The organism is Acidisphaera sp. S103 (assembly GCF_009765975.1).
In the GTDB taxonomy this organism is placed as follows: domain Bacteria; phylum Pseudomonadota; class Alphaproteobacteria; order Acetobacterales; family Acetobacteraceae; genus Rhodopila.
The window spans coordinates 187,129-244,115 of the sequence record NZ_LMUJ01000036.1 but is presented as its reverse complement, the minus strand read 5'-3'; the positions used below and the strand labels follow the sequence as shown (position 1 = coordinate 244,115).

51 protein-coding genes (1 of these 51 running past the window's edge) are annotated in these 56,987 nt (G+C 63.8%); 30 read left to right on the top strand and 21 right to left on the bottom strand.

What is annotated here, in order from left to right; translation table 11 throughout:
* On the bottom strand, window positions 1-689 hold the 5' portion of the coding sequence (locus tag GSQ89_RS09545) for an alpha/beta hydrolase (RefSeq protein ID WP_158924374.1). Its footprint begins 274 nt before the window's first position; the window shows 689 of its 963 coding nt (coding positions 1-689); it begins with the start codon at window positions 687-689; the stop codon falls past the left edge of the window.
* A 386-nt stretch (window positions 690-1,075) separates the two neighbouring features.
* Here GSQ89_RS09545 and GSQ89_RS09540 point away from each other — a divergent pair, with 386 nt between their 5' ends.
* The 5 genes from GSQ89_RS09540 (at window position 1,076) to GSQ89_RS09520 (ending at window position 7,356) form a co-directional block, all read left to right on the top strand.
* Window positions 1,076-2,326: a hypothetical protein gene (locus GSQ89_RS09540; RefSeq protein WP_158924372.1), complete on the top strand. Its 1,251-nt coding sequence runs from the start codon at window positions 1,076-1,078 to the stop codon at window positions 2,324-2,326.
* Between the two features lie 69 nt (window positions 2,327-2,395).
* Window positions 2,396-3,607: an LLM class flavin-dependent oxidoreductase gene (locus GSQ89_RS09535; protein WP_158924370.1), complete on the top strand. Its 1,212-nt coding sequence runs from the start codon at window positions 2,396-2,398 to the stop codon at window positions 3,605-3,607.
* Between the two features lie 234 nt (window positions 3,608-3,841).
* Entirely contained in the window at window positions 3,842-5,149 is a 1,308-nt protein-coding gene (locus tag GSQ89_RS09530) for an MFS transporter (protein ID WP_158924368.1), read from the top strand.
* Between the two features lie 74 nt (window positions 5,150-5,223).
* A complete protein-coding gene (locus tag GSQ89_RS09525; RefSeq protein ID WP_158924366.1) occupies window positions 5,224-6,603 on the top strand; it encodes an MmgE/PrpD family protein in 1,380 nt (459 codons plus the stop codon).
* An 81-nt stretch (window positions 6,604-6,684) separates the two neighbouring features.
* Window positions 6,685-7,356 (top strand): class I SAM-dependent methyltransferase, encoded by a 672-nt coding sequence (locus GSQ89_RS09520; RefSeq protein ID WP_158924364.1) that lies wholly within the window; start codon window positions 6,685-6,687, stop codon window positions 7,354-7,356.
* Between the two features lie 215 nt (window positions 7,357-7,571).
* Here GSQ89_RS09520 and GSQ89_RS09515 read toward each other — a convergent pair whose 3' ends face one another.
* Complete coding sequence (locus GSQ89_RS09515) at window positions 7,572-9,590, bottom strand: thioredoxin domain-containing protein (protein ID WP_158924362.1); 2,019 nt, start codon at window positions 9,588-9,590, stop codon at window positions 7,572-7,574.
* A gap of 104 nt (window positions 9,591-9,694) precedes the next feature.
* Between GSQ89_RS09515 and GSQ89_RS09510 the strand changes: the two genes are divergently transcribed.
* Entirely contained in the window at window positions 9,695-10,072 is a 378-nt protein-coding gene (locus GSQ89_RS09510; RefSeq protein WP_158924360.1) for a YraN family protein, read from the top strand.
* 4 nt (window positions 10,073-10,076) lie between these two features.
* Here the strand turns inward: GSQ89_RS09510 and GSQ89_RS09505 are convergent, their stop codons facing one another.
* A complete protein-coding gene (locus tag GSQ89_RS09505; RefSeq protein WP_158924358.1) occupies window positions 10,077-10,829 on the bottom strand; it encodes a DUF3108 domain-containing protein in 753 nt (250 codons plus the stop codon).
* Between the two features lie 278 nt (window positions 10,830-11,107).
* Here GSQ89_RS09505 and GSQ89_RS09500 point away from each other — a divergent pair, with 278 nt between their 5' ends.
* From GSQ89_RS09500 to GSQ89_RS09490, 3 genes are all read left to right on the top strand, one after another.
* Window positions 11,108-12,175, top strand: coding sequence for an IS1595 family transposase (locus tag GSQ89_RS09500; protein WP_158924356.1), 1,068 nt, complete (start codon window positions 11,108-11,110; stop codon window positions 12,173-12,175).
* Window positions 12,176-12,296: 121 nt separating this feature from the next.
* On the top strand, window positions 12,297-13,202 hold the full coding sequence (locus GSQ89_RS09495) for a hypothetical protein (protein ID WP_158924354.1): 906 nt from the start codon (window positions 12,297-12,299) through the stop codon (window positions 13,200-13,202).
* A 91-nt stretch (window positions 13,203-13,293) separates the two neighbouring features.
* Window positions 13,294-13,596, top strand: a complete 303-nt coding sequence (locus tag GSQ89_RS09490) for a GxxExxY protein (RefSeq protein ID WP_371734235.1) — start codon at window positions 13,294-13,296, stop codon at window positions 13,594-13,596.
* Between the two features lie 117 nt (window positions 13,597-13,713).
* Here GSQ89_RS09490 and motA read toward each other — a convergent pair whose 3' ends face one another.
* Window positions 13,714-14,577 (bottom strand): flagellar motor stator protein MotA, encoded by an 864-nt coding sequence (gene motA / locus GSQ89_RS09485; protein WP_158924350.1) that lies wholly within the window; start codon window positions 14,575-14,577, stop codon window positions 13,714-13,716.
* Between the two features lie 9 nt (window positions 14,578-14,586).
* Window positions 14,587-15,723: a flagellar motor protein MotB gene (locus GSQ89_RS09480; protein ID WP_158924348.1), complete on the bottom strand. Its 1,137-nt coding sequence runs from the start codon at window positions 15,721-15,723 to the stop codon at window positions 14,587-14,589.
* 485 nt (window positions 15,724-16,208) lie between these two features.
* Here GSQ89_RS09480 and GSQ89_RS09475 point away from each other — a divergent pair, with 485 nt between their 5' ends.
* Window positions 16,209-17,225, top strand: coding sequence for a DUF6635 family protein (locus GSQ89_RS09475; protein ID WP_158924346.1), 1,017 nt, complete (start codon window positions 16,209-16,211; stop codon window positions 17,223-17,225).
* Between the two features lie 70 nt (window positions 17,226-17,295).
* On the opposite strand, the gene GSQ89_RS09470 is transcribed toward GSQ89_RS09475, so the two are convergent.
* The gene (locus GSQ89_RS09470; RefSeq protein WP_158924344.1) at window positions 17,296-17,811 is read right to left on the bottom strand and encodes a phasin family protein; all 516 of its coding nucleotides are present in this window, start codon (window positions 17,809-17,811) and stop codon (window positions 17,296-17,298) included.
* A 369-nt stretch (window positions 17,812-18,180) separates the two neighbouring features.
* On the opposite strand from GSQ89_RS09470, the gene GSQ89_RS09465 reads away from it, so the two are divergent.
* A complete protein-coding gene (locus GSQ89_RS09465; RefSeq protein WP_158924342.1) occupies window positions 18,181-18,810 on the top strand; it encodes a hypothetical protein in 630 nt (209 codons plus the stop codon).
* Between the two features lie 37 nt (window positions 18,811-18,847).
* On the opposite strand, the gene GSQ89_RS09460 is transcribed toward GSQ89_RS09465, so the two are convergent.
* From GSQ89_RS09460 to GSQ89_RS09445, 4 genes are all read right to left on the bottom strand, one after another.
* The gene (locus GSQ89_RS09460; RefSeq protein ID WP_158924340.1) at window positions 18,848-20,254 is read right to left on the bottom strand and encodes an NAD(P)(+) transhydrogenase (Re/Si-specific) subunit beta; all 1,407 of its coding nucleotides are present in this window, start codon (window positions 20,252-20,254) and stop codon (window positions 18,848-18,850) included.
* 3 nt (window positions 20,255-20,257) lie between these two features.
* Window positions 20,258-20,653, bottom strand: coding sequence for an NAD(P) transhydrogenase subunit alpha (locus GSQ89_RS09455; protein ID WP_158924339.1), 396 nt, complete (start codon window positions 20,651-20,653; stop codon window positions 20,258-20,260).
* 16 nt (window positions 20,654-20,669) lie between these two features.
* Window positions 20,670-21,809, bottom strand: a complete 1,140-nt coding sequence (locus GSQ89_RS09450; RefSeq protein WP_158924337.1) for a Re/Si-specific NAD(P)(+) transhydrogenase subunit alpha — start codon at window positions 21,807-21,809, stop codon at window positions 20,670-20,672.
* A gap of 169 nt (window positions 21,810-21,978) precedes the next feature.
* Entirely contained in the window at window positions 21,979-22,836 is an 858-nt protein-coding gene (locus GSQ89_RS09445; protein WP_158924335.1) for a TauD/TfdA family dioxygenase, read from the bottom strand.
* A 103-nt stretch (window positions 22,837-22,939) separates the two neighbouring features.
* Here GSQ89_RS09445 and GSQ89_RS09440 point away from each other — a divergent pair, with 103 nt between their 5' ends.
* The 5 genes from GSQ89_RS09440 to GSQ89_RS09420 all read left to right on the top strand — a co-directional run bounded on the left by GSQ89_RS09440 (window position 22,940) and on the right by GSQ89_RS09420 (window position 27,327).
* Window positions 22,940-24,166 (top strand): aromatic ring-hydroxylating dioxygenase subunit alpha, encoded by a 1,227-nt coding sequence (locus tag GSQ89_RS09440; protein WP_158924333.1) that lies wholly within the window; start codon window positions 22,940-22,942, stop codon window positions 24,164-24,166.
* A 163-nt stretch (window positions 24,167-24,329) separates the two neighbouring features.
* Entirely contained in the window at window positions 24,330-24,794 is a 465-nt protein-coding gene (locus GSQ89_RS09435) for an aromatic-ring-hydroxylating dioxygenase subunit beta (RefSeq protein ID WP_158924331.1), read from the top strand.
* Between the two features lie 12 nt (window positions 24,795-24,806).
* Window positions 24,807-25,859 carry a gentisate 1,2-dioxygenase gene (gene gtdA, locus GSQ89_RS09430; RefSeq protein WP_158924329.1) on the top strand — a complete coding sequence of 351 codons (1,053 nt, stop codon included), beginning with the start codon at window positions 24,807-24,809 and terminating at the stop codon, window positions 25,857-25,859.
* 10 nt (window positions 25,860-25,869) lie between these two features.
* The gene (locus GSQ89_RS09425) at window positions 25,870-26,490 is read left to right on the top strand and encodes a hypothetical protein (protein WP_158924327.1); all 621 of its coding nucleotides are present in this window, start codon (window positions 25,870-25,872) and stop codon (window positions 26,488-26,490) included.
* Between the two features lie 309 nt (window positions 26,491-26,799).
* Window positions 26,800-27,327, top strand: a complete 528-nt coding sequence (locus GSQ89_RS09420) for a hypothetical protein (RefSeq protein ID WP_158924325.1) — start codon at window positions 26,800-26,802, stop codon at window positions 27,325-27,327.
* A gap of 9 nt (window positions 27,328-27,336) precedes the next feature.
* Here GSQ89_RS09420 and GSQ89_RS09415 read toward each other — a convergent pair whose 3' ends face one another.
* Together GSQ89_RS09415 and GSQ89_RS09410 are read right to left on the bottom strand one after the other, a co-directional pair.
* On the bottom strand, window positions 27,337-30,480 hold the full coding sequence (locus tag GSQ89_RS09415; protein ID WP_158924323.1) for an efflux RND transporter permease subunit: 3,144 nt from the start codon (window positions 30,478-30,480) through the stop codon (window positions 27,337-27,339).
* On the bottom strand, window positions 30,477-31,619 hold the full coding sequence (locus tag GSQ89_RS09410) for an efflux RND transporter periplasmic adaptor subunit (protein ID WP_158924321.1): 1,143 nt from the start codon (window positions 31,617-31,619) through the stop codon (window positions 30,477-30,479). Before GSQ89_RS09410 ends, GSQ89_RS09415 begins: the two co-directional genes overlap by 4 nt.
* Before the next feature lie 408 nt (window positions 31,620-32,027).
* Between GSQ89_RS09410 and GSQ89_RS09405 the strand changes: the two genes are divergently transcribed.
* Window positions 32,028-32,189 (top strand): hypothetical protein, encoded by a 162-nt coding sequence (locus tag GSQ89_RS09405; RefSeq protein ID WP_158924319.1) that lies wholly within the window; start codon window positions 32,028-32,030, stop codon window positions 32,187-32,189.
* Here GSQ89_RS09405 and GSQ89_RS09400 read toward each other — a convergent pair.
* Both GSQ89_RS09400 and GSQ89_RS09395 read right to left on the bottom strand, forming a co-directional pair.
* Window positions 32,186-33,544 carry an MFS transporter gene (locus GSQ89_RS09400; RefSeq protein WP_158924317.1) on the bottom strand — a complete coding sequence of 453 codons (1,359 nt, stop codon included), beginning with the start codon at window positions 33,542-33,544 and terminating at the stop codon, window positions 32,186-32,188. The genes GSQ89_RS09405 and GSQ89_RS09400 overlap by 4 nt on opposite strands.
* Before the next feature lie 68 nt (window positions 33,545-33,612).
* Window positions 33,613-36,282 carry a Hint domain-containing protein gene (locus GSQ89_RS09395; RefSeq protein WP_158924315.1) on the bottom strand — a complete coding sequence of 890 codons (2,670 nt, stop codon included), beginning with the start codon at window positions 36,280-36,282 and terminating at the stop codon, window positions 33,613-33,615.
* Window positions 36,283-36,639: 357 nt separating this feature from the next.
* On the opposite strand from GSQ89_RS09395, the gene GSQ89_RS09390 reads away from it, so the two are divergent.
* Entirely contained in the window at window positions 36,640-38,004 is a 1,365-nt protein-coding gene (locus GSQ89_RS09390; protein WP_158924313.1) for an FAD-containing oxidoreductase, read from the top strand.
* Between the two features lie 693 nt (window positions 38,005-38,697).
* Here the strand turns inward: GSQ89_RS09390 and GSQ89_RS09385 are convergent.
* The gene (locus GSQ89_RS09385) at window positions 38,698-40,110 is read right to left on the bottom strand and encodes a CoA transferase (RefSeq protein ID WP_158924311.1); all 1,413 of its coding nucleotides are present in this window, start codon (window positions 40,108-40,110) and stop codon (window positions 38,698-38,700) included.
* A 270-nt stretch (window positions 40,111-40,380) separates the two neighbouring features.
* On the opposite strand from GSQ89_RS09385, the gene GSQ89_RS09380 reads away from it, so the two are divergent.
* From GSQ89_RS09380 to GSQ89_RS09370, 3 genes are read left to right on the top strand one after another with little or no spacing between them, the layout of a single operon-like run.
* The gene (locus GSQ89_RS09380) at window positions 40,381-42,432 is read left to right on the top strand and encodes an FUSC family protein (RefSeq protein WP_158924309.1); all 2,052 of its coding nucleotides are present in this window, start codon (window positions 40,381-40,383) and stop codon (window positions 42,430-42,432) included.
* Window positions 42,429-42,641, top strand: coding sequence for a DUF1656 domain-containing protein (locus GSQ89_RS09375; protein WP_158924307.1), 213 nt, complete (start codon window positions 42,429-42,431; stop codon window positions 42,639-42,641). The genes GSQ89_RS09380 and GSQ89_RS09375 overlap by 4 nt, the downstream gene beginning before the upstream one ends.
* Complete coding sequence (locus GSQ89_RS09370; protein ID WP_158924305.1) at window positions 42,638-43,528, top strand: HlyD family secretion protein; 891 nt, start codon at window positions 42,638-42,640, stop codon at window positions 43,526-43,528. Before GSQ89_RS09375 ends, GSQ89_RS09370 begins: the two co-directional genes overlap by 4 nt.
* 168 nt (window positions 43,529-43,696) lie before the next feature.
* On the opposite strand, the gene GSQ89_RS09365 is transcribed toward GSQ89_RS09370, so the two are convergent.
* The 4 genes from GSQ89_RS09365 to GSQ89_RS09350 all read right to left on the bottom strand — a co-directional run bounded on the left by GSQ89_RS09365 (window position 43,697) and on the right by GSQ89_RS09350 (window position 47,516).
* A complete protein-coding gene (locus GSQ89_RS09365) occupies window positions 43,697-45,193 on the bottom strand; it encodes an aldehyde dehydrogenase family protein (RefSeq protein ID WP_158924303.1) in 1,497 nt (498 codons plus the stop codon).
* 264 nt (window positions 45,194-45,457) lie between these two features.
* The gene (locus GSQ89_RS09360; protein WP_158924301.1) at window positions 45,458-45,694 is read right to left on the bottom strand and encodes a hypothetical protein; all 237 of its coding nucleotides are present in this window, start codon (window positions 45,692-45,694) and stop codon (window positions 45,458-45,460) included.
* On the bottom strand, window positions 45,694-46,857 hold the full coding sequence (locus tag GSQ89_RS09355) for an LVIVD repeat-containing protein (RefSeq protein ID WP_158924299.1): 1,164 nt from the start codon (window positions 46,855-46,857) through the stop codon (window positions 45,694-45,696). The genes GSQ89_RS09360 and GSQ89_RS09355 overlap by 1 nt, the downstream gene beginning before the upstream one ends.
* Complete coding sequence (locus tag GSQ89_RS09350; RefSeq protein WP_158924297.1) at window positions 46,854-47,516, bottom strand: GntR family transcriptional regulator; 663 nt, start codon at window positions 47,514-47,516, stop codon at window positions 46,854-46,856. Before GSQ89_RS09350 ends, GSQ89_RS09355 begins: the two co-directional genes overlap by 4 nt.
* 131 nt (window positions 47,517-47,647) lie before the next feature.
* Here GSQ89_RS09350 and GSQ89_RS09345 point away from each other — a divergent pair, with 131 nt between their 5' ends.
* The 5 genes from GSQ89_RS09345 to GSQ89_RS09325 all read left to right on the top strand — a co-directional run bounded on the left by GSQ89_RS09345 (window position 47,648) and on the right by GSQ89_RS09325 (window position 51,883).
* Window positions 47,648-48,619 carry a tripartite tricarboxylate transporter substrate binding protein gene (locus GSQ89_RS09345; protein ID WP_158924295.1) on the top strand — a complete coding sequence of 324 codons (972 nt, stop codon included), beginning with the start codon at window positions 47,648-47,650 and terminating at the stop codon, window positions 48,617-48,619.
* Between the two features lie 5 nt (window positions 48,620-48,624).
* Window positions 48,625-49,059: a tripartite tricarboxylate transporter TctB family protein gene (locus GSQ89_RS09340; RefSeq protein WP_158924293.1), complete on the top strand. Its 435-nt coding sequence runs from the start codon at window positions 48,625-48,627 to the stop codon at window positions 49,057-49,059.
* A gap of 1 nt (window position 49,060) precedes the next feature.
* A complete protein-coding gene (locus tag GSQ89_RS09335; RefSeq protein ID WP_158924291.1) occupies window positions 49,061-50,545 on the top strand; it encodes a tripartite tricarboxylate transporter permease in 1,485 nt (494 codons plus the stop codon).
* Entirely contained in the window at window positions 50,542-51,441 is a 900-nt protein-coding gene (locus GSQ89_RS09330; protein WP_254073136.1) for an amidohydrolase, read from the top strand. The genes GSQ89_RS09335 and GSQ89_RS09330 overlap by 4 nt, the downstream gene beginning before the upstream one ends.
* A 178-nt stretch (window positions 51,442-51,619) precedes the next feature.
* A complete protein-coding gene (locus GSQ89_RS09325) occupies window positions 51,620-51,883 on the top strand; it encodes a hypothetical protein (protein WP_158924289.1) in 264 nt (87 codons plus the stop codon).
* A 131-nt stretch (window positions 51,884-52,014) separates the two neighbouring features.
* Here the strand turns inward: GSQ89_RS09325 and GSQ89_RS09320 are convergent, their stop codons facing one another.
* Window positions 52,015-52,155, bottom strand: coding sequence for a hypothetical protein (locus tag GSQ89_RS09320; protein ID WP_158924287.1), 141 nt, complete (start codon window positions 52,153-52,155; stop codon window positions 52,015-52,017).
* 132 nt (window positions 52,156-52,287) lie between these two features.
* On the opposite strand from GSQ89_RS09320, the gene cyoA reads away from it, so the two are divergent.
* From cyoA to cyoD, 4 genes are read left to right on the top strand one after another with little or no spacing between them, the layout of a single operon-like run.
* A complete protein-coding gene (cyoA, locus tag GSQ89_RS09315) occupies window positions 52,288-53,145 on the top strand; it encodes a ubiquinol oxidase subunit II (protein WP_174254839.1) in 858 nt (285 codons plus the stop codon).
* 2 nt (window positions 53,146-53,147) lie between these two features.
* Window positions 53,148-55,136, top strand: a complete 1,989-nt coding sequence (gene cyoB, locus GSQ89_RS09310) for a cytochrome o ubiquinol oxidase subunit I (protein WP_158924283.1) — start codon at window positions 53,148-53,150, stop codon at window positions 55,134-55,136.
* A complete protein-coding gene (gene cyoC / locus GSQ89_RS09305) occupies window positions 55,133-55,756 on the top strand; it encodes a cytochrome o ubiquinol oxidase subunit III (protein WP_158924282.1) in 624 nt (207 codons plus the stop codon). Before cyoB ends, cyoC begins: the two co-directional genes overlap by 4 nt.
* Window positions 55,753-56,130 (top strand): cytochrome o ubiquinol oxidase subunit IV, encoded by a 378-nt coding sequence (gene cyoD / locus GSQ89_RS09300; RefSeq protein WP_158924279.1) that lies wholly within the window; start codon window positions 55,753-55,755, stop codon window positions 56,128-56,130. The genes cyoC and cyoD overlap by 4 nt, the downstream gene beginning before the upstream one ends.
* Before the next feature lie 12 nt (window positions 56,131-56,142).
* Here the strand turns inward: cyoD and GSQ89_RS09295 are convergent.
* The coding region (locus GSQ89_RS09295) for a transglycosylase SLT domain-containing protein (protein ID WP_216856081.1) at window positions 56,143-56,987 on the bottom strand (845 nt) is incomplete at its 5' end.

Genomic DNA, 56,987 nt, shown 5'->3' with positions numbered 1-56,987 from the left:
GCATTGTAGAACTGTTGCATATCGATCGTCCGCAGCACCAAACGCCGATCCCCGAACGCCCTTTGGCTCGGTGTCATGCCCAGATCGAACGCGCCATAAACCAGGTTCGCGCCGCGGAAACCGGTGTAGCCGTAACGATCCCGCATCCGCAACACCGTCACCGCGGCCAGATGCCCGCCGGCCGACTCACCGCCAATGGTCAGCACATCCGACCCGAACTCCACCTTCGCATGCGCCACCAGCCACGCCGCCGCGAACTCGCAATCGTCCGGCCCAGCCGGATACGGATCTTCCGGCGCCAGCCGATACTCCACGCTGACCACCGCCAGCCCGGTGTTGTCAGCAATCCGTTCCAGCATCGGATCCTGCGAGTCAGCCGACCCCAGCACCCACCCGCCACCATGGATATGCAGATAAACCCCGCGCGGCTGGTCCGGCGCGATGATCCGCAACGGGATCTCGTTGCCATCCCGCCCGGGAATGCCAATGGTCCGAGCCCGCGGCGACTTCACCGGGGCCGGGAACGGCCCGCGGCCCAGACGCCGCGCTTCCCGTGTCCGTTCTGCGCCGACATTCCACCATTCCGGCAGCCCGGTCATCAGGCCCACCAGGGCGTCGTTCAGCTTCGCCGTGTCCTCGGCTATCGCGTCCTTGCGGAACGGGGCTGGGCGCAGGGGGTTGTCGGTCATGGGGCTTCCTCGATTTCAACGGGCCGAAACTGTTCGCATGATTATATCTGGCTTTACCGAATCAAAAAAGCATTAGGGGTGTCGCATCGGCTGCTGAAATTGTGGTGACTCGTAGGGTCGTTTCTCCAATACGCTACTGAATATTTCAGCCCCCCAATCTCGTACAATGGCGATAGTCGACTTTGAGTGGGCGGGTGTATACCTAACGTACTCATGCGCGGAATTGATATCGCTAACGCGCAATGCAAACAGAAATCGTTATGTCGATTAAACAAATTGTTGACACGCACCAAAATTAGCGCATTATTAGCTTTGTGGTAAGATGATGTTGCTTAGCACAACTCTTGCCCTGACGGACCACCGATTGCGATTAAGGGAAAGTCGCCATGGTATCCCAAGACCAGGACGCGGTATCAGAAGATCGAGCGTTCGTTAATTATGTCATGGCGGATGTTTATGCTTTGCTGGATTTTTTGTCTGGCCGAGCTAAGCCATCGCTGGGATATTTGACACTGCCGACACCGGGCGGGCAGGTTACTGGCGACCCGTCAGCTTTAGCTGGAGATGAGACATCATCCGCATTTGTCCAAAAGGCCATGCAGATAGGTAAACAAGTCGCGAAATCCGAATCCACAATAGCAGACGACGACGTCGCATTTCTAATCCAGGCACGCGATCTTCTGAATGTGCGAGCAGCGCCCGCAACGGGAAATTCGATCATTTTCACCCTTCTGGTGATTGACGCGATCCATTCATTGCGCACCGACGCTCGTCCGAAAAACCTCGCTGGTCCTATCTACGTATTTAGAGACGCATGGCTAGAACCTGCGGCCAAAAGGTTGGCAAGATCGGTCAAATGCTGGCTTCGAATAATGGCTTTTCTACTAACAATTACCGTCCTGCTCTCGATTTATGTCGCCTATGGCAAATTGTTTTTTGACACGTTGGATGCGGTTAATCGAGATAATCGTGCCAATCTCACGTTTTTAGCGACCGAGATGCCAGACACCATCCCAACAACAGACCCCAACCGTCGATTAGTCGACAATTTTTGCGGAGAAGATCCACTTAGTTTTACCAAGTACCAAAACTGCCAAGACTACTATATGATAAAAGAAAGAAGAAATGACGTTCGTGCTCTCCTGAGAAATTGGGTAATTCTACCGGCGACTTTTGAAGAGGCATTACCATTCGACAAATCTTACGATATCCATAGTGAAACAGTGGAGCAGCTCGCCGCGGCCAGAATAGGTGTCATCGGTAACTACATTCTTCCGGTCTTATATGGCATCATCGGGTCGCTCGGCTTTGTCCTCCGCCAGTTCAATCGAAATCTGGCCGATCGTCTTCTCACCTCGCGCGAAAGCCGCGCTAGCCACATAAAAATAATGCTCGGAGCCATGAGTGGTGCGTGCATTGGGCTGTTCTTTAACAATTCAGCAGGAGCCGCACAGGTCAGCGGAGTGGGGGGTGCGGCCGTCACATTATCCGCCTCAGCTATCGCTTTCCTGGCCGGATATGGCGTTGAGGCCGTATTCAAAAGCTTGGATGCCCTGTTGATCCATGTGTTCGACTTGAATCGTCGCAATAGGGATCATCCCGGGTATTCTGAAGGTGCTGCCAGCGATCGTCGCTAAAAGTTGGACTCCCAACCCGAACCCAGCTTAGGCTACTCACCAGTAGCCAAAACGCCTGGGAGACCATCCATGAAATTCGGCATCTTCTACGAACTGCAATGCCCGCGCCCCTGGGAAGCGGACACCGAACAGAAGCTCTACCAGAACGCCCTGTCGCAGGTCGAACTGGCCGATAAACTCGGCTACCACTACGCCTGGGAAGTCGAGCACCATTTCCTCGAGGAATACTCCCACTCCCCCCAGCCCGAGGTCTTCCTAGCCGCCGCCAGCCAGCGCACCAAGCAGATCCGCCTCGGCCACGGCATCATCCAACTAACCACCAACCACCCCGCCCGCGTGGCCGAGAAAGTCGCCTGCCTCGACCTGGTCAGCAACGGCCGCGTCGAATTCGGCATGGGCGAAGGCGCCAGCATCACCGAACTCGGCCCGTTCAACCGGCAGATGGAGGACAAGCAGGCGGTGTGGGAAGACGGCGTCCGCTGCGTCCTGCCGATGTTCAAGGACGGCGGCTGGGAATACGAGGGCCCCTACTTCAAGTTCCCCCTCCGCAACGTCCTGCCGAAGCCGGTCCAAAAGCCGCATCCGCCGCTCTGGGTCGCCTGTTCCCAGTTGGAAACGATCGAGATGGCCGGCCGCTGCGGCATCGGTGCGCTGGGCTTCCAGTTCCTGTCTGCCGAAATGGCGCACGCCTGGGTGCACGCCTACTACAACTCCTTCGTGCTGCGCCAAAAGAAACTGGCCGACTACCAATCCAACTGCAACATCGCCATGGTCAGCTACTTCATGTGTGCGGAAACCGATGAAGAAGCTCGCCGGCGAGCGGATGGCGTAACGTTCTTCCAGTTCTCCCTGGCCTACTACAGCAGTTCCCGCAACCGCGAACGCGCCGCCCCCGGAACGGTCAGCCTGTGGGACGAGTACCTGAAGTGGAAAACCGAAAACCCCGAACTGGCGGAAAAAGCCCTGACCGGCGGCCTGATCGGCTCACCTGAAACGATTCGCAGAAAACTGCGGCGCTTCGAATCCTCCCACGTCGACCAGATCATCCTGCTGAACCAGGCCGGCAAGAACACGCACCCGCATATCTGCGAAAGCCTGGAACTGTTCGCCCGCGAAGTCATGCCCGAATTCGTCGGCAAGGAACCCGAACACCAGGAATGGAAACGCAAGGTCCTCGCTCGGGAAATCGAACTGGAGGACATCGACACGACCCCATACAAGGATCGCGCCGGCGTCGGCAAAGGCGTCGCCATCAACCGCCTCGCCACCGCAGCGGCATAAGTCCCCGCGACAGACGGCCTTGTCTCGAATTGTGATCCGTCATGGCCGGGCGCCCGGCCATGACGGCATAAGAGTGTGCTGAGCCAACTCCCCAATTCGTGAGACAAACAACCTCCCCTTTGTGTTGACTCCGTCCTCCCCAACGGCCCATCCCACAATCAGGCGCCGTGACAACCCACGCCGCCACATCGTCACGCCCGCGTTCCAGACGGGCGAACGAACAGGGAGGTTGCCATGGCGAACGTGGAGCGGGTGCCCTGCACCCGGCGCGTCAGGACGATTCAGCACACCAGCCTGCTGCTGATCTTCATCATCTGTGTCGTCAGCTACATGGACCGCGGCACGCTGTCGGTCGCCAATCCACTCATCCGTAACGAACTCGGTCTCTCGGTCGCCGAGATGGGTGTGCTGCTCTCCGCCTTCCTCTGGCCCTACGCCTTCACCCTCCTGCTCGCCGGCGCCATCGTGGACCGAGGCAAGCCCCGTCGCGTGCTGACCGTCGCACTGATCGTCTGGTCGGTCGCCCAAGGCGCCGCCGGCTTCATCGCCAACTACGGCCAATTCCTCGCCGCCCGAGCACTGCTGGGCGTCGGCGAGGCACCCATGTTCCCCACCGCCGCGCGCGTGGTGAAGGACTGGTACCACGAAAGCGACCAGGCCCTCGGCGTCGGCATCTGGAACGGTGCCCCTTCGCTGGGCACCGCCATCGCCCCGGCCCTGCTGACTCCTCTGATGCTGGTGTTCGGCTGGCGCTGGATGTTCGTGATCATGGCCGTGGTGGGCTTCGTCCTGGCCGCCATCTGGTTCTCGGTCTACCGCGATTTCGACGCCCAGACGCTCGACGAAATGGACCGTCACTACCTCTACACCGGCGGCGAAATCCCCGAGGCCCAGCCCGTCCACGCCGCCGCCTGGGGCAAATTGTTCAGCTTCCGAGCCACCTGGGGCCTGATCCTGGGCTTCTTCGGCAACGTCTATATCGGCTGGCTGTTCATCGCCTGGCTGCCCGGTTACCTGGAGCTGCAACGCCACATGAGCATCCCGAAAACCGGCTTCGTCGCCTCGGTGCCGTTCGTGTTCGGCCTGATCGGCAGCATCCTCGGCGGCTACCTCGCCGACCGGCTGACCTCCCGCGGCATGACCTCGATCGCCAGCCGCAAACTGCTGACGGTGATCGGCATGGTGGCGATGTCGCTGGCCACCTTCGTCGCGGCGGAAACCGCCAGCAACGTCATCGCCGTCGGCTCGATCTCGGTGGCGATCTTCTTCGGCTTCAGCGCCTCGGGCACGTCCTGGTCGCTCGCCAATGCCTGCGCGCCGCCAAGCTACGCGGCCTCGCTGGGAGCAATCATGGATTTCGGCGGTTTCATCGGCGGTGCGCTGGCCCCGATGGTCACCGGCTTCGTCGTCCAGGCCACCGGATCGTTCACCCCCGCGCTGCTGGTGGCCGGCGTGATCGGCCTATGCTCCGCCGGCGCCTACGTCATCTTTATCCCAACCGAACCAATCCGAACGACGACGCTGGCCGGCAGATTGGCATAACCGCGCCGCGGTCCCCTGGCCACACCCGATCCAGTCGGCTTACCATCGGGACAAGCAGGAACAAGGGACCGTCCATGACCACCCTGGCAACGCAGATCGCCCAGCGGATCCACGCCCTCCGGTACGAGGACATCACGCAAGACGCCCTCACCTGGACCGCCAGCGCCTTCGTCGACACAGTCGGCGTCACCCTCGCCGGCATCCAGGAAGACGGCCCGCGCATCCTGCTGAAAGTCCCTGGCATCGCTGCCGCCCCCGGCCCGGCGCTGATCCTGGGCACCACGCGCCGCACCAGCGTGCTGGACGCCGCCCTGGTCAACGGCACCGCGTCCCACGCCCTGGACTACGACGACGTCGCCGGCTCGATGGGCGGCCACCCGTCCGCCATGCTGGTCCCCGCCCTGATCCCATTGGGCGAATCCCTGGGCAGCAGCGGCCGTGACCTTGTCCTCGCCTACGTCGCCGGCTTCGAAACCGAGTGCCGCATCGCCCGCGGCGTGCATCACCACCATTACGACAAAGGCTGGCACCCCACCGCCACGCTGGGCATCTTCGGCACCACGGCCGCCGCCGCCCGCCTGCTGCGCCTGTCCGTCGACCAGACCGCCATCGCGCTGGGCATGGCCGCCTCCTTCGCCGCCGGCCTGAAGGCCAATTTCGGCACCATGACCAAGCCCCTGCACGTCGGGCACGGCATCCGCGACGGCCTGTTCGCCGCGCTGATGGCCCAGCAAGGCTTCACCGCCAACCCCGCCGCCTTCGAGCACAAGCAGGGCTTCCTGGACGTCTTCAACGGCCCCGGCACCTATGACACCGCCCGCATCCTGGACGCCTGGTACGACCCCTTCGAGTGCGGCGGCGCCGGCGACCCCGGCCTGAAGCCATACCCGTGCTGCGGCAGCACCCACCCGTCGATCGGCCGCATGATCGACCTCGCCCAGCGCCACGACCTGCACCCGGACCGCGTCGCCCGCATCACCGTCCTGCCGCACGCCCGCCGCCTGCCGCACACCAACAACCCGGACCCACGCGCCCCGCTCGCCGCCAAGTTCAGCATGCAATACTGCGTCGCCCGCGCCCTGACCGACCGCGCCGTAAAACTGTCCCACTTCGAGGGCGACGCCCCCTTCGACCCCACCGTCCGAACCCTGATGCAACGCCTGGACGCACGCCCCCACCCCGACATGCCGGAAGACTGGGGAACCGAGATTATCGTCGAAACGACTGACGGCAACCGCTTCGCCTCCCGCCTCGACGATTACCCCAGCCGAGGCCCCGCCGGCGACCCGATGACGCACGCCGAACTTTGGACGAAATTCGCCGACTGCGCCGAACGCAGCCTGCCCCGAGCCAGCCTGTCCGCGGCGTTCGACACGCTGATGGGCATCGCCGCTCTGCCCTCGATCGGCGACCTCACCACGCTCCTGCAACCAGATCGGGCACGCGCCGCCTGAAATGCCATCTCAAGGATGACAGCCGCTAATCCGTTAGGCTAAGCGTGCCCGCGAACATCTGACTCAGGAGCGAACCACACCGTGGCCGAACCAGCGGGATCGATACACGCCGAAATCATGCGCCGCATCCACGGCACCAACGTCTACAGCGGGTTCGTGCCGACCTTCGCCGAGGACCGGCAGGGCTGGAACAGTGAGCACACCTCGTTCGAGGAGATCATCAGCGGCCTGCGGCCAAGCGTCGTGATCGATGTCGGGGTCTGGAAGGGCGCCTCGACCATCTACCTCGCTGATTTGATGAAGCGGCACGAACTGCCGGGCGCCGTCATCGGTGTCGACACGTTCCTGGGCAGCGTCGAGCACTGGGACCGCAAATCCGCCTTCTCCGGCCTGCTCCCGTTCCGCTTCGGCATGCCGATGCTCTACGAGCAGTTTCTCAGCAACGTCGTCCGCTGCGGCATGCAAGACCGGATCGTGCCGCTGGCACAGACCTCCATGGTCGCGGGCGAATTGATGCGCCGCCTCGGGATACGAGCCGGCCTCATCCACATCGACGCCTCTCACGACTATGAGGATGTCCTGCAAGACGCTCGGACTTACTGGGAAATCCTGACCCCTGGCGGGTTTTTGGTGGGCGACGACTACAATCAGGACTGGCCCGATGTCATCAGGGCCGCGAACCAGTTCGCCATCGAAAAATCCGCCCAGGTCCTCAGCAGCAAGCCGAAATGGATCATCCGCAAGGCGCCGTGAGCTCAATTTATCTCAACAACCCCGGGCCTCAACCCATCGGCACCGCTGTGCCACCGTAATGGTGAGATCGGCCCCCCCGCGCAACCGTCATGGCGGGATCGGCCCCCCGCGCAACCGTCATGGCGGGCGAAGGCCCGCCATCCACGCCTTTATTTCGCACGTAAAGACACCGCACCCTTCACCCACCTGAACAAGGCAATAGCCGCCAGGACCAATCAGACACGCGTGCGCAACGCCTGCGACAATGCCAACGGATCGGCGATCGGCAGGCCGCACACATTGCGCCGGCAGACATAGGCAACCGCTCCACCCGGCCCCGCCACTTTACCGAACGCCGGATGATCCGCCGGCAGCGCATCGGTGCCGGAAACACGCAGCACGACCACCGCCGGATCGGGCGCCCCTAACGCCGCCGCCAGCAAAGCGTCGGATGACCCGGTCAGCACCACGGTGGCGGCCTCCTCCAGCAGATCGGCCGCGGCCAGCAACGTCGGCATTCCGCTCAGTTGGTCCGGTTCACCGGCAAAAGCGGTCAGCACCCCGTCCGCCCGGGCACGCCAATCAGCACCCCCGGTCAGATGGAACAGCCGGCCCAGGACCTCCGCCATCATGCCGTTGCCCGCCGGCGTCGCATTGTCGGCGGCGGTGCGCGGCCGCGTCATCGGCACGTCCGACGCGCCGGCAGCCGTCGCGTAAAACCCGCCATGCCCATCGGCGAACGCATCCTGCGCCGCGTTCGCCAACCGTTCGGCGGCCGTCAGATAAGCGGCCTCGCCAGTCGCCTCAAACAGCGCCAAAGCCGCCCGAGCCATGGCAGCCTGATCCTCGATCAGCCCCGGCGCGGTGACCCGGCCCAACCGCCAGGCGTGCTCGACACCCCCGTGCGAGGCCCCCATATGGGTCACGACAAAGTCGAACGCCTCCCGCGCCCGCTCCAGCCACCCCGGCCGACCGAACACCCCGGCCGCTCGGGCCAACGCGGCGATCGCCAGGCCATTCCAGTCGGCAAGCACCTTGTCGTCCCACCCCGGACGCACCCGTTTCTCCCGAGCCCGGAACAATACGTCCCGCGCCCGGGCCAAGCCGTCCTCCTCGTCGCGTGCACCACGCGGCGTAACGCGCCGCAAGATCGTGTGACCCTCCCAATTCCCGCCCGGCGTGACGTCATAAGCCCGCTTGAAGGCCTCTGAACCCGCACCCAACAGCGAGTCCACCTCCGCCTCGGTCCAGACATAGAAACGGCCTTCCTCACCCTCGCTGTCGGCATCTTCCGAGGCAGCGAACGCCGCCTTGCCGTCAATCCGTTGCGCGGTCATGTCGCGCATCATCCAGCCAACCGTCTCCGCCGCCCGTTCGGCATACAGCGGATCGGGCCGGTCCGCATGGGCCAGCGCCAGCAGCTCCAGCAACTGCGCGTTGTCGTACAGCATCTTCTCGAAATGCGGCACCAGCCAGATGTCGTCGGTGGAATACCGCGCATAACCACCCCCGAGATGGTCATAAATGCCGCCCTGGGACATCCGCCGCAGCATCAGATGCAGCGCATCCCAGGCCTCGCCCTGCCCGGTGCGGAACCCATTCTGCCAAAGAAACCGATAGATCGGCGGATTGGGGAATTTCGGCGCCCCGCGCAGCCCGCCATGCTCCGGATCGGTCATCCGCAGATAGGCCTGTGCGACCGCATCCAGGTGCGCCGGCCCCGGAGCGTCGCCGACCGAGGCGACAGCCTGCCGATCCAGATACTGCTTCAGCGCCTTGGTATTCTGCGTAACCGCCTCGGCGCCGGTGTGAAACGCGTTGGCGACCCCTTGCAACACCTGCCGGAATGACGGCCGGCCCCACCGCGGCTCCGGCGGAAAATACGTCCCACCCCAGAACGGCGAGCCATCCGGCGTGGTGAACATGGTCAGCGGCCACCCCCCCTGCTCGCCCAGAGCATGCAGGGCAGACATGTAGATGTGGTCGATGTCCGGCCGTTCCTCCCGGTCGATCTTGATGTTGACGAACAGGCTGTTCATCAGCGCCGCGGTTTTGGGGTCCTCAAACGATTCATGCGCCATGACATGGCACCAATGGCACGCGGCATAGCCGATCGAGACCATGATCGGCTTGTTCGCCTCCCGCGCCTCATCCAGCGCCGCCTTGCCCCAGGGCCGCCAATGCACGGGATTTCCGGCATGCTGCAGCAGATAGGGCGAGGTCTCCTGGCCCAGCAGGTTTTCCGGTGCGGCCATGGCGTCCTCTCCTCGATATCGGCGGAACATGGGGCGTCCGAGACCCATTCACAGACCCGCCCCCCGTTCATCAAATCTTAGCAACCACCCCGTATCCTGCCCCCATGAACGCACGCCGCGAAAGAGGCCGCATCGCCCACGCCACCGGCCTCGCCGCCGAGGACACCGCCTGTACAGCCCTGATCGCCGACGGCTGGACCATCCTGGGCCGCCGCCTGCGCACCAAGGCCGGCGAGGTCGACGCCGTGGCCGAAAAAGCCGGCATCCTGGCGATCATCGAGGTGAAATCCCGCCCCACCCTGGCGGAAGCCGCCATCGCCCTGACCGCCCGCCAGCAATCCCGGCTGGTCGCCGCCTGCGAGATCATCCTGGGCGAACACCCGGACTGGGGCATCAACGGCGTGCGTTTCGACATCCTGGTCGTCAACCCGGCGGGCCAGGTCCGCCGCATCGCCGACGCCTTCCGCCTGGGCGACCAGTAACGGGTCACTTCCCTTCCGCAACCTGGGCACCAAAGCCAGGACCAACCCCGGTCAAATACATCACCGCGTCGCCAAACCACCTGGTTTCGAACGCCATGCGCACCGGCACAGGCGACCCGCCGGCCACCACCGGCGCCAACCACGCGGACCCATGCATCGGCCTGCCGTCCCGCGCCCGGTCATCGCCAAATTTGAAACCCGACAACATCCGGCCGGAGAAATCGCAGCGCAACGCCCGGCCGGCAAAGCTGGACCGGCTGTTGGCTTCCAGCAATTCCTCGCCAACCGTGTGGGCTTCGATCTCGACTGCCCGCCTTCCGTCATAGGTGCGCACCACCGTCTCGCAGCGGCCGGTTTCCGCCACGACGTGGATCAGTTCCGCCAACGCGCTCAGCGTATCGACGGTGTTGATCTGCAGCGCCTCCGGCACCGGCTCCCGCTCAGCCAGGTTCGGCGGCACCAGCGTTCGGATAACCGGCCTGCCCTGCCGGTAGTCGATCTCGGCCAACCGGCCCACGCCGCGCCATTCGCCTTGCCCAACGAACGCGGACGGTTCGGCTCGCCCGCCCTGCCACGCGCCGTCGGCACGGTCGAACTGATGGCCACGGAACAGGAAACCGACCAGGCCGGTGGTGTGGTAGCCCAGGGTCATCTGATACGAGAACGGTCCGAACCACAGCCCGGCCTCGACCTCCGCCACACGGATCCCGGCGGCATACGTTTCATACTGCGCATGCATCGCCAGCGCCGGCGCCACGGGCGGGGCCTGCGCGAAAGCTGCACACGGCAGCAAGAACCCGATGAAACCCGCCCCGCATCGCAGCATAACCAATATGTTGTGACGCCGCGGGCCAAACGCAAGCAACCGGGACTGATACCGGCGGCCCCGGGGCCGCTGGTATCGCGCGTGGGGTTGGTGAGGCGGCCACGCGCCGAACGAGACTAAATAGAAACGCTGGACCCTCACGCCCCCCTTCATGCGTCGGCACGGGCGCCAAGACAGGTTTTTAAGGCGGATTAGCGAGATGTAGAGGGATGAAGGAAATTTGCGGTTTTGGGGGCCGGTTCACCGAACGGATTATTGGGTGCGCTTTTCAGGTTGCCAATGCGCTCGGTCATGGGTTGGCGATTATCCCGAACTTGACTTGTTGGCAATCCGACGCTATATTCATCTCCATCAAGCATGGAGTGCCCCCGATGGGTTCGCCGCAATTCACTCGCCAGATGACGATCCCCGAGTGGGAAGCGCTCTTCCCGGATGATGATGCGTGCAAGACTTATCTGGCGAAGCGCCGCTGGCCGTCTGGCGTGGTGACTTGTCCCCGGTGCGGTAGCGATAAGGCCTATCCGCTCCCGACGCGGCCGTTCCATTGGCAGTGTCATGCCTGCTCGCCGAATAAAGCGGGATACCGCTTCTCGGTCCTGGTCAACACCATTTTTGAAAACACAAATATCGGCCTTCGCCAGTGGTTCAAGGTCATCTATCTCATGTTGACCAGCAAGAAGGGGATTAGCAGTCTGCAAATCCAGCGGATCATGGGCTTTGGCTCCTATAAGACGGCCCTCTATATGAGCCATCGCATCCGCGCAGCCCTGGCCGATCCCGACTTCCGCAAGCTGATCGGCATTGTCGAAGTCGATGAAACCTTCGTCGGCGGCAAGAACAAGAACCGGCACGCTGATAAGCGGACGGACGGTCTCGGTGGCGCTGGCAAGACGGTGGTCATGTGTGCGGTCCAGCGCGGCGGCACGGTTGTCGCCCGCGTGGTAGCCGCCGTGGATCTTCTGACCGCTACCCGCTTTGTCAACGAAGCTGTGTCCACAAAGGTCGATTTGGTCGCGACCGACGAGTCCAACATCTACAACCGGGTCAGCGAGCGCAGCGCGCATGAGTTCGTCACCCACAGCCGAGGCGAATATATTCGAGGCGAAGTCCATACCTGCACCATCGACGGTTTCTGGCCGCTGCTGAAACGCGGCATCATCGGCACATTCCATAACGTCAGCGCCAAGTATCTGCCGCTTTACGTGACCGAATTCGAATGGCGCTACAACAACCGCGACACCCCGGACATCTTTGGGCAAGCTGTAGCACAGTGCTGAGGCGCGTTGACTGGCGAACGCCTCAGATAATGGTTCTCGCCGCCAGCGAGAGTCGGATTGAGGATGAGAGGCAGGGGGAATTGCCTCTGTGACTAGATGGTTGAGGGCATGGGACCAATCAGTGAAAAGTGCTATTTGGCTAGCTACTATTGTGCTGCTTTTGGCGATTGCCGGAGCCGACATGGGACTGCACATCGTCGGCATGTTAGTTTGCTCCGCAGATAGCGAGGCCAATCAGAACAGCGGGAGCAGTAGTGTAAGCCAGCCCCCATCCCAAGTTGGCAGCGATGCTGCTACGAGAGGATTGCCTGATCAGCAAAAAACCTATCGTTGGTGCCCCGACGCCATACAGAAGCAACAAACCGTTGACGAATGGGTGGTCAGCCTTTTTTCTGGATTGAAAGCCACCGACATCATGTTGGCGGTATTCACCGTGATGTTGGTCTGGGTAGGTCACAAGCAAGCCGACATTTCGGACCGACAAGCTGACATCGCTGAACGCGCCATCATAGGCGTAGATCGCCCATTTGTTTTTGTTGAGGTGGGCGACCCTGGATTTGAAATCCGCTGGATAGAATCCAGCCAAACACAAGTCTTCAGTGGGCGTAGGTTCGAATTGCGAGTTGTTAATTACGGTCAGACGCCGGGTATTCTGACTCGGTTTGAATACAACATTACCACTGCGATCAGGGGAGAAATAGGAAATCCGATAGATTCCAAGACCATCAGCGGCAGGGCGCTCCCCGCCGGAATTGTCGTCACACAAGACAAACCATTTTCCGAGAACACAACTATGAATTCTGTTCTGACTAGCCGCCAAAAGGATGCTGTCGCCAATTTTCGGGAATCTGTTTGGCTGATCGGATTCGTCCGATATGACGATCTCTTGGGAGGGAACTACATTTCTGGTTTCGCTCAAGTGTATGATCCCGTGGGCATGCGCTTCGTCATACGAGGCGACGAAACCTACAATTACGCACGCAAAGAGAAAGCCGACGAGATTCCAGCGCCGCCCTCGCGGGAATAGCGACGCGCATGAGGGTGTTGGCCTCCACCTCTCTGAGCGGAGAAAACTTTTCCACGAACCGCCCAGCAAGTCAAGTTCGGGATAATCGCCCATGGGTTCGTTGAGAAGGTCTACGAGAATGTCCTGGCGCATGAGATGCGAAAGCCCGGGCTCAGCGACGTGCAGCAACGTAGAATGGGTGGTCTTTTACAACGACGTGATTGTCGGCGAATATACCGCCGACCTCGTAGCCGAGGATCAGATCATCCTCGAACTCAAAGTGGCCGGTGCGTTGAGCGACGCGCATGTTCCGCAATACCGAGACTATCCACGGGCAACCGGCAAGCCGTTGTGCCTGCTGATCAACTTCGGCCGGCCCCAAGTCGAAATCCGCCGCATCACCGCCCAAGCCTGATTGCGGGCGCCATCCCCTTCATCCCCCCCTTATCCCGCTTAATCTGCCTTAAAAAAGAAAAACCATGGCCGTGACTCCCACGGGTCGGGTTTCATTCATGGCAGGTCGGTATGACGGCTACATCTGCACCAACTGCACCGCCTCCTCCAGCTCCAGGAACGTCGGCATGTGCTCCGTCGGCACCATCTTGCGTCCCGATTCCACGCTCACCTGCGGCGCGTTGCCATGCAGATGCGTCACCAGCACCGCACGTATCACCTCCAGGTATTTCGCCTCCTCCTCCACGATCCCCTTCATCCGCATCGAAAACGGACCCGCCATTCCATACGCCAGCAGGATCCCCAGGAACGTGCCGGTCAGCGCCTCGCCGATCATCGCACCCAGGATGGCCGGCGGCTGATCGATATGCGACATCGTCTTGATCACGCCCAGCACCGCCGCGACGATCCCCAGCGCGGGCAGCGCGTCGGCCATGTTCTGCATGATGTGTGATGGATGCAGTTCCTCGACCAGCACCTTCTTCAATTCCCGGGCCATGACATCTTCGATCTGATTGGGATCGTCGGCGTTCATGCCGACCATGCGCAGGTAGTCGCAGATGATCGTGCTGGCGTGATGATTGGCCAGGATCTTCGGGAACTTCTGGAACGCCGCGCTTTCGTCGGGTCTTTCGATATGCACCTCCAGCGCCATGGCGCCCTTGGTGCTGGCCAGGCGGACCAGGAAATACAGCAGGCTCAGCAGTTCGATGTAATCAGCCTTATGGAACGCGGCCCCCTTCAGCATCTTGCCGAACGCGCCAAGCGTGTGCTTGACCTCGTGCATGCTGTTGGCCATCAGCATCGTGCCGATCGCCGCCCCGCCGATCGTCCACATCTCGAACGGCACGGCGTCCACCAGCGGCGCCATGCTGCCGCCCGAGGTGATGTAGCTGCCCAACACACACGCAAACAACACCAGCAAGCCGCCAATCGTCAGCATCGCTCGTTCTCAGGGCGTGGCCGCGGCGGCAGCGCCAGTTGGGACCGGTGCCGCTTGCCGCTGCACCAGGATGGCGATCCGCCGGTTCGCCGCTGCCAGCGGATCGGCCGGCAGCAGCGGATCGCGATCCGCGTCCCCGATCACCGACTTGACCCGAGCGTCCGGCAATCCGTCTTCAACCAGCAAACGCCGTGTCGCATTCGCCCGCTCCGCTGATAATTCCCAGTTGGTCCGGTCGGGCCCAGGGAACGGCGCGGCGTCCGTATGACCGGCGATCGAGATCGGCTCCTTCAGCTTCAACAGCACCGGCACCACTTTTTGCAGCAGCAGCCTGACCCGATCGTTCGGCGTGGACGATCCGGTCGGAAACATCGGCAGCTTCACCTCATCGAGAAGCTGGATCCGCAATCCCTCCGGCGTCATGTCGATCGTAAGCTGCTTGGCGAGGCCCGCCAGCGTCGGATCGCTTTGCACGGCGGCCGTGATCTGTTGCGCGGCCTGTTCGAACGACGCCTTCTCCTCGCGCGCCTTCTCGGCGGCCACATCGGCCGGGGTGACCGGACGAACGTCAGGCTGGGCGGCCACATCGGCCGGGGTCGCCGGCCCGGCATCGGGCTGGCCGTCGCGCTGAACGACGGACGGACCGCCAGGACCGGGCGCGAGACGCGTGCCCGACTGGCCGAGCGGCTTGTCGCTGGTCGAGTCATCGGCGTCCTGGTCGTCGGGCATCGGACCCGCACCCTGGCCGTCGCCGGACTTGGCACGATGGTAATCGCTGTAGATCGGATCGTCGCCGTCCTCGGTCCGGTCGATCACCGGGCGCTTGCCGGCGGTGATCAGGACGCTGCCGCGGTCGGACACCAGCGCGCCCTGGTCGAAGGCGGTATGGCCGCCGAATGGCTGGCCGGTGCCCGAGGACGCATGCGACATCAGGTTGTTGGGACTGAAGTAGTCCGCGAGGCCCTTGCGCTGGTCCTCGGTCGTGGCGTTCAGCAGCCACATCAGCAGGAAGAAGGCCATCATGGCGGTCACGAAATCGGCGTACGCGACCTTCCAGGCGCCGCCGTGGTGACCACCCTCCACGACCTCGAACTTCTTCACGATGACCCCGCCCTTGGAGTCCTTCTTGCCGCCCTTGCCCGCCATGTGCGCCCTCCGGAGGGCGGCAGAATGGCCGACAAACCTTAACCTTTCCCTAACCGCGGCGAAAAAATGCCGTCCGCGAATCTTTGCCGAAGTGCATTAACCTTTCGTTAACCATTCGGCGATAGATTGCCTTGGCTGGCAGCGGTTTTGGCTGGGAACAACCAACGAGGGGGCACCCTCGGGATTTTGGGGGTTCCGAACAAGCCGATCGCTTCCGGTGGTGCTCTTCTGTTTGTTATTGACAGCGAATCGGTTCATCGAAAACAAGCAGCCTTGCTCCGGCCATGCATGGTTACCCGGTCCACCAGACCCTTACAGGTGCGCCCACCCGTGGTGCGCCTGTTTGGGCGTTGACGACCCGGCTCGGCCCACGGTCAGGCCTTGTCATTCCCCGCCGCCATAAGCATGTCCAGTTCCCCGTCTACGGACGTCCGATCCAACCGGACGGACCGGAACTGCGGCCCGAGTGGAGTCAAGGTGCGGACATGACGCACGAAACCGGCCTGGTCCCGGTCGCTTCCGAAGCGGACCAGGCACTTGCCAGACAAATCGTCGATGACGGCGTGCGCCGGTATTTCGCCGCCTGCCGCGAACGCATCCGCCCTTTCGTCGACCGGAATTTCTCATTGCGCGGCTCCATCAGCCTGCACCGGACCGCGGTCGGCTGGGACATCGCCAGGGCGCCGCTGAACCTGACGATGGCGGCGCCGCAGGTGGGACTGCTGCTGGCCGCCCGAGCCGCCAACCGGCTGGGGGCGAAACGCTCCGCCGCCCGTCTTCGCGGCAAGCAATTGGTCGTGCATACGGCCGTCGGCAAGGAACTCGCCTGGCGGCTGCACACCGACCTGCTGCAACTGCCCTACACCTCCGACGGGCGCGTCGCTGCCAAGGACGCCCTGGCCGAAACCATCCTGGCTGACCCCCGCGTGATGACGGCATTGGCCCCGGCGCTGCGGGCAGTCGGCACACGCGGCGACGACCCGGCGCTACGCCGCCACCTCGATGCCGCCATGACCGAGTATGCCCGCACCCGCGGCGCCTCGACCGAGATCACCACCGCCATCATCAGCCTCACCGCCGGCGCCTTGGCTCTGCGGCGCCTCACCCCCGGCGCCCTGTCCTTCAGCCCCGCTTTGGCGAGCGCCGTCGCCAAACGCGCGACGGCAATGTCGCTGCCGATGGCATTCCCCTTGGGCGGCGCGCTGGGCTCGCTGTGGTACACCCTGTTCCCGGTGGCGCCGGCCGCCGTCCTGGTGATGGGACTGACCGGCGGCCTGCTGGCGGCGACCACCGCCGCCTCGGCCTTCGCCGGCGTCATCGCCGATCCTGTGCAACGCCGGCTTGGCCTGCACGAACGGCGGCTGCGGCGCCTGGTGGATGCGCTGGAACGGCAGATGCTCGATCCCGCCGCCCCGGCGTTCACGGTCCACGACCACTACGTCGCCAGGGTGCTGGACGTGTTCGACGTCGCCGGCGCCCTGGCGCAGATCGCCGCCTTCTGACCGCACGCGCATGCAAAAACGCCCGGATCTCGCGACCCGGGCGTTGTCATCACGCAATGCGTGCGACGGATCAGGCGGCCTTGGAGAAAGACCCGACCGCAACAGCCATACGAGCCGTGATCGGCGCCAGCGCCTGTTCGGTCAGCTTCAGCGAAGCCTCGGTCAGCTTGGTGGACTCGGCCAGCGCCTTGCTGATCGCGGTCTTGCTGTAGGTGGTCTGCAGTTCGATCGCTTCCTGCACCGACTTGACGGTGGTGAGCGCCTTGAACGTGGCGACGGACTCTTCCAGCGAGGCCTTCGCGGTAGCGGCGAACTGCTTCGTCAGGTCCTGCACGCCGGCCATCCAGATCTTGCTGGACGCGGTGAAGGCTTCGAGGTTGTCCTTGCCGATGGTGGCGAAGTCGACGGTGCTGTTGATCATGGTTTTCATGCCTTGGGTGGGAGTGGAGGGCGTGGGCGTTGTGGGCGTCGTTACAGGCGCAGCCGCTTCGCTCGCCCGGGCAAGCGCCACCGGCGTATCAGCGACAACAGTCAGGGTCGGAGCGCTTGCGTGCGGCCGAACCCCCGGAGTGGGCTTTTTGGTCATGGAATTCTCTCCTGTCAGAGGAAAAGGCCCAGTCTTTCGGCACCTTATCCTTGCCGCGGGATGTCTCAGCCAGCGAGTTGCTGCACTGCACAACCGGGGATGTAGGAGGGCAGCATCACCACGTCAAGAAAAAAATTGTGCGGTGCAACATTTTCCGAAATCCGCTGATGACGCAGGCTCCATCGCGACGTTCACTGTCGGCGATATGAAGGCCGGCGCCGAACGCTTCGGCATTGCGGTCCAGTCATCGCCGGGTACGGTAGCGCGATGACATCAGTGCCCGCCTGCATACGCGGCGTTTCGACCGTAGGGTGAGCGTTTCCCGGAAATAAGTTGTGTAACGTTCCGCGCAACGCTAGGTTGCACCGCATGGTGGAAGCAATGCAAGCGAGGCTCGCTGCGAAGTCCGCGCCCAAGTCACCTCGGGGCAGACCCCGGAAGTCCCACCTCTTCGTCATGCTTGGTTCGCTGGTGGCGGGCAGCGCGGGCGCTGTCACCCTGCTGGATTCCTGGCAGAAAGTCCTCGTGGATCTAGGCCTGAAGAAGGATGCGGCCTTTGTACTCGCGGAGCAGAGCGCTCGGGGTGATCTCGTCCGGCAAATGACGCAACTCGTTTCGCAGCGCCTGTTCTGGACGGTCCGCTACAGCGGCGACGTCGCGGACGGTTTCCCGGGCGAAGACCAGGATGACGCGTGGAAGCAATACAACAAGGTCGTCATCGTCTGGAACGAGAACTACATGATCAACGTTCTGCTTACCGAAAAATATTTCGGTGAAGCGACGATGAAGCAACTCGCGGACATCAACTGGCTACTGCATCGCATGAACACGTGCCTGGACAAAATCCACTATCGCAGCCTGTACGAAGCGACGGACCCCGTCTGCCACTTCGATATCGGCAACGGTGGAACGCAAGTCCAGAATATAGCCGTGCTGAACAAGACAACGGATCAGGCGAACGCTGCGTTCGGTGCTTTCCTCAAGTCTTTGTCGAATTAGGCACGATCCAGAATCACCGCGTGCCGAATCCCCGCCCTCAGTGATTCAGCGCCTGCACGATCTCCTCGGTCATCTTCTTCGCGTCGCCAAACAGCATCATCGTGTTCGGCCGGAAGAACAGCACGTTGTCCACCCCGGCATACCCCGACGCCATCGACCGTTTCACGAACAGCACGGTGCGCGCCTTCTCCACATCCAGGATCGGCATGCCGTAGATCGCCGACGACGGATCGGTCTTCGCCGCCGGATTGGTCACGTCGTTCGCCCCGATCACATACACCACGTCGGCGGTGGAGAACTCATTGTTGATCTCCTCCAGCTCGAACACCTCGTCGTAGGGCACGTTGGCCTCGGCCAGCAGCACGTTCATATGGCCGGGCATGCGGCCGGCAACCGGGTGGATGGCATACTTCACCTCCACCCCTTCCTTCTTCAGCGTATCCGCCATCTCCCGCAGCGCGTGCTGCGCCTGCGCCACCGCCATGCCGTAACCCGGCACGATGATCACCTTGGACGCATTCTTCATGATGAACGCCGCATCGTCGGCATTGCCCGCCTTCACCGTCTGGTCGCCGGTCGCGCCACCCGCCGGCGCCCCGCCGCTCTCACTGCCGAACCCGCCCAGCAGCACGTTGATGATGCTGCGGTTCATCCCCTTGCACATGATGTAGGACAGGATCGCGCCCGACGCGCCCACCAGAGACCCGGTGATGATCAGCGCAAGGTTCTGGATGGTGAACCCGATCCCCGCGGCCGCCCACCCGGAATACGAATTCAGCATCGACACCACGACCGGCATGTCCGCCCCGCCGATCGGGATGATCAGCAGGAAGCCCAGCCCCAGCGCCAGCAGCGCGATCAGCCAGAACAGCACCTGCGCCCCGCCGGTCATGATGAACGCGATCACCAGCAGCGCCAGCAGGATCCCCAGCCCCAGGTTCAGCCAATGCTGCCCGGCGAACGTGATCGGCGCCCCCTTCATCAGCGCCTGCAACTTGGCGAACGCGATCAGGCTGCCCGAGAACGTAATCGCCCCGATCGCCAGCCCGATCGACATCTCGACCAGGCTCTCGGTGTAGATGTTCCCCGGCACGCCGATGTTGAACGCCTGCGGCGCATTCAGCGCCGACGCCGCGACGAACACCGCCGCCAACCCCACCAGCGAGTGGAACGCCGCCACCAACTGAGGCAACGCCGTCATCTGGATGCGCAGCGCCACCGTCACGCCGATGCCGCCACCGATCAGGATGCCGAACAGGATCAGCAGGTAGCCCCAGCCACCCATCCCGTGTTGCAGCAGCGTCGCCAGCACGGCGATGACCATGCCGATCATGCCGAAGCGGTTGCCCGACCGCGACGTGACCGGGGACGACAGGCCGCGCAGCGCCAGGATGAACAGGACGGCGGCGACCAGATAAGCGAGGGAAGTCAGGCTTGCGGACATCTGTTATTGCTTCTTCTTGAACATCGACAGCATCCGGTGGGTCACCAGGAAGCCGCCGAAGATATTCACCGATGCCAGCGTCACCGCGATGAACCCGAACAACATCGCCCAGGGCGACGTCGCCAGCCCCGTCGCCAGCATCGCGCCCACGATGATCACCGACGAAATCGCGTTGGTCACCGCCATCAGCGGCGAATGCAGCGCCGGCGTCACGTTCCACACCACGTAGTAGCCGACGAAGCAGGCCATCAGGAAAATGGCCAACAGGAAGATGAACGGATTGACCTCCGGCGCCATCGTCGAGGACGCATGCAGCGCCAGCGCCTGGGCATGATTGGCCAGTTCCAGCGCGTTGTCGGCAAGGCGGGCCGCTTCGTCCGCCAGTTGGGAGGGATTCATCGGGGTCTCCGGACGCTCAGGCCGCCTGTTGAGGCAGGAAATTCGGGTGCACGACGGCGCCGCCGCGGGTCAGCATGACGCCTTTCACGATGTCGTCCGTCTCCGGCAACTTCGGCATCCGGCTGTCCTTGTCCCAGAACGTGGTCAGGAAGGTCAGCAGGTTGCGCGCATAGAGCGACGAGGACGCGACCGGAATCCGCCCCGGCCAATTATTGAACCCCAGGATGGTGACGCCGTTGGCGGTCACCGTGCTCTGGCCGGGAACGGTCGCCGCGCAGTTGCCGCCCGCCTCGGCCGCCAAATCGACGATGATGCTGCCGGCCTTCATGCTGTCCACCATCGCCTGGGTGACGATGACCGGCGCCTTGCGCCCCATCACCAGCGCGGTCGTAATGACGATGTCGTTCTTCGCCACCGTCGTGGCCATCAGTTCCGCCTGCTTCTGGCGGAACGCGTCGCTCATCTCACGCGCATAGGCACCGGTCTGGCCGGCGGTTTCCGCGTCCTCCACGCCCACGAAGCTGGCGCCCAGCGACTTGATCTCCTCCTTCGCCGCCGGCCGCACGTCGGTGGCCGACACGATCGCCCCCAAACGCCGAGCGGTGGCGATGGCCTGCAACCCGGCGACACCGGCACCGATGACGAACACCCGGGCCGGCGGCACCGTCCCGGCGGCGGTCATCATCATCGGAAACCCGCGCTGGAACGCCCCGGCGGATTCGATCACCGCCCGATACCCCGCCAAATTCGCCTGGCTGGACAGCACATCCATCGACTGAGCCCGGGTGATCCGCGGCAGCAGCTCCATCGCCGCCACATCGATCCCCGCCACCGCCAGCCCCGGCACCAGGTCCGGATCGGCGAACGCCCCGGCGATGCACACCAGCAGCGCCCCACGCGGGATCAGCGCCCGTTCCTCCGGCCCCGGAGTCTGCACCGCGAACACAATGCCTGCATCTGTCAGGACAGCGGCCGGACCGTCGGCGATCTCGGCCCCGGCAGCGGCGAATTCGGCATCCGAGATCGACGCCGTCGCCCCTGCCCCGGTCTCGACGGCGACCGTCAGGCCCAGGCCAACCAGCTTCTTGATGGTATCCGGGGTCGCGGCCACACGGGTTTCGGCAGCCCGCCGTTCCTTCAGCACCGCAAGGCGCATCCGTTCATTCCTTCGTTATCAGGGCAGCAAGAGACGCCGGGATGCGCTGCCTTGGCCCAGTTCCTCGTCGGAGCAAACCAATGCACTGCTCGCGACCGGGGTGCAAGGGGTGCGATGTCAAGACCCACGACCCGCTTGAGACATCCGTCTCGTCACCGGCTGCTCCCGGCTAAAATGGCACCGACCCGATGACCGTCGTGCGATGCATCAGCCGCCGTTGCGGCAGCGCGTAATCGCAGATCGCCAGATGCATCGCAGTCGCGTTGTCCCACATCAGCAGGTCACCGGTCCGCCACTGATGCCGGTAATGAAACTCCGGTCTGAGGCAGTGGTCATGCAGTTCCTCGATCACCGCTCGGCCTTCATCGTCCGGCACGCCCTCGATGCCGATGCACTCGCCCTTGGTGACATACAGCGCCCGCCGCCCGGTAAACGGGTGCGTGCGGACGATCGGGTGCGCCACATCGGGCGTCTCCGCCAACTGCGCCGCGGTCAGCTTCGGCCGCGGACTGTTGGCGACCCGCATGCGTTCGGAATAGCGATGCACCGCCCTGCGCCCGGCCAGCCAGGTCTTCATGCTGTCCGGCAACGCATCGTAAGCCCGGATCGTATTGGCGAACACCGTGTTGCCCAGCGTCACACCGTCCTGTTCGGGAACCTCGATCGCATACAGCAAGGAACAGCGGCTGGGGCGCTGCCGATACGACACGTCGCTGTGCCAGGTGAACCCGGCATCGGCCAACCCGATGTTCTCACCCGCCGCGTTCTTGATGTTGGAGACCAGCAGGATCTCCGGATAGTCCGCCAACAGGTATTTCTTGACGATATGGATTTCCAGTTCGCCGAACCGGCGGCTGAACGCGATCTGGCGTTCGCTGGACAGGCGCTGGTTGCGGAAAACCACGACGATATGGTCGTGAAACGCCGCCTCGATCCGCCGGAAGGTCGCGTCGTCGGTGTCGCCGGCCAGGTCGACGACAATCTCGGCGCCCAGCGTCTTACCGCTGGGCAGTACGGACAGGGTCATGTCGCCTTCCTTTCATCGTTGCCCAAACCATGTCATGGCCAATGCTTCGGAAGGTTTTGACACAAGGCAGCCCGGCAGCCAAAACTGCGGCCGGAGGCGTGCCATGAACCAAATCAGCCGGACCTGGCCAACCGACACGAACGGCAAGGTGCCGTACTGGGTCTATTCGGACCCGGACGTCTACGCCGCTGAACTCGAGCGCATCTGGTACGGCCCCCACTGGCTGTACTGCGCCCTGGAAGCCGAAATCCCCAACGTCGGCGACTTCAAGACCACCACCCTGGGCGAACGCCCCGTCGTCATCGTCCGCAGCGCCCCCGATGAGGTCAGCGTCGTGGAAAACCGCTGCGCCCATCGCGGCGTAAAGTTCTGCCAGGCTCGGAAAGGCCACGTCAAAGACCTGCTGTGTCCCTATCACCAGTGGAACTACAGCCTGCGCGGCGACCTGCAAGGCGCCCCGTTCCGTCGCGGAGTCCGTGGCCAGGGCGGCATGCCCGCCGATTTCGACCCGAAGGATCACAGCCTGCGCAAGCTGCGGGTGGAAGTCGTCAATGGCGTAATCTGGGCCACCTTCTCCGACGATACGCCACCATTTCGAAAATACCTCGGCGAACGGTTCTGGCAGCACTACACACGGGTCTACGACGGACGGAAACTCGAAGTCCTCGGCTACAACCGCCAGCATATTCCGGGCAACTGGAAGCTGATGCAGGAGAACATCAAGGACCCGTACCACGCATCCCTGCTGCACGTGTTTTTCGTTACGTTCGGTCTGTTCAGGGCAGACCAGAAGTCGGCGACCGAGGTCGATCCGACCGGCCGCCACGGCATCCTGATCAGCCGTACCGGCAAGCAGGAAGTCAACGACGTCACCGCCAGCATGCGCAACTACAAGAACGACATCAGGCTCGCCGATCCGCGCATCCTTGATGTGGTGAAGGAGTTCCCCGACGACGACGCCGTCGGCATGATCACCGTGTTTCCCAGCGTGGTGCTGCAACAGAATATCAACTCGCTCAGTATCCGCAGCATCGTGCCCACGGGGCCTGGTGGGTTCGATTTCCACTGGACCCACTGGTGCTATGCCGACGACACGCCGGAAATGCGGCTGCGGCGCACCCGCCAGGCCAACCTGTTCGGCCCCGCCGGCTTCGTGTCCGCCGACGACGGCGAAATCATCGCCATGAGCCAGGAGGGCTTTGCCAAGTCCCCCGACGAAGACGGGCTGGTGATCATGGGTGGCCGCGAGATCGAAAGCGTCGATCACATGGTCACCGAGGTCGGCATCCGCGGCATGTACCGTTACTGGCGAGAGACAATGGGGTTCTGATGGCGCAAAACCCCTTCTTACCGTCATGGCGGGAGGAGCCAGGTTCCTTCCCCACCGTCATGGCCCGGCGTGTCCGGGCCATCCGCGCTTCGTCCGCCGGTGCGAAGATGGCCGGGACACGCCCGGCCATGACGAATTGCCGTAACACCGACGGTGACCTGCCATGATCGACCGCGACGCCTTGCGCGACTTCTACGACGACTACTACAACACCCTCGACGACGTGCGGCTGGAGGAATGGCCGGCGTTCTTCACCGAAGCCTGCCTCTACCGCGTCATCCCGCGGGAGAATTACGAGGCCGGCTACACGCTGTCCACGATCTACGCCGAAAGCCGCGGCATGCTGATCGACCGGGTGATGGGCGTCACCCGCACCCAGATGTACGCGCCGCGTTACTACCGCCGCTTTCCCGGCCCACTGCGCATCGTCTCCCGTGACGGCGACAGCGTCCGCACCCGGCATAACCTGCTGGTGGTGCAGACGCTGATCGACAAGAAAACCGATATCGTGCTGTCCGCCGTCTGCCACGACGTCATCGTGCCGGACGAAGACCGGTTGCGCCTGCGGGAACGGGTCGTTGTCTTCGACTCCGAGATGATCCCGAACAGCCTGATCTATCCCGCATAAAAGGAACGTCCCATGTCCGCGGTTCTCAGCAACGACGCGACGACCCAGTTGAAGGCGCTGTATGCGGAAATGCAGCCGCGCAGCCTGTATCCGCTGTGGGAGGTGCTGGGCGCCCTGGTCACGCCACAGCCACGATCCCCCGCGCAGGTGCATCGCTGGCGCTATGCCGAGGCCCGCGACTACCTGCTGCGCGCCGGCGACCTGATCAGTGCCGCCCAGGCCGAACGCCGGGTGCTGATCATGGAAAATCCCGGCCTGCCCGGTTCGTCCTGCGCCACGTCCAGCCTGTATGCCGGCCTGCAACTGATCCTGCCGGGTGAGATCGCCCCCTGCCACCGGCACGCCCAGTGCGCCCTGCGCTTCGTGATGGAGGGCGAGGGCGCCTTCACCGCCGTCGATGGCGAGAAAGCCATCATGCGCCCCTTCGACCTGGTGCTGACGCCCGGCTGGCAGTGGCACGACCATGGCAACACCTCCACCCAGCCGATGATCTGGCTGGATGGGCTGGACATCCCCACCGTGCTGCATTTCGACGCCAGTTTCGCTGAACACCTGCCGGAATCCGCCCATCCGGAAACCGTTCCGTTCGGCGATACATCGGCGCGCTATGGCAGGAACATGCGGCCGATGCGCGGCACCGCCACCGACCGGCGGCCCCACAGCCAACCCTTGTTCCACTACCCCTACCCCGAGTGGCGCGACAGTCTTGCCGCCCTCACCCGGTCCGGCGATCCCGATCCTCATTTCGGTCACGCGCTGGAGTTCACCAACCCGGCGGACGGCGGCGCGGTGATGCCGACGATCTCGGCCCATGTGCGGCTGCTGCCGAGCGGGTTTGTGTCCCGGCCTCGGGCTTCGACGGATGGCACGGTGTTTGTGGTGGTCGAGGGGCGCGGGGTGGCTCGGGTCGACGGCAAGGACATCGCGCTGGAGGCCAAGGATACGCTGGTGGTGCCGTCGTGGCGGACGTTGGTGTTGGAAGCGGAGAGCGACCTGGTGTTGTTCGGCTATTCCGACCGTACGGCGCAGGAAAAGCTGGGGCTGTTCCGCGAGCATCGGGGGTAAGGCCAACCCCTTGCACATCAAGATCACGTTGGGCATTGTTACTGTCGAGGTAGGGAAGGAACGTTTCGATTCAAGGGGGGCCGATCTTATGTTTGCGGGGTCGTTCGCCCGAGACATCCGGATTGCCAGCATAGCATTATCAGGCCTGGAAAATATAACCATGAAAAATGTACGGAAAGTACTCGTTGCGCTGCCATTCGTGACTCTTTCGGCCATGACAGGCCGTGCGGAGAATGCCCCGCCTGTCGGACCATTTACGGCCACGCTCCAGGCCCCTTCCGGCAAGTGTTCGCCCAGTCAATATCCTTTCATCTGTGCGCTGGATCTATCCGGGGCAATTGGGCCGCAGTCGGCAGACCTGCATATCGTTTGGCATAACCCGGGTGCGCATTCGCAGTACGATATACCTGCGGACATCCACACGACTGTCGAAACCATTCCCAACAGTGGTGGAAAAATAAAACTCTCATTTGTATTGCCCAAACTGAGCGGATCGTTGGCCTATGCCAGCGAGAAGCCCCGGTATTTCGTACTGACGCCACATGCCGGGGGATATGCCGTTTCCCTGTTCAATCCAGCACTTCCAAGTCCCGAAGTGTCGATGGGAGAAGGCAGCATAGGCAACAAATAGGGCCGCACCACCGGTTCGAGACAGCATCAGGCTTCCGATGCCCGGGGCGGCGGCTCCACAAAACGCGACAAGACTGTCTGGCGTCTCGGCACGCCGCATGCCGTGGCCGGTTGGTTGTTGTGTCGGATCACGGGATCGGTAACGACAATTTGGCACCACAACACCTGAAACGAGCGTCGCGTGGCGCCCCGATGAGGGGCCATTTGGGGCTTGCCGTCTCTTTCTGCAACCTTTGCGTGCATTTTTCTCTTGATTTACACCTTGATTTCCGATAAGAACAAATCACAAACACACCTCGGACCCACCGCCATGTCAGCGCACATCCCCTCCAGCCCGTTCCGGGAACGCCTGATTACCTACCTGCTGCCCTACTTCCTGCCTCTGACCTCGGATTTCGAGCTGGCTCGAACAGAAGCCCTCGAAACCCTGGAATCCTACGGCGCCCGCAGCAGGTCGGAGATGATCAACGCCATGCGGATCATCGCCCTCAGTTTCACGTCGATGGACCTGTTGGCGGTATCCAAGGGGACTGAAATGCCACCCGACATGCGGTTGCATTACGTTCGCCAAGCCAACAGCCTTGCCCGCACCTGCCAGCAGAATGAGAACGCACTGGCCAAACGCCTCGCCGTCGACCCGGCCCCGCCAGCCGAACAAGCCGCCGACCCGATCGACGACGTCCCCGACATCGACGTCGAAGCATTGATCCAGCAGACCCACGCCCAGATCATCGCCTATCGCAAATCCATCCCGGGATCGCCACGCCACCAATTGGACGACACCATGATAACCGCCACCCGCGCCCAAGATGCGTCCCGGCCCGCTGCCCCCGCCTGAGCGCGCACATCAGACCAAATTCCGGGCAGCCGAGGTCTTGCCCCTGGCCAGCCATTCCTCGAACCGCTGCATCACGACAAAGAAACAAGGCACAAACACCACCGCCAGACAGGTGGACGCCAGCATCCCCGTCGAAACCGAAATCCCGATCGACTTACGGGCATTCGCCCCTGCCCCGGTCGCCAGCACCAGCGGCACCACCCCGAGGATAAACGCGAAGGACGTCATCAGGATCGGCCGCAACCTGGCCTTCGCCGCGCCGACCGCCGCATCCAGAATGGAGGCGCCGTGCAGCACCCGCTGCTCCCGCGCCACTTCCACGATCAGGATCGCGTTCTTCGCCCCCAGCGCGATCAGCAGCATCAACCCGATCTGCGTGTACAGGTTGTTGTCCACGCCCAGGCCGGTCAAAGCCAGCACCGGCCCCAGCAACGCCAGCGGCACCGCCAGAACCACCGAGATCGGCGCCAGCCAGCTTTCGTACTGCCCCGCCAGGACCAGGTACACCAGCAGGATGGCCAGAGCGAACACGATGTAGATCTGGTTGCCTACGGCTTTCTCCTGATACGACATCGCCGTCCATTCGGAGGCACTGCCCGAGGGCAAATCGCGCTGGGCGATCTCATCCATCAGGTCCAGTGCCTCCCCCGAACTGAACCCGGCGGCCGGGGACCCGATGATCGTTGCCGACGGATACAGATTGTACAGTTGCACAAGCGCCGGCCCGGTATCGGGCGTGATGTCGACCACCGTGCCCAACGGTACCATGGTGCCGTTGCCGGCCCGCACCGGCAGCGCCTCGATATCCGCCGGGGTCACCCTCGCCGACGCATCCGCCTGAGTGTAGACCTGGAACGTCAGCCCGAACTTGTTGATCTGACCCACGAAACTGGACCCGACATAGGTCGCCAGCGTCTGGAACACCTGCCCGACGGAAATCTGCAGTGCCTCCGCCTTCGTCCGGTCCACCGTCACCCGCATCTGCGGCACGTTCGCCCGTATGGTGGTGTTCAGCCTGGCCAGCTCCGATTGGCTGCGCGCATTGCCGAGGATCGTCCGTGTCAGGGACTGCAACTTGGAGAAATCGCCACTGCCGTCGCGCAACTCCACCTGCATGGAGAAGCCGCCGGAATTGCCGATCCCCTGGATCGCCGGCGGCGGCACAACCAGGATCGTCGCGTCCTCGATCGGCGCCACCGCGGCGGACAATGCCTGGAACATTCCCAGCAGCCCCTCGCTGGCGGATGTCCGCTGGCTCCAATCCTTCAGGACGACATAGGCGACCCCGGCATTGGACAGCGACGCGCTGTTGTCCAGCACTGAAATGCCGGAGATGCACACCACATCCTGCACCCCTGGCACCGAACTGACCGCTTTCTGCACCTTCTCCATCACCGCCTGCGTACGGCTCAGCGAGGCGCTGTCCGGCAACTGCACCGAAACGAGGAAGTATCCCTGGTCCTCCAGCGGCAGGAACCCTGTGGGCAGCCGGGTCAATCCGAAGATGCCGCCGCCCATCAGCAACAGCGCCAGCACCACCATGATCCCGGCGCGCTTCGTCATCGAGCCGACGAGGCCCACGTACCAATGCTCCAACCGAGCATAACCGTGGTTGAAGGCGCGATAGAACCGATTGCGTTGTTCCATCGGAACGGTCGGGCGCAGCCACAGCGCGCATTGTGTCGGCTTCAAGGTCGCGGCGTTGATCGCGCTGATCAGCGCGGTGGCGGCAATCACCAGGGCGAACTGGGCGTACAACCGCCCGGTCAGACCCGGCAGGAACGCCGCCGGGATGAACACCGACATCAGCACCAGCGTGATGCCGATGATCGGGCCGAACAGGTCCCGCATCGCCTTGATGGCGGCGTCATGGCCGCTGAGGCCCTGCTCGACGTAATGCGCGGCACCTTCCACCACGACGATCGCGTCATCCACCACGATGCCGATCGCCAGCACGATGGCGAACAGAGTGGACAGGTTGATGGTGAACCCCAGCGCCGCCATCGCTGCGAAGGCGCCGATGATCGTCACCGGCACCGTCGTCGCCGGCACCAGGGTCGCCCTGATATCCTGCAGGAACACCAGGATGACGATCAGCACGAGGATTCCGGCCTCGATCAGCGTCTTGTAGACCTCATTCACCGAGGCAGAAACGAACCGCGTGGTGTCGAACGGAATGTCGTATTCCATGCCTTGCGGGAACGCGCGTGACAGCTCCACCATCTTCGCGCGGATTTCCTTCATCACCGTCAGCGCGTTGGCGCCGGGCGACTGGAATACGGCCATCCCCGCCGACGGCCTGCCGTTGGCGGTGAATGCCTGGGAATAAGTCTGCGCGCCCAGTTCGACATGGCCGATATCGCGCACCCTTGTCACCGCCCCGTCGGAGCCGGTCTTGACGATGATGTTCTCGAACTGCGTCACGTCGGTCAGCCGGCCGGCGACGTTCAGCGTGTACTGGAAATCCTGGCCTTTCGCCGGCGGTGCGCCGATCTGCCCGGCGGTGACCTGGGAGCTTTGCTGCTGCAGGGCCTGGGTCACGTCGCTGACCGTCAGACCCCTGGCCTGCATCAGGTTTGGATCGAGCCAGATCCGCATCGCATACTGGCCGGCGCCGAACACCGTGACATTGCCGACGCCGGGCAGACGCGCCATTTCCTGCTGCAAGTTGATGGCGGCGTAGTTGCTGAGATACAGCCCGTCATACTGGTTGTTGGACGCGGTCAGGGTGACGATGCCCAGGATCGCCGTCGATTTCTGCTGCACCACGACGCCCTGCGCCTGCACCGCCTGCGGCAGCGAGGCCATCGCGCTGGCGACCCGGTTCTGCACCAGCACCTGGGCGTAGTTCAGGTCGGTGCCGATGGCGAACGTAACGATCAGCGAGTAGCTGCCGTCGCTGGCGCTGGTGGACTGCATGTACAGCATGCCCTGGACGCCGTTGACCTGCTGCTCGATCGGCAGGGCGACGGTGTTCATGATGTCGGTGGCGCTGGCCCCGGGATAGCGGGTGGTGACCTGCACCGTCGGCGGCACCACGTCGGGCAACTGCGCGATCGGCAGGTTGAACAGCGACACGCCGCCCAGCAGCACGAACAGGATCGCCAGCACATTGGCGAGGACCGGCCGCTCGATGAAAAATTTCGCGATCATTGCGACACGTCCATCAGCATGACGGTGGCCGGATCGACCTTTTCACCCGGGGTCGCGCGCTGCAGGCCATCGACGATCACGCTGTCGTCCGCGGTCAGCCCGGTTTCGATCACCCGGAACGCGCCCTTCACCGGCCCGGTGGTCACGTGCTTCTGGTCCACGACATTATCGTCGCCGACCACCAGCACGTAGCGGCCGCCCTGGTCGGCCCCCAGCGCGGCGTTGGGCACCAGCAGCGCGTTGACGTCGGTTTCCAGCGGCACCCTCACCCGAGCGAAATATCCCGGCAGGAGTACGATATCGGCATTGTCGAGCACGCCGCGCGCCGCCAGCGTCCCGGTGGACGGATCGACCATCGGCGCGACGTAATCCATGTGTCCGCGATGCGGGTAGCCGGTTTCACCCTGCAAGCCGACCTCCACCGGGACCGACTGGATATCCTCCGGCCGCTTGCCGCTCTTGCGGATGTTGGCTCGTATTCGCAACACTTCCTGTTCGCTGACGTTGAAGGTGACGTACATCGGCTGCATCTGCACGATGGTCGCCAGCTTGGTGGGCTGGGTGCCGACCAGGTCGCCGATCGACACCAGATGCGCCGACACCCGGCCGGCGAACGGTGCGAGCACGCGCGTGTAGCTGTAGTTGATCGCCGCCAGTTGCGTATTGGCTGCCGCCGCGGCGACATTGGCCTGCGCGGTGTCGCGCGAAGCCCGAGCGTCGTCGAGGTTCTGCACCGAGGCGACGGAATTTTTCTGCAAACTTTCATTGCGGACGAAGTTCGCCTGGGCGTCGACCAGCGTTGCCTGCGATGCGGCCTCGGCCGCCTGCGCCTGTTGCAGTTTCGCCTGATAGGGCGGCGGCTCTATGGTGAACAGGATGTCGCCGGTCTTCACCATCGCCCCGTCGGTGTAGCTGATCCCCTGCACGAAACCCTGGATGCGGGCGACGAGATCGACCGAGTTCACCGCTGCGGTGTTGCCGGTCGCTTCCAGGTAGCGGGTGATTTTCTCCGAGATCGGCTTGGCAACGGAGACTTTCGGCGGCGGCGGCGGCACATACTGGTTGGATTTCTTGCACCCACCGGCCAGGAGCGTCAGGCCGATAACGGCATATCCGACCATCTTCCGGAGTCGCCGCATTGTTTTGCCTCACGATTGCGTTGGACGTGGGCGGACGTTAGCGGGCATCGTTGCGTTTCGACCAGTCCCCTTTTTGGACAGATGGCGACGTATTTCGACGGCATGACAATTTCTTACGATCGTTCCGTTCGCTGCGCGGTTCTCCTCACCGATCCGGGCATCGCCGAGTCCTATCACATCAAAGTTAACTATTCGCTAACGCCGGAGGCCATTTCATCAGTCAGGCACAGGATTATTTCGGTCTGTGACACGGGGGGTTTTATTTCGGTGATAACGATCTCATCCAGATAGTTGTTGTGCGGTGGGGAAGTCGAGACTAACCTTCCCGCTGCACGGCCCGCATCGGGCCGAACGACTGCCGGCGATCGTTCCCGCGCCTGAGTGGCGCCCCGCACCGGGAGAATGAAGATGTCCGACTCGACTCGCGATCAGAAGGCTTCGGCGTTCGACAAGACAAAGCGCGCACAGGCGCATGATGACGACCGGATGGAAGACGAAGAAAAGATCATGGCCGGCCGGCATGACGTCAACTATCCGGCACATCTGACCAAGGACGTGCCGGGCGGTTAGCGGAGTGACCGCGTGGCCGGCGCGAATGGTTCGTTGACCTCCTCCAACGACCGGCCGGTGGTGCGGGGTCCATACGCGTAGCCCAGGCCGCGCAGGACGTAACAGCCGGCGACGAAGGCGAACACCGCTTCATACCCCAGGCCGGCATAGACCCAGGCGACGATGAACGGGCCCGCCACGTTGGCCAGCCGCCCGATGCCATAGGTGAACCCGGTGCCGAGGGATCGCACGTCGGTGGAAAACAGCTCCGAGGCGTAAATGTAGCTACCGGTTGCGCCGGCCTGCAGGCCGATCACCATCAGCGCGCCGAACACCATGATCCAGGTCGGGTCGCGGCTGAAGCCGTAGGCCAGGCCGCAGACGACCACGGTGAGGGACGCGCCGGTGTTGAACCATTTGCGCTCGAACCGCTCCATCAGGTCGGCCGCCAGCAGCGCGCCGAGCGGATTGCAGATGGAGATGACGCTGACGAAGGTGAGCGATTTCACCACCGAGAAACCATGCTCGAACAGCAGGGTCGGCACCCAGGACATGAAGCCGTAGAAGCCGACGGTGCCGGTGATGGAGATCATCGACAGCAGCAGCGTGCGGCTGAGATGCGGATGGCGGAACAATGCCGCGTAGGGCGGCCTTGGGGCGGCTGGTTCGTCCGCTTGCGCTGACGGTTCGGCCAAGGTGCCATAGCGGGCCAGGGCGAGTCGTTCCAGGTGTGCGACGGTTGCCTCGGCGTCCGCGGTGCGGCCCTGCACCGACAGCCAGCGCGGCGATTCAGGCATCGCTCGGCCGATGATCGCGGCGATGATGCCCAGGGCGCCCCAGACGAACACCAGCCGCCAGCCCCAGGCGCCCATCGGCACCAGGAAGCGGGCGACCCAGGCGGTGGCGGGGATGCCGATCAGGCCGACAGTCATCGTCAGGCCCATGTAACGACCGCGCAGGTGCCGGGGAAAGAACTCGCTGATATAGGTGTTGGCGATCACCGTCATCGCCGACAGCCCGATCCCGGTGACGAAGCGCAGCACCGCCAACGAGGCGACGTCCCAGGCGGCGGCATTCAGGAGGGAGCACAGGCCGTACAGCACGGTGGCGAAGACGAAGCCTCGGCGGCGGCCGAAATGGTTGGCCAGCTTGCCGCCGGACAGCGCGCCGATCGTCATGCCGCCGAAACTGGCCGAGGTGATCAGCGCCACGGTGTGGACCGAGATGCCCCACTGCTTGATCACAGCCGGCGCGGCATAGGCGAAGGTGTTCAGATCGCCGAGTTCGAAGAAATAGGCGAAGGCGAGTGCGATGAACGCCGTCCGGTGCGCGGACGTCATCGGCAGGCGGTCCAAGCGCGCACTGATGCTGGCCATTGGCGTTGCCCCCAAGTCTGTTGCGGGAAGGCTAGGCGGGATCGGGGGCGGTGTCACATGGGAGGCGTCTATGCCACCAGACGCTGGTTTGCCTCGTCCGGATAGCGTGTCGTGGCGGCGACGGTGAGTTCGACCACCAGGGGACCGGTGAAGCCGGCGAATATCTCGGCCGGCAGTGTCGCGTCGCCGTTGGTCCAGAGGAATTCGTTGTCTTCTTCGAACGCGTGAAAGCCTTGGTCCAGCCGCGTGTCGTCGGCTTCGATGATCCGGAGCTTGGTGCCTTGCCGCACGTCGATCCGGCGCAACGCCACGCCCAGGCGGCGTGGGTCGCGCGCCAGGCCCAGTTCCTGGGGTGCGGCGGACCGGGATATGACGCGTGCGGTCTCGGGGGGGCCGGCCAGGCGGAAGACATGCGTGCCGTTGGCATGGCGGGTCGGATTCAGCCGCTGACCGTCCACCAGCAGATGCAGGTCCGGATCGTCGGTCAGAGGCAGTTGGGCGGGCGGGCCGGAGCGGTCCAGCAGGCGGCGCCAGATGGCGTCGACGATCGGACCACCGGTGAGCACCGGCGCGCAGGCGGGTTGCGGCGGGCGGTCCCAATTTTCGTTGCCGTTCCGGAAAAGCCAGCGATTGCCGTCGTCGCGGTAGCTCTCGGACGGGGTGCCGTTGGCGATCAGCACGTCGTGCGTTTCGAGTTCGACATGGTAGATCTCGACTTCCTGGGCGCGGTCGTCCCATAGGATGGAACGGTGATTGACCAGGAATTCCACCGGGATCAATACGTCGTCGATATAGAGGGAATGCGCCTTGGTGATGTGCAGGTCGCGGTTCGGCATGTTGTCGCCCAGGGCGTCCTTGCGCACGATGACCGGGGTGGCGGCGGACCGCTGGCCCCCGGTGGCCAGGGCTTTGCCCCGACCGATCCACGCGATGGGAGCGGTGCGGCCGTCGAACAGCCTGACGCAATCGCCGATTTTCAGCGTCTCGATGGGGGCTTCGCCACGTTCCAGCAGGATTTGCGTGCCGCGACAGAAGCAGATGACGGGGGAAATGTCGGTGCCGGTGGCGGCAGCGTCGGGGATCGCGCTGAAGGTGAGGCCGGTGTAGTCCTCGGACGGGTCCAGTTGCAGCACCTGCGAGCCGTTGTCGCCGGTGACGGTCAACTGGTCGTTGATCGGGTTCAGGATGGCGGTGGCGTTGTCGCCGGTGTCGCTGATGTACTGCAGATCGATGACGTCGTGCACGGCGGTGAAGCCGACGATCGTTCCGGGGACGTCGCCCGAGGCGGCCAGAGCGAGAGTGCCGGCGTTGTTGCTGCCGGCGGCGAAACCGGCGGTGCCGAAGTTGCGGAATTCGTTGGTGTTGAAATTGACCGTGACCGGTGAGGCGGGGTTGCTCATCAGCTCGAGCGTGTGCGGGTCGTTTCCGCCCGCTTCGACGACGCCACCGAACGAGTAGCCGCTTTGCAGCACCAGCAGTGCGTTCGTTCCGCCTAAGTAAATAGCGAACGGGCTGCCGTGGATGGTGCCGGAGTCGAAAATGGTGCCTGTGCCGGCGAATTCGGCCCCGCCGCCGCCCTGTTCCGCGTTCAGATACAGGCCGCCGAAGATGGTGCCGGCGTTCACGGCCGTAGCGTCGGCTCCCACACCGTCGTTGTCGACGTTCAAAAACACGCCGTGGTCAATATAGCCGCTCGCCATATTGGTGAAATTGCCGCCATTCGGCATGATGACATCGGCTTCGCCGGCGAAGCCCGTGCTCAGGGCATGGATACGGCCAGAATTTATAATAACCCCTGGCCCCGACATTTCTATGCCGATAAAGTAACCTTGTATCGATCCACTATTCGTAACGGTATCGCCGGAACCGACGATCTGGATACCGGATTGGGCAAATCCGTTGGCGAAGATCGTGCCCGCGTTGAATACCGTCCCAATACCGTTGGTAACATTACTAATTTCCACCGCCGCTCGGCCGTTCGCTCCGGTGGACAGTATAGTACCTGTATTGGTAATAAAACCGCCGGCCTCCATATAGACGCCGAAGTCGTAGGCCCGGATCAGCCCGCCATTGGTGATCGACCCGCCGGCGAAATCCAGCAGGACGCCGTTGCCGCCGGTGGCTGCGCTGATGATCGTGCCGGTCCCCTGGTTGACCAGCGTACCGCCGCCCCTGCCCTGGAAGACTGCGGCATCGCTGCCGGTGGTGCCGGTCAGTTGGATGACGCCGCTGTTGATGACCGTGCCGGCCTGCTCCATGCCGAGGCTCTCGCCATAGCCCCTGATCAGACCGGTATTGACCACCGTCGCCCCGGTCGCATCCATCCGCACGCCATCGCCGCTGGCCGTCTGGCCGAGGATCACGCCGCTGTTGAACAGCGATCCGCCACCGGTGAGCTCGACAGCCGATGGGGACGCGCTACTCGTCGACAGAATGGTGCCGTAGTTCGCGACGTAGCCGACCCCTTGTATATACAGGCCCCGGACACCGCCTTGAATGAGCCCCGAATTGTCGACGCTGCCGCCGGGCGAGACGATCTCGACACCGATGCTGACGTTGCCGCTGGCGATGATCGACCCGTCATTGATCAGCGTGCCGCCGCCGGAGCCCTTGACTGCGATCGCGCCGGGGGAGGACGCGATCACTGCGCCGGTGCTGGTGATGGTCAGCGGCGATGGATAGGTCTGTCCCGTACCGTAATAGATATTGGTGCTGATGGTGGTCGAGATGGTGCTCATTCACTCTCTCCTGGCAGGCCCGGCCCGGGGACGTCGCGACATTGATACGGGAAACATGGAACAAATGCGCAACTTGTTCGCGCGTTACGCACGGTTTCGTGATATTAGGCCCCTGCTCCGCACGTTACGCCAATCACGTTTTTGGGATTGTGTAATCATGACGGACGTGTGTCAGTGATTCGATGACCATTTACCTAAATAGGATGAGCCAACACCCTAAAATTGACGGTGGACAGTGGTAAATCGTAAGAACAAACGGGTTATTGATAATGGAGGTACGCCCATGAGCAACGCTCTGTCCATGCAGGTGTGTCGAACGGTATCGTCACGCTGCATGCCTCGCCATCGGCCTGACCGATGACCGAATACGACGCCATCGTCATCGGCACCGGACAGGCTGGGCCGTCCCTGGCGCGCCGCCTGGCGAAGGATGGGCAGCGTGTTGCGATCATCGAGCGTGCCAGGTTCGGCGGCACCTGCGTCAACACCGGTTGCACCCCGACGAAGGCGCTGGTCGCGAGCGCCTATGCCGCGCACCTGGCGCGACGGGCAAGTGACTATGGCGTAACGATAGGCGGCGCCGTCTCGATCGACATGCAGCGGGTGAAGGCGCGCAAGGATGCCATCGTCGCATCCAGTCGGGATGGTCTGGAGGCTTCGTTGCGGCGGACCAAGGGGATTATCGTCGTGCAGGACCATGGGCGGTTCGTTTCGGCTGGCGAGGTGGTTGCCGGTGGTGAAACCATGCGTGCGCCACGGGTTTTCATCAATGTCGGTGGGCGGCCTGCGATCCCGCCGATCCTGGGCCTCGATACGGTGCCGTATTTGACCAGCAGCACGATTGTTGATCTTGATACGATACCGAGCCATTTGGTGATTATCGGGGGGAGCTATGTGGGGCTGGAGTTCGCGCAGATCTATCGGCGTTTCGGCAGCGCGGTCACGGTGATCGAGGCTGGGCCTCGGCTGATCGGGCGGGAGGATACGGAGATTTCCGATGCTGTTCGTGAGATACTGGAGGCAGAGGGGATCGAGGTCCGGCTGGGCACGAAGACCACCGCGGTCGCCGCCGGGATCGAGGTCAGTGTGGAGAGTGCGGCGGGTATAGCGTCGATTTCGGGGTCGCATCTGTTGTTGGCCGCCGGGCGGCGGCCGAATACGGATGATCTCGGGCTGGAAACGACGGGTGTGGCCGTGAATTCGCATGGGTATATTCAGGTGGACGATGCGTTGCGGACCAGCGTGCCCGGAATTTGGGCGATCGGCGAGTGCAATGGACGGGGGGCGTTTACGCATACGGCCTATAACGACTACGAAATCGTCGCCGATACGCTGCTGGATGGCGGCAGTCGCCGGGTGACCGATCGGATTGTGGCGTATGCGCTGTTCACCGATCCGCCGTTGGGGCGGGCCGGGATGACGGAGCATGAGGCGGTGGCGGCAGGGCACAAGGTGCTGGTGGGCCGTTTGGAGATGGCGAACGTTTCACGCGCGATCGAAAAGGGCGAGACGGCGGGGGTGATGAAGATCGTTGTCTCGGCCGATACGCAGGAGATTTTGGGTGCGGCCATTCTGGGGGTGGGTGGCGATGAGGTGGTGCATGGCATCCTGGACATGATGTATGCGAAGGCACCTTATCCGGTTTTGCAACGGGTGGTGGATATTCATCCGACCGTGTCGGAGTTCATTCCGGTGCTGTTGGGTGGGTTGCGGGCGGTTTGAGTTGTTATTTTGGTACGTATGCAGTGGGGTGGTGGGGAGCGAAAAGTAATCAAGCGGACACTGAGTTCGCACGGAGTTGCATTGAGCACCGCCGAGCAATGGTCCTGCGGGCGGAGGCCTCGTAGGCGTTAGAATAGGGGGTGGAGTTGGCTCATCATTGACGCAGAATCCGTAGCCCCTGACTTTTCGTGCGAAATCCAGCAAAGTCGTTGGTGGTTGGATCAAGCCGGACCATGACACGGGGGTAGGCCCGTGCCCTATTTTAACGCCCATGGGGCGGAGGCCCGCCAGACAGACCTTTGTTTTTACATGTAAAAGGCGTGGATGCCGACCTTCGTCGGCATGACGGATGGGGATGACGGATGGGGATGACGGATGGGGCTGACGGAAGCGTTGGCATCGGCGACCGTTAGTATAATGTCCGGGCTTCATCCTTGAATTCGTTGCATCGAAGTGCCTTACCTGACCCGCGCGTGCAAGCGCACCTTGATCTGCCGATTGAAACACGAACTCTGTGAAACTCCGTGCGAACTCAGTGAAACTCTGTGTCCGCTTGATTGCTTCCTTGTTGACGGCATCGCCGAACCGCGATGCCCGCGAAGGCGGAACACTCCACCGCGAAGACTCTTTTAGGCCCTTCCTTGTTATGGCCGTGCGTGGCACGACCACAACAAGGTCCGGAATGCCGCTCCCCTAGCCGCCGCGTGGCGGCCAGACGGGGGGGTGGTAGCCCAGCGGCACGGCGGGACGGGCCCAGCGGGGGGCGGTTTCAGACATTTGGACGACGGGGCCGAGGTGGCGCAGGCGGCCGGATGGTGTGTCTGTGGTCATCGACCAGCGATCGAGTTCCTCGGCGGTGAATTCCTCCGGGATGTCGCGCAGCGCTTCGGCCGGGACCTCGCCGCGGTCGACGATCCATTTGCCGACCTGGGCCAGGGAGATGCGGACCAGCCAACTGCCGCCCTGCTGAGCCCGGCGTTTCAGCGCGATCATCGCGCCGGCCGCCATCAGGTAGCCGGTGCAGTAATCGATCGCGGACAGCGGATAGAACTGCGGTCCCGGGGTCTTGCCCGGAACGATTTCGGCCTGGCGGGCGGTGATGCCGCTGACGGTCTGCACCACGGTGTCGAAGCCGCGGCGGGATGCCCAGGGGCCGGCGTGGCTGAACGCGCACAGCGAGACATAGACCAGGCCGGGACGCAGCGCGATCAGTTCTTCAGGCGAAAGACCGCGCGCACCCAGCGTGCCGGGGCGGTAGCCTTGGGAGAACACGTCGGCGTCCTTGATCAGGCCACGCAGTGTGTCGACGTTCTGTTGCTCGCGCAGATCGAGATAGGTGGACAGCTTGCCCAGGCCGGTGTCGAGCTCCTGGTAGCCCAGGTTGGGCAGATGTTCGGCGGAGATTTTCATCACATCGGCGCCGTGTTCGGCCAGTGTGCGGGCACAGGTCGGGCCGGCCAGCACGCGGGTGATATCGACCACGCGGATGCCCGACAACGGGCGGTCGCCTGGCGGCAGCGGTTCGGCCGGGGCATCGCCGATGCGGATGATCTCCATCAGCGGCAGCGCGGCGATGGCGGCGGACTGGGGATGCTCAGCCCATTCGGCCTTGGTCCGCACCATGCCGCCGGCGCCCTTGGCGGCCAGGATGGCTTCCTCCAGGTCCAGGGCGTTCCAGGTGGCCACCGCTTTGGTGACCGACTCGCGGGTTTCCTCGCAGCCCAGGACTTTCACGGCGGCGGCGCGGTGGTTGGGGAAGTTGGCGTGGACGTAGCTCCAGCGGCCGTCTTTCGTGGGGTAGACGCCCATGATCGGGTTGCGCGCGGAGGAGATGTGGCCGTCGCCGACCTTCAGGTAATGCGCGCTGCGCAACGACGCCGTGGCCTGGCGGACATCGACGGCGATGTCCTGGCGCCGGCCGGTGCGCAGTTCCCACAGATCGGCGGCGGCCAGGCCGGTCGCGGCCAGTGTCGCGGCGCCGGCCTCTCCGACGCGGAACGGGGTGGGCAGGATCGGATCGGTGCCGCCGGTGAAGGTTACGGCAGCCGCCCGTTCGGCGGACAGGCCGGTGCTCGGCAGGATGGTGCGTAAGGCGTCATGCGCCATGGTGGTCATCTCCCCGTGTTGTGATTACGGTCTTGTGATCGTCCGGCGGCATCATGCCGCGAACCCACGCCCGCGAACATCTCGGACACCGCGGGATGGACCAGGGAGAGCCGAACCGATACCACGGAGCCGCGCAGTACAGGACGCCGAACCTCGTCTTTCGCCAATCTCCACCCCGGGGTGACCCATGCCGTTCACAGTCCGAATCAGTCGCCCCCAGCATGGGGCCAATACCGGCCCACAGACAAGGTCGGTCCGGATCACCGGCCGATGAGCCGGTGGCCTGGCATCAGCGACTGGATCTATTCGTTGAAGACCTTCGCCTCGGCGATCGCGGCGCTGTACATCGCGATGGCCATCGGGCTGGATCGACCGTACTGGGCGATGGCGACAGTCTATATCGTTTCGCAACCGTTGACCGGGGCGATGCGCTCCAAGGCGATCTATCGCCTGATCGGCACGGCGATCGGCGCATCGGCGACGATCGCGCTGGTGCCGAACCTGGTGGACGCGCCGGAATTGCTGACCACGGCGCTGGCTGTCTGGGTGGGCGGGTGCCTCTACATCGCGTTGCTGGACCGCACGCCGCGCAGCTATGTGTTCATGCTGGCCGGCTATACCGCCGCGCTGATCGGCTTCCCAGCCGTCACCACGCCGGATGCGATCTGGTCCATCGCGCTCGCCCGCGTCGAGGAAATCTGGCTCGGCATCATCTGCACGACCGTCATCGGCACCGTGGTGTTTCCACGCGAACTGGGGCCGGCGCTGAGCATGCGGATCCTCATCTGGGCTGGCAACGCATTCAACTGGACCGAGGACGTGCTGGCCGGCCGGCCCGATCTCGACAAGCGGCAGGCACATATCCAGTTGGCGGCGGATGTCGTTGAATTGCGGTTGCTGGGATCGCACCTTGCCTACGATACCTCCCGCTACCAGACGGCGACGCGATGGGTGACCGAGTTGCAGAAGCGGATGGTGCTGCTGCTGCCGCTGTTGTCGTCGATCAATGACCGACTGGGTGCGCTGCGGGCGGAGGGCGGGATGACTCCCGGCCTGACGCGGCTGCTGGCGGACATGGGCGTATGGGTGCGGGCGGTCCAGCCGCCGCCGCCGCGCAGCGAGGCCGATCGGATGCGGGCGTCGATCGCCCGATGCCAGGCGGAGACCGATCCGCGCGCCGGGTGGACTGACATCATGCGCGGCAGCGTGCTGCAGCGCCTGGGTCAACTGGTCGATCTGCGGCAGGACATGCGCGATCTGCGTCAGCACGTCGAACAGGGTGGCGGCGCGCTGGCGCACCCGCTCGCCGTGCATACGCATGCACCGGACCGGCAGCACCACGATCGTGGGCTGGCGCTGTTGTCGGGCCTCGCGGCGGTCATCACAGTCATGCTGGTGTGCGCGTTCTGGATCGGCACGGGCTGGGCGGCCGGCGGCAACATGGCAGCCCTGGCGGCGGCGGCGTGCTGTCTGTTCGCCGCGCTGGACGACCCGACCCCGGCGCTGAAGGGCATGCTGCTGAGCGTGGTCATCGCCGCGGTGGCGGTCGGCATCGGGCTGTTCGCCATCCTGCCGCTGGTGCATGATTTCGAGATGTTGACACTCGTGCTGGCGGCGTTCTTCGTGCCGGTGGGCCTGCTGATCGCGATGCCCGCCACACAGCTATTGGGCACGCCGCTGGGCTTCCTGACGGCGACGCTGCTGAGCCTGGAAAGTGCCTACGCGGCGGATTTCGTGACGTATGCCGATGGCAGTATCGCGGCGATCCTGGGTGTCGCGGGGGCGGCGGTGGTGACCGCGCTGATGCGGTCGGTTGGCGCGGAATGGAGTGCGAGGCGGTTGTTGCGGGCGAACTGGCGCGATCTGGCGGCCATTCCGAACCACCGGGAGCCGCATCAGCGGGGGGCGTTGTCGGCGCTACTGATAGATCGGCTGGGGCTGCTGGTGCCTCGGCTGGCGGCGATCGGAACGGACAACGAGCTGGCGGCGGCGGATGTGCTGGCCGACCTGCGTATTGGTATCAACATGATCGACCTGCAGCATGATCGCGACGGCCTGCCGCTGCCGTTGCGGGCGGCCGTGGACGATGTGGTCGCCGGCACCGCCCGGCATTTCCATGATCAGGTGGTGGCGGGGCGGGTGCGGTCGCCCTCCCCTGCTCTGCTGAGCGACATCGACCGGGCGCTGGATGCCGCCGTCGCGATGGCGGGGGCCGGCGATCTTCTGCTGCAACTGGTGGGCATCAGGCGGGGGCTGTTCGCCGATGCCGAACCGTTCCATCCGACGCCGCCGCCGGGTGGGCTGGCGAGGGAGGCGGCATGATCGGTGAGTTCGACGTCTATGGTGTGTTCGTCCCGGTGCTGCTGGTCTGGGCGCTGATCGCGCTGGCGCTGATCGCGGTGCTGCGCCGTTGTCTGGCCGCTATCGGTTTCTATCGGCTGGTGTGGCACCGGGCGCTGGTGGATTTGTCGCTGTACGTCCTGATCCTGGCCGCCGTGGCCAGCGTCATGTCCTCTTGGATGCAATCATGAAACCGTTCTTCCGCCGTTTCGCGTTCAATGTCGGCCGTCCGGTCCTGACGCTGGTGATCGTTGCCGTCGCACTGGTCGCGGGCCGAGGCCTGTGGGCGTATTACCAGGAGGCGCCGTGGACTCGGGATGGGCGGGTGCGGGCCGACGTGGTCACCATCGCGCCGGACGTGTCCGGGCTGGTCACTCAGGTGATGGTGCGGGACAACCAGACGGTGAAGCGTGGCGATGAGCTGTTCCGGATCGATCCGGACCGGTTCGAGTTGGCGCTGGCGCAGGCGGACGCGGCGATGGCCAGCCGCAAGGCGACGATGGATGAGGCCCAGCGGGAGGCGAACCGCTACCAGCGGCTGAACCAGTTGTCGGTGTCGGAGGAGGCGCAGCAACAGCGGGAAACCAACGCCGAATCAGCTCAGGCGGCGTATCGGGAGGCGGTGGCGGATCGGGCGGTGGCGGACCTGAATTTGCGGCGGACCGTAGTGATCAGCCCGGTGGATGGGACGGTGACCAACGTGGCGCTGGAGCCGGGGGATTACGTGACCACGGGCAAGGGCGTGATGGCGCTGGTGGACAGCGCGACGATCCGGATCGAGGGCTATTTCGAGGAGACCAAGCTGCCGAAAATCCAGATCGGCGATCGGGCGGTCATGCGGCTGATGGGGGAATCCCGGGAGCTGACCGGGCATGTGGAGAGCATTGCCACCGGGATCGCGGATCGGGAGCGGACGGACAGCCCCGACCTGCTGGCCAACATCAACCCGACGTTCAACTGGGTGCGGCTGGCGCAGCGGGTGCCGGTGCGGGTGAAGCCGGATTCGGTGCCGGCGGGGATGGAACTGGTGATCGGGCGGACGGCGACGGTCACGATCGAGCCGGGGACGGCGCACTGAGCGAGGCCCGCTCCCGGTTCTGTCCATGTTTGTCATGCTGATACCCGGGTCAGGCCCGAGCACTGTCCACGCCTTTTATCAGCGAAAACAAAGGCATGGACGGCGGCCTCCGCCCGCCATGACGGTTGCACGGCGACGCCGAAGGGTCAATGACGACGGCTGCTGGTGTTACAGCAGCGCGACGACGGCCTTGACTTCGGTGTAGAGTTCGATCGCCTCGTAGCCCATTTCGCGGCCCCAGCCGGACTGCTTGTAGCCGCCGAACGGCAGGGCGACGTCGTTGAAGTTGTGCACGTTGATCCAGACCGTGCCGGCCTTCAGCTTGCGGGCCATCTTGTGCGCCACGCCGATGTCTCGGGTCCAGATCGAGGCGGCGAGGCCGTATTCGGTGGCGTTGCCGTTGCGGGCGATGCGCTCCAGGTCGTCGTCGTTGTAGCGGATCGCGCAGACGACCGGGCCGAAGATTTCCTCGCGGACGACCTTCATTTCCGGCGTCGTCTTGGTCAGGATCGTGGGTTCGACGAAGTAGCCTTCGTTACCGAAGCGCTTGCCGCCGGTGACGACTTCGGCGCCTTGTTCACGGCCGGACGCCAGGAAGCCGGTCACGCGCCGGAACTGTTCGTCGGAAACGAGCGGGCCGATGCGGGTGGCCGGGTCGAGGCCGGGGCCGATCTTCAGCTTGGACGCTTCGTCGGACAGGCCGGTCATGACCTTGTCGAACACGCGTTCATGCACGAACAGGCGGGAGCCGGCGGTGCAGCACTGGCCCATATTGAAGAAGATGCCGTTGGCGGCGCCGGGGATGGCGACGGACAGGTCGGCATCGGGGAAGACGATGGCCGGCGATTTGCCGCCGAGTTCCAGTGAGACTTTCTTCAGGTTGCCGGCGGCGGCCTGGACGATGAGCTTGCCGACCTCGGTGGAGCCGGTGAAGGCGACTTTGTCTACATCGGGGTGGGCGGCCAGGGCGGCGCCGGGGGTGCCGTCGCCGGTGACGACGTTAACGACGCCGGGCGGGAAGCCGGCCTCGGTGATCAACTCACCCAGGCGGATGGCTGTGAGCGGGGTCTGTTCCGCCGGTTTCAGCACGATGGTGCAGCCGGCGGCCAGGGCCGGGGCGATCTTCCATACCGCCATCAGCAGCGGGAAGTTCCAGGGGATGATCTGGCCGACGACGCCGACCGGTTCACGCATCGAATAGGCGTGCCAGTCGCCGGGGGCGGAGATCGAAATGTGTGCGCCGTTTATCTTGGTTGACCAGCCGCCCATGTAACGCAGCAATTCGGCGCCGAACGGCAGATCGACGGCTCTTGCGTCGCGGATCGGCTTGCCGTTGTCGAGCGATTCCAGTTCGGCCAGCTCGTCGGCGTGGGCTTCCAGGATGTCGCCCAGACGCCAGACCATCTTGCCGCGCTCCACGGGCTTGATCTTCGACCAGGGGCCGTCCTCGAAGGCTCGGCGGGCGGCTTTGACGGCGAGGTCAATGTCCTCGGCGCCGCCTTCGGCGACCTGGGCAATTTGCTGGCCGTTGGACGGGTCATACACGGCGAAGGTCTTGCCGGACTTGGCGTCGACCCATTGTCCGTCGATCAGAAGCTTGTGTTTGCGGGCGATAAACGCCTTCGCGCTGCTGCTGAGCCGGCCTTCAGATGTGTTGGCATCCATGGTTCATCCTCCCTCGCTATAGCTGGATAGATATAGCGTCGGGGGTGCGACGGTGTCCAGGTGAGTGAAGGAAGGCCAGGGCTCCGCCCTGGACCCGCCAAGGGGCGAGGCCCCTTGGAACCTTGTATGGGGTATGGGGAGGAGGGCCAACGTCGATGTTGCAACCTCCGAGTTGGCCCTCCTCCCCATACCCCATGAATGGATTTCAAAGGCTCTGCCTTTGACGGGGTCGAGGGGCGGCGCCCCTCGCCTTACTTTACCCCGTCAGGCGGCGTCGCAGCGTAGGGCGGCGCCGGGGCGTTGTTCTGCCTGGTCCAGGGCTGTCAGCATGCGCCGGGTTTCCGGCCATGGCACCGAACCGCCGGCGTGGCCGAGGAGAATGTCCCAGTACTGGTCTGGGACTTTCGGGCCTGGCATGCGCGCTTCGATACGGCGTGCTCTTGCGGCCAGGATCGGGCTGATGCCGGCTTGTTCGTCGGCCCCTTCACATGCGCTGCACATCAGCCGGTGTACTCCACGATGTGCATGCCCTTACCCCAGCGGTCGATGACGTAGAGCAGGCCTCGGTCGTCAACGCCGATGTCGTTGGATTGGACGGCGCGTTCGCCGTCGGCGACGCCGGGGACGAAGCAGCCGATTTCGGTGGGGCGCAGCGGGTCGCTGACATCGACAGCGCGCAGGCCGGCGTTGAAGTAGGTGATGAAGACGATGTTGGCCCAGGGGCCGTCGTCCGTTACGTTTTCAAGGATGTTGTGGGCGCCGAAACGACCGCCTCGGTTGAAGTATTTCTCGCGTTCGGGAAACCAGGTGGAAACGGGCGTGGGATTGGTTTCGTCGCGGATGTCGACGATCCACATGAACTGGCTGTCCCAGTAGTTCTGCTTGCCTCGGGCTTCGTCGGTGACGACCAGATAGGGGCGGTTGCCGATCGGCCAGGCGGTGTGGGTGCAGCCGACGAAGGGCGGCGACCATTTGACGTGGCCGAGGAGTTTCATGTCGGTGAGGTCGGCGCAGTCGATGACAGCCATGCCGCCGCCCCAGAAGGCCGCGAACATACGGTCGCCGCGGATCATCGGCGGGCCGTGCAGCGTGCAGGTGTTGGCACCGGGGACGGGATCGTTGCCGAGTTCGCCGCCCTCGGATTTCTGCCAGGGCAGGCCCCAGATGCTGATGGGTTCGGGCTTCAGGGGGTTCTTGATGTCCATAGTCCAGATCACGCGTTTGTCCCAGCCGGGTGCGTCGGAGGGCATGAAGGCAAGGTGGCGGGTGTTGTCGACACCGAAACGGTGCGGGCCGCTGCCGGGCATGTTGACGAAGCCGACCTGGCGCGGGGTGTGCGGGATGGAGATGTCGAAGATGTAGAAGCCACCTTGGGCGTTGGCGCCTCGATCGCCGGGCAGGCGTTCAGAGTTCACGTAGAGCAGGTTTTCATGCACGTAACGTAACTTGTGCATGTGGATGCCGGGGGGTGCCTTGAATTCCCACACCTTGCGCGGCTTGCGCGGGTCCTGGACGTCGTGGACGGTGAAGCCTTCGACGCCGTCGACGCCGACGGAGCCGACATAGGCGTGGCCGTTGCGGACTTCGACCAGGCTGCCGCAGCCGAAGGCGGCGGACGGATCGTGACCGATCAGTTTGAAGTTCTTTGATTCCTGCTCGATCATGACGGTGTCCCCAGGGAAAGTTGTTTGCGCACCAGTGTGGCGCTCAGCTCGTAATGATTTCGTATTAGCTGGCAGGCCTGGTCGGCGTTGCGTTCGACGGTTGCCTCCATGATGGCGCGATGTTCGTCGATATGGCCAGGGCGGGCGGCGGCGGTGAAGGCGGAGAGGTTGCGATAGCGCTCGAACGCGTCGAACAGTTGTTCGCAGTAGCCGGTCAGCCACGGGGAGCGGCAGGCGGCAACGAGGGCGGCATGGAAGACCTGGTGGGCGGCGTCCCAGGCCTGGTTGCGGGCGTCGTCGATGAAGCGGGGGATGCGGAACAGGCGGTGGAAGCTGACGATCACCTGTTCTTCCCAGGCATCGTCGCCGTGGGCGATGGATTCGCGCAGGCCGATTTCGTTCAGCCAGATGCGGGTGCGGGTCAGGGCGTCCAGGTCGCCGGCGGTCAGCGGCGTTACCACGAAGCCGCGCTGGTCGGATTGGCGGACGAGGCCCTCGCTGGAGAGGCGGCTGAGCGCCTCTCGGATGGGGCTGAGGCCCATGTCGTAGCGCGCGCAGAGCTGGCGCGTGTGCAGGCGGGCGCCGGGGGGGATCTCGACGGCGATGATTTCCCGCCGCAGGCGGCCGTAGGCTGTCGATGCGAGGGTGGTTGATGACATGCGTTGGTGTCCCTTGGAGGGTTGTCGGAATATCGCTCAAAACGGCGATTGGATGCAATGATCGATATTTGGCTTGCCGGCGGTTGGGACGCGTGCTGTTCTGGGGGCGGCTTTGGAAGGGATGAAACTGCATGCTGGCCCGTCGTGGACTGGTTGGTTTGGGCGTCGCCGCGACGTTTGGAGTCGTGCGCGTTCGGGCGGATGGGTATCCGGACAAGCCGATCCGGCTGCTGGTGGCGTTTCCGCCGGGTGGACCGAGCGACGTGCTGTCTCGGATTGTGGGGCAGCAGTTGAATGCGGAGTTGGGGCAGTCGGTGGTGGTGGATAACCGGCCGGGGGCGGGCGGTAACGTGGCGGCGGAGATCGCGGCGAAGCAGCCGGCCGATGGGTATACATTGCTGATGGCTAACAACAGCATCCTGGCGGCGAATGCGTTCCTGTACAAGCGCTTGGGGTTCGATCCGCTGACGGATTTCGCGCCGATCACGCTGATCGGGCGGCAGCCGAATATTTTGGTGGTCAGTCCATCGTTGGGCGTCAGTTCGGTGTCCGAACTGATCGCGCTGGCGAAGGCCAAGCCGGGGCAGTTGAATTTTGGGTCATCGGGTAACGGCACGGCGGCGCATCTGGCGGGGGAATTGTTTCGTTTGAAAGCGGGGATTGATATTGTCCACGTGGCGTATCCCGGTGTCGCGCCGGCGCTGACGGATTTGATGAGCGGGCAGATCCAGATGATGTTCGCGACCTCGGTGGGCGCGATCCCGTTTCTGAAAAGCGGGTCGCTGAAGGCTCTGGCGGTGAGTTCGGCGGTTCGGTCGCCGGCGCTGCCTGATCTGCCGACGATGCAGGAAGCCGGGGTGGCGGATTTCGATGCGACGACGTGGCATGGACTGGTGGCGCCGGCGCATACACCCGGGCCGGTGATCGATCGGTTGAACGCGGCGACGGTGCAGGCGCTGCACCAGCCGGATGTCGCCAAGCGGCTGACGGGGTTGGGGGTGGATGTGGCGGGCGATACGCCGGCGGCGTTCGCGGCTTATATCGAGGCCGAATCGGTCAAGTGGGGCGAGGTGATCAAGCGGGCCGGCGTTCATATCGGATGAAACCGGTGATTCGAGACTCCGGCGGGTTCGTTGCCGGGCTGCTGTTCCTGTCGGTCGGGTTGGGTGCCATCGGTATCGCGAGCGGGTATCGGGTCGGGTCGGCGCTGCATATGGGGCCGGGGTATTTCCCTGTCGTTGTCGGCGTTCTGCTGGTCCTGGTGGGTGCCGCTTCGGTGGTGCGGGCGTTGTCCGTGACCGTGGTGGGCGGGGAACGGGTGGCGCTGCGGCCGGTGCTGGTGATCGGTGCGGCGGTTGCGGTGTTCGCGCTTTCGATCGATCGAATTGGACTGGTGCCGACGGTGTTTATTTCGGCGTTGCTGGCTTGCATGGCCGGGTCGAAGCCCGCGGTCTTGGAATCGTGCGTGATCGCCGCGGTGCTGTCGGTGATGGCGGCGGGGATTTTTCATTACGGCCTGAAATTGCCGTTTTCGTTGTTCTGACATGGATCTTTTTGCTCATCTGGCCACCGGGTTCGGGGTGGCGCTGACGCCGGATAATTTCCTCTATTGTTTGTTGGGGGCGACGTTTGGGACTTTGGTCGGCGTGCTGCCCGGTATCGGGCCGCTGACCACCATCGCGATGCTGCTGCCGCTGACGTTCAAGATGACTCCAGTGGCGTCGCTGATCATGCTGTCCGGGATTTATTACGGTGCGCATCATGCGGGGTCGACGACCGCGATCATGCTGAATACGCCGGGCGATCCGTCGTCGATCGTCATTTGCCTTGATGGGCATCCGATGGCGCGGCAGGGACGGGCGGGACCGGCGCTGTGCATCTCGGCGATCGGGTCGTTTTTCGCCGGCAGTTTCGGCGTGCTGCTGATGGCGTTGTTCTCGCCACCGTTGGCCTCGGTGGCGCTGCGGTTCGCGGCGCCGGAATATACGTCGCTGGTGTTGGTGGCGCTGATCGCGACGGTGGTGCTGGCGCGCGGGCGGTTCCTGCTGAATATCGGGATGTCGCTGCTGGGGCTGCTGCTGGGGACGGTGGGGACCGACATCGAGTCCGGAACGATGCGGTTCACCTTCGCCAGTCCCAACCTGGCGGACGGGATCAATTTCATCATCATCGCCGTGGGGGTGTTCGCGTTCGCGGAGTTGATCGCCAATCTGGGACGCGGGGGATTGGCGCGGACGGCCCCTGCCCCGCTGCGCAGCTTGCTGCCTCAGCGGTCGGACTTGATGGCGTCGTGGAAACCGATCCTGCGCGGTACGGCATTGGGGTCGGCGTTGGGGTTGCTGCCGGGCACGGGGCCGATGGTGAGTTCGTTCGCAGCCTACAGCCTGGAGCGGCAGTTGGCGGCGGATCGCGGCCGGTTCGGCAACGGGGCGATCGAGGGTGTCGCCGGGCCGGAGGCGGCGAACAATGCCGCGGCGATCACGCATTTCATTCCGATGCTGACGCTGGGGATTCCGGCGGGCGCGGCGATGGCGCTGATGTTGGGGGCGATGCTGGTGCAGGGGATCGCGCCGGGGCCTCGGATGATCAGCGAGCATCCGGACGTGTTCTGGGGTCTTTTGGCCAGCATGTGGCTGGGCAATCTGATGCTGCTGGTGCTGAACCTGCCGCTGGTGGGGGTGTGGATCAAGCTGTTGTCGTTGCCATATCGGATTTTGGTGCCGGCGATCCTGATCTTCTGCTGCATCGGCGTGTACAGCGTGAACAACTCGGCGTTCGACGTCATGCTGGCGGCGGGGTTCGGGGTGCTGGGCTACGCGTTCAGCGTGTTGCGCTGCCAGCCTATGCCTCTGATCGTGGGCTTTATCCTGGGTCCGGTGCTGGAACAGAACATGCGTCGGGCGCTGTTGCTGTCTCGGGGGGATTTGGGGGTGTTCGTGACGCGGCCGATCAGTTTGACGCTGCTGGTGATGGCGGTCTGCCTGCTGGGATGGGCCGCGTATTCCATGCGACCAGGGAGAGATGGATGACCGAAGACGTTCCCGCTACCGCGCCGTGGTGCATGGCGGCCGATCCGGATACGCGGCGGCCTGTTATCGTTATGCCGCCTGGGGCGTGCGACACGCATGCGCATATCTGCGGGCCTTTCGGGGTTTATCCGTACGCGGCGGAACGTATCTACACACCGCCGGACGCGACGTGGCCGATGTACCGGCGGATGCTGGATGCGCTGGGGGTGGAGCGGGCGGTGCTGACTCAGCCCAGCGTGTATGGGACTGACAATACCGCGATGGTGGATGTGTTGCGGGCGGGTGGGGAGTCGCTGCGCGGCGTGGCGGTGGTGGAGCCGTCGATCGATGATGCGGCGCTGCGGTCGTTGCATGAGGCGGGGGTGCGCGGGGTGCGGATCAACATCGTCGATCGGCACGAAAATCGCAATGTGATGGTGCTGGAGGAGATCATGCCGCTGGCGCGACGGATTGCTCCGTTGGGGTGGCATATCGAGTTCCTGTTGCAGGCGGATGCGGTGCCGGATTTGGCGGCAGCGTGCCTGCAACTGCCGGTGCCGGTTGTGCTGGGGCATCTGGGGTACGTGCATGCGGATAAGGGTGGCGTGGGGAATGCGGGGTTCCAGTCGTTGCTGCGATTGCTGGATAGCGGGCGGTGCTGGGTGAAGCTGACGGGACCGTATCGGATCTCGGGCCAGGAGTTGCCGTATCGGGATGTGGTGCCGATGGCGCACGCGCTGGTGGCGGCGGCGCCGGAGCGGCTGCTGTGGGGGACGGACTGGCCGCATGTGATGATGAAGAAGCGGATGCCGAACGATGCGGATATTGCCAATCTGTTGTTGGACTGGGTGCCTGGGGTGGCGCAGCGGGAGGCGATTTTGGTGGAGAATCCTCGGCGGTTGTATGGGTTTGCGTGAGGGCTGGCGGGGGGTCTAGGTGGGGCGGTGTCCAATGTGGATCGATCGTTTTGGCGGACGTACGGTGACACGGAGTGCTCGCTGCCGGGAAGCTTCTGATGGCCGGTCGGTGCCGTATCGACGGCGAAGAATTATAACGCAAATGTGCGCAAATAAGGAGGAATGAACGCTCGTTTCTTTGGAAGCGACCTTACAGGCCGTGGATGATGAATACGGATTGATCCGTTCCATGAGGTCATCAGAGCGCTTTGATTTGCTTGCATTTGCGTTTGAAATTCTTTGTTTCCGCGCGGAAGCAGCTCCGATTTTCGCCGTAGGCAGGTCAGCCGACGATTTGGATGCGACGGCCCTCCATGTGGAGCGAACATTCTTGAACGTCGGCTTGGGTCAACACCGCAAGACGTGGGTGGCCGCGCCAAGCACGGCCATGACGCTGTGGTAAAGAGCGTGCCACATTCAACACGCCGATAGAGGGCGTGCCATGCCTGCTGTTTAACATCAGCCGGCGAAAAGACTGTCCGATCGGCACCGTCCTTTTGTCGTCGTGGTGGCGGCGACTTGCTATCCACGCCTTTACTTGGAGAGGCACAAGGCGTGGATGCCGACCTCCGTCGGCATGACGAAGATGCGCCGCCGCTTGGGGGTGTGCTGCCGCTTGGGGGTGTGCTGACGTGGGGTCGGCGCCGGCTGGATCGGCACTTGCCGGGTCTTCACCGGGAAGTGCTTCGTCGTGCGTGCCGGGATACCGTAAAGGCGGTCGTGATGAGTGCCAAGCCAGACGGTTCTCGGGATAGCGGTGGCCCTGTGCGGCGCCATCGATCGGTGGGTGTCCGGGCCGCGGCGGTCATGGCATCCCTTCTGCTGGCGGGTTGCCATGCGGCTGTCCTCGATCCCCAGGGTGTTGTCGGGGTCGCGGACAAGACCATCCTGATCGACTCGCTGGCGATCATGCTGGCCATTGTGGTGCCGACCCTTGCCGCGACCCTCGGTTTCGCCTGGTGGTTCCGAGCGTCGAATGCCAGGGCGCGCTATCTGCCGGATTTTGTCTATTCCGGCCGGCTGGAGCTGATCGTCTGGGGCATTCCGCTTCTTGTGATCACCCTCCTCGGCGGGGTTGCCTGGATCGGCTCGCACGCGCTTGATCCTTATCAGCCGCTTGCCTCCAAAACGCCGCCGCTGGAGGTGCAGGTCGTGTCGCTGGATTGGAAATGGCTGTTCATCTACCCGAAGCAGCAGATCGCGAGCGTCAACGCGCTGGAGGTTCCCGCCGGCGTGCCCATTCACTTCACCTTGACTTCAGCGAGCGTCATGAACGCCTTTTTCATCCCCCAGCTCGGCAGCATGATCTACACGATGAACGGCATGACGACGCAATTGAACCTGCTTGCGGACTCGCCGGGCACCTTTGCCGGGCTGTCCAGCCACTACAGCGGGGACGGGTTTTCGGGCATGCATTTCGCGGTTCACGCGGTGCCGGCGGATCAGTTCACCGCCTGGGTGGAGGCCACCCGCAAGTCCGGTCCGACCCTGGACGCCAGCAGCTATGAAGCGCTGGCCAAACAGAGCATGGACACGGTTCCGTACACTTACCGGGCGGCCGATCCGGGTCTGTTCGAGCAGATCGTCACCCAGAAAGTGCCGCCCGGACCCGGCCCGACCGCCGGTCGGCCTGATGTGACCGTCTCACCACGGACCGGGGGCTGAGCATGCTGGGCAAGCTGACCTGGGCGGCCATCCCGTTCGACCAGCCGATCCCGTTGTTCGCCGCGGCCCTGGTCGGCGTGGTGATCGCCGGGGTGCTCATCCTGGTCGTGCTGAAGGGGTGGTTTCCGTATTTGTGGCGGGAGTGGATCACCAGCGTCGATCACAAGCGCATCGGCGTCATGTACACCTTCCTGGCGATGGTGATGCTGCTGCGGGGCTTTACCGACGCGATCATGATGCGGTCGCAGCAGGCGCTGGCATTCCAAGCGCCTGGCTACCTGCCGCCGGAACATTATGATCAGATCTTCTCGGCGCATGGCACGCTGATGATCTTCTTCGTTGCCATGCCGTTCGTGATCGGGCTGATGAACTTCGCGGTGCCGTTGCAGCTTGGGGTGCGGGACGTTGCGTTTCCGACGTTGAATTCGGTGGGGTTCTGGCTGACCGCCACGGGGGCACTGCTGGTCAACCTGTCGCTGGTGGTCGGTGAGTTCGCCCGCACCGGATGGCTGCCGTATCCGCCGCTGTCGGAGCTGGCGTATTCGCCGGGCGTTGGCGTGGACTATTATCTGTGGTCGCTGGAGATTTCCGGCGTCGGAACACTGCTGTCCGGCGTCAACCTGGTTACCACGGTGTTGAAGATGCATGCGCCGGGCATGCGGTATTTGCGCATGCCGATGTTCTGCTGGACGACACTGGCCGCCAACCTGCTGATCGTCGCCGCGTTCCCCATCCTGACCGCCACGCTGGCGATGCTGCTGCTGGACCGCTACCTCGGATTTCATTTCTTTACCAACACGGCCGGCGGCAACGTGATGATGTTCATGAACCTGATCTGGGCGTGGGGCCATCCGGAGGTCTACATCCTGATCCTGCCGGCGTTCGGCGTATTCTCCGAGGTGATCTCGACGTTTTCGCGCAAGCCGCTGTTCGGCTACCGGTCCATGGTCGCGGCGACGATGGCGATCTGCATCCTGGCGTTCATGGTGTGGCTGCACCACTTCTTCACCATGGGCGCGGGGGCGGACGTGAACGCGATGTTCGGCATTGCCACGATGATCATCGCGGTGCCCACCGGCGTGAAGGTGTTCAACTGGATTTTCACCATGTTCGGCGGCCGGATCGTCTATTCCACGCCGATATTGTGGTCGATCGGCTTCATGGTCACGTTCGTGATCGGCGGCATGACGGGGGTCCTGCTGGCGGTGCCGCCGGCGGATTTCGTGCTGCACAACAGCCTGTTCCTGGTGGCGCATTTCCACAACGTGATCATCGGCGGCGTGCTGTTCGGCGGGTTCGCCGGCTATAGCTACTGGTTTCCGAAAGCGTTCGGCTTCCGGCTGCATGAGGGGCTGGGCAAAGCCGCATTCTGGTGCTGGTTTGTCGGCTTCTACGTCGCTTTCATGCCGCTGTATGTGCTGGGCCTGATGGGCATGACCCGGCGCATGCAGCATTACGACGTGCCCGCATGGCACCCGTGGCTGCTGATCGCGGCTGGCGGGGCGGCGATCATCCTGGCCGGGATCATCCTGCAGATCGCCCAGCTTGTCGTCAGCATCCGCCATCGCGAGGCGCTGCGCGACGAGACCGGCGATCCGTGGAACGGCCGGTCGCTGGAATGGTCGACGCCGTCGCCGCCGCCCGCCTTCAACTTCGCTGTCCTGCCGCATGTCGAGGGGATCGACGCCTATTGGAGCATGAAGCAGGCGCCGCCGAACGCAGAGCCGGACTATGAGGCGATCGAGATGCCGCGGAACAGCCCGACCGGTTTCATTTGTGCCTTTTTCGCCAGTATCATGGGTTTCGCACTGATCTGGCACATCTGGTGGATGGTGGCGGTGGCCTTGGTGGGCGCCTATGCCACGTTCGTCGTCTTCGCGTGGCGGGACCGGGACGAATATACCATTCCGGCCGCGACTGTCGCACGGATCGATCGGGCCAATCGCGGCGCCCGCGAAGCCGCCCTGATCCACGCGCAGGCAGCATCATGAGCGCCGCACAAGCCACCGCCGGCCATGGCGGGCCGCGTCGCACGCACGATGGTTCGGCGTCCAAGCGCATCATTGTCGGGTATGGATTCTGGATTTTCCTGCTCAGCGACATCGTCATGTTCTCGGCCTTCTTCGCGACGTATGCGGTGCTGGTCGGGGCTACGGCCGGGGGGCCGGACGGGCACGACCTGTTCGACGTGCCCAATGTCGGGGTGGAGACGGCCTGCCTGCTGCTGTCCAGCTTCACCTGCGGCCTCGCCAGCATCGGCGCCCGAGCGCGCAACGGGCTGTTGTTCTATGGCGCGATGGCGGTGACGTTCGTGCTTGGCGCGGCGTTCCTCGGGCTGGAGATCCATGAGTTCTCGGGGTTGGCCGCGCGCGGGGACGGGCCGACGCGCAGTGCGTTCCTGTCGGCATTCTTTACCTTGGTCGGCTGCCACGGGCTGCATGTCACCGCCGGGCTGCTGTGGCTGCTGACGATGATGGCGCAGGTCTATGCCAAGGGGTATCGCGCCGACATCCTGCGGCGGATGCTGTGTTTCGGGCTGTTCTGGCACACGCTGGACATCATCTGGGTCGCCTTGTTCAGCGTGGTTTACCTGATGGGAGTCGCGCGATGAGTGCCTCCGAACCGGATACCGCGCCGGGTGACGAGCCGGTCGAGAAACACGAGGCCGAAGGCGTCGGCACCTACCTGATCGGACTGGGCCTCGCGAGCTTGCTGACCGTGGTGTCGTTCTTCATCTCCGGCACCACACTGGTGTGGGGGCCGAGCATTCCGGTCGCGCTGGTGGTTTTGGCGATCGCGCAGATGGGGGTTCACCTGGTTTTCTTCCTGCACATGACGACCGGGCCGGACAACGTCAACAATGTCATGGCGTTGGCGTTCGGCGTGCTGATCGTGTTGCTGGTGCTGACGGGGTCGCTGTGGATCATGGCGCATCTGAACCACAACATGATCCCGATGGATCAGATGATGCAGATGCAGCGGTAACGGCCGGCGGACTCAGCAGCCTCGGACGCGCGATGACAACAGGGGGGCCAGTTCCAGGGCGATGCGGCAGCGGCTCATTGGCTTGGCGGACCTGGCGCGTGGCTGGCGGTGGATGTTGATTGTCAGGATGCCGCCGCCCACCATTGCCATCCGCAGGGTGCCCTGGCGAATGGCCCTCTGGAACAAGGGTTCGGGGCCGTTGATCCCGGTCAGGATTCCCGCGCCGACCCCGGCAACACGGTCACGGTAGTCCTCGGCCAGGTCGACGGTGTGGGAGTGATACCAGCCGACCGCGACGTTCCAGTCGCCATGGGCTTCGACATAGAGGGATCTGAGGTAGCGGGCGGCGTAGTCGGCGTTCGCGGCCGGGTCGAACGCCTGGTCCAGGGAGTTGAAGGCGTCGGGGTGCAGTTGCCAATCCACCTGCATGCAGCCGATATCCATGAACCGCACGCCGCGCCGCAGGCCTTGCCGCGCCCACGCGACCGCGGCTGCCCGACTGTCCAGAAACAGCGCCTGGCCGTCGGCGTCGATCGTCCACGGCCAGGGCCTCACCTGCCCGAGGGAGGCGATCGGCCGGCCGCTTTCCACTTTGGCGATGCTGCCGAGCAGGTTGGGCGGAAGATGGTATTTCGTCTCGGCCGTGGCGATGGCGGCCTGGCATTGGGCGCTTTGGGTGGCCTGCCAGTCGGCTGCCGGGGCGGCCACCGCGACAGGGATGGCAAGCCAGAGCAGACTCAGCAGTGCGAACAGGTGAAGCGGACGACAGCGCATGAAGCGGGGCCCTGGAACGGCGTGTGGCTGACCGCCATGCTGGCTTAGCCGGCCGGCAACTTCCCCCACCAGCGGCTTTCGCG

What these genes read in the sequence shown, in the direction of transcription:
- GSQ89_RS09450 (WP_158924337.1), bottom strand. Translation starts at nt 21,809, where the DNA reads ATGCGCCTTGCGGTGCTGAAGGAACGGCGGGCTGCCGAAACCCGTGTG.
- GSQ89_RS09480 (WP_158924348.1), bottom strand. Translation starts at nt 15,723, where the DNA reads ATGGCGGGCAAGGGCGGCAAGAAGGACTCCAAGGGCGGGGTCATCGTG.
- GSQ89_RS09410 (WP_158924321.1), bottom strand. Translation starts at nt 31,619, where the DNA reads ATGCGGCGACTCCGGAAGATGGTCGGATATGCCGTTATCGGCCTGACG.
- GSQ89_RS09435 (WP_158924331.1), top strand. Translation starts at nt 24,330, where the DNA reads ATGATCGACCGCGACGCCTTGCGCGACTTCTACGACGACTACTACAAC.
- GSQ89_RS09390 (WP_158924313.1), top strand. Translation starts at nt 36,640, where the DNA reads ATGACCGAATACGACGCCATCGTCATCGGCACCGGACAGGCTGGGCCG.
- GSQ89_RS09380 (WP_158924309.1), top strand. Translation starts at nt 40,381, where the DNA reads ATGAGCCGGTGGCCTGGCATCAGCGACTGGATCTATTCGTTGAAGACC.
- GSQ89_RS09365 (WP_158924303.1), bottom strand. Translation starts at nt 45,193, where the DNA reads ATGGATGCCAACACATCTGAAGGCCGGCTCAGCAGCAGCGCGAAGGCG.
- GSQ89_RS09515 (WP_158924362.1), bottom strand. Translation starts at nt 9,590, where the DNA reads ATGGCCGCACCGGAAAACCTGCTGGGCCAGGAGACCTCGCCCTATCTG.
- GSQ89_RS09345 (WP_158924295.1), top strand. Translation starts at nt 47,648, where the DNA reads ATGCTGGCCCGTCGTGGACTGGTTGGTTTGGGCGTCGCCGCGACGTTT.
- GSQ89_RS09360 (WP_158924301.1), bottom strand. Translation starts at nt 45,694, where the DNA reads ATGTGCAGCGCATGTGAAGGGGCCGACGAACAAGCCGGCATCAGCCCG.
- GSQ89_RS09415 (WP_158924323.1), bottom strand. Translation starts at nt 30,480, where the DNA reads ATGATCGCGAAATTTTTCATCGAGCGGCCGGTCCTCGCCAATGTGCTG.
- GSQ89_RS09465 (WP_158924342.1), top strand. Translation starts at nt 18,181, where the DNA reads ATGGTGGAAGCAATGCAAGCGAGGCTCGCTGCGAAGTCCGCGCCCAAG.
- cyoD (WP_158924279.1), top strand. Translation starts at nt 55,753, where the DNA reads ATGAGTGCCTCCGAACCGGATACCGCGCCGGGTGACGAGCCGGTCGAG.
- cyoC (WP_158924282.1), top strand. Translation starts at nt 55,133, where the DNA reads ATGAGCGCCGCACAAGCCACCGCCGGCCATGGCGGGCCGCGTCGCACG.
- GSQ89_RS09540 (WP_158924372.1), top strand. Translation starts at nt 1,076, where the DNA reads ATGGTATCCCAAGACCAGGACGCGGTATCAGAAGATCGAGCGTTCGTT.
- GSQ89_RS09395 (WP_158924315.1), bottom strand. Translation starts at nt 36,282, where the DNA reads ATGAGCACCATCTCGACCACCATCAGCACCAATATCTATTACGGTACG.
- motA (WP_158924350.1), bottom strand. Translation starts at nt 14,577, where the DNA reads ATGCTGACGATTGGCGGCTTGCTGGTGTTGTTTGCGTGTGTGTTGGGC.
- GSQ89_RS09405 (WP_158924319.1), top strand. Translation starts at nt 32,028, where the DNA reads ATGTCCGACTCGACTCGCGATCAGAAGGCTTCGGCGTTCGACAAGACA.
- GSQ89_RS09385 (WP_158924311.1), bottom strand. Translation starts at nt 40,110, where the DNA reads ATGGCGCATGACGCCTTACGCACCATCCTGCCGAGCACCGGCCTGTCC.
- GSQ89_RS09350 (WP_158924297.1), bottom strand. Translation starts at nt 47,516, where the DNA reads ATGTCATCAACCACCCTCGCATCGACAGCCTACGGCCGCCTGCGGCGG.
- GSQ89_RS09335 (WP_158924291.1), top strand. Translation starts at nt 49,061, where the DNA reads ATGGATCTTTTTGCTCATCTGGCCACCGGGTTCGGGGTGGCGCTGACG.
- GSQ89_RS09510 (WP_158924360.1), top strand. Translation starts at nt 9,695, where the DNA reads ATGAACGCACGCCGCGAAAGAGGCCGCATCGCCCACGCCACCGGCCTC.
- GSQ89_RS09445 (WP_158924335.1), bottom strand. Translation starts at nt 22,836, where the DNA reads ATGACCCTGTCCGTACTGCCCAGCGGTAAGACGCTGGGCGCCGAGATT.
- GSQ89_RS09440 (WP_158924333.1), top strand. Translation starts at nt 22,940, where the DNA reads ATGAACCAAATCAGCCGGACCTGGCCAACCGACACGAACGGCAAGGTG.
- GSQ89_RS09355 (WP_158924299.1), bottom strand. Translation starts at nt 46,857, where the DNA reads ATGATCGAGCAGGAATCAAAGAACTTCAAACTGATCGGTCACGATCCG.
- GSQ89_RS09400 (WP_158924317.1), bottom strand. Translation starts at nt 33,544, where the DNA reads ATGGCCAGCATCAGTGCGCGCTTGGACCGCCTGCCGATGACGTCCGCG.
- gtdA (WP_158924329.1), top strand. Translation starts at nt 24,807, where the DNA reads ATGTCCGCGGTTCTCAGCAACGACGCGACGACCCAGTTGAAGGCGCTG.
- GSQ89_RS09470 (WP_158924344.1), bottom strand. Translation starts at nt 17,811, where the DNA reads ATGACCAAAAAGCCCACTCCGGGGGTTCGGCCGCACGCAAGCGCTCCG.
- GSQ89_RS09525 (WP_158924366.1), top strand. Translation starts at nt 5,224, where the DNA reads ATGACCACCCTGGCAACGCAGATCGCCCAGCGGATCCACGCCCTCCGG.
- GSQ89_RS09460 (WP_158924340.1), bottom strand. Translation starts at nt 20,254, where the DNA reads ATGTCCGCAAGCCTGACTTCCCTCGCTTATCTGGTCGCCGCCGTCCTG.
- cyoB (WP_158924283.1), top strand. Translation starts at nt 53,148, where the DNA reads ATGCTGGGCAAGCTGACCTGGGCGGCCATCCCGTTCGACCAGCCGATC.
- GSQ89_RS09535 (WP_158924370.1), top strand. Translation starts at nt 2,396, where the DNA reads ATGAAATTCGGCATCTTCTACGAACTGCAATGCCCGCGCCCCTGGGAA.
- GSQ89_RS09490 (WP_371734235.1), top strand. Translation starts at nt 13,294, where the DNA reads ATGGGTTCGTTGAGAAGGTCTACGAGAATGTCCTGGCGCATGAGATGC.
- GSQ89_RS09330 (WP_254073136.1), top strand. Translation starts at nt 50,542, where the DNA reads ATGACCGAAGACGTTCCCGCTACCGCGCCGTGGTGCATGGCGGCCGAT.
- GSQ89_RS09475 (WP_158924346.1), top strand. Translation starts at nt 16,209, where the DNA reads ATGACGCACGAAACCGGCCTGGTCCCGGTCGCTTCCGAAGCGGACCAG.
- GSQ89_RS09500 (WP_158924356.1), top strand. Translation starts at nt 11,108, where the DNA reads ATGAAGGAAATTTGCGGTTTTGGGGGCCGGTTCACCGAACGGATTATT.
- cyoA (WP_174254839.1), top strand. Translation starts at nt 52,288, where the DNA reads ATGGCATCCCTTCTGCTGGCGGGTTGCCATGCGGCTGTCCTCGATCCC.
- GSQ89_RS09370 (WP_158924305.1), top strand. Translation starts at nt 42,638, where the DNA reads ATGAAACCGTTCTTCCGCCGTTTCGCGTTCAATGTCGGCCGTCCGGTC.
- GSQ89_RS09455 (WP_158924339.1), bottom strand. Translation starts at nt 20,653, where the DNA reads ATGAATCCCTCCCAACTGGCGGACGAAGCGGCCCGCCTTGCCGACAAC.
- GSQ89_RS09530 (WP_158924368.1), top strand. Translation starts at nt 3,842, where the DNA reads ATGGCGAACGTGGAGCGGGTGCCCTGCACCCGGCGCGTCAGGACGATT.
- GSQ89_RS09375 (WP_158924307.1), top strand. Translation starts at nt 42,429, where the DNA reads ATGATCGGTGAGTTCGACGTCTATGGTGTGTTCGTCCCGGTGCTGCTG.
- GSQ89_RS09420 (WP_158924325.1), top strand. Translation starts at nt 26,800, where the DNA reads ATGTCAGCGCACATCCCCTCCAGCCCGTTCCGGGAACGCCTGATTACC.